Consider the following 57,671-nt stretch of genomic DNA (forward strand, 5'->3'; position numbering starts at 1 on the left):
ACGCCGCGCCGCCACGTCACGCCGCCACGTCACGTCACGCCGCACGGCTGGGCCGCTCACGCCATCGCTCCGCGCAGCCCGCCGCGCCCCTTCTCCACGCGATGCGTGCCGCGCCACCCCATCCGCCGCGCCATTCGCGCGCCCAGTGGGACGGCCGGCCGCCTGGGGCACCCCGTTGTCCAGTGTGCGGGTCCATCACCATCCAGCAGGGCGGCGCGGCGGGAGCGTCGTAGGGTCGTCCCGCCACACCCCTGGGGAAACCCGGGTCAGGGCATCTGGGTCAGCCGGTCGAGGATCTCGGCCAGGATCGCCTCCGTGGTGGCGAAGTTCAGCCGGACGTAGTGCTCACCGCCAGGCCCGAAGACCGCACCGTCGACCAGCCGCACCCTGGCCTCCCGCTCGTACACCTCCGCCATTCCCGGCCGCCCCACGTTCAGCCACGCCAGGTACGTGGCCTGCGGAACCCGATAGCCGACCGACGCCGGCAGCCGGGAGGCGATGATGCGGCGGTTGCGGTCCAGCAGGGCGCGGGTCGACTCCAGCCAGGCGTCCCCGTGCCGCCATGCCGCCACCGTGGCCTCCACGCCGAAGAGGTTCGCCGAGCCGTACACGAAGGGCGGTTGCGCCTCCAGGGCCTTGCGGACGCCCGCGTGTCCCAGGTGGGCCACCGAGCAGCGGATGCCGCCCAGGTTGAACGCCTTCGTGGCGGACGTGAGCGTGACGGTGCGTTCGGGGAGGATCGTGGCGAACGGGATGTGCTGGTGCGGCTCGAACGTGAGGTCCGCGTGGATCTCGTCCGCGATGACCAGCAGGTCGTGGCGTTCGACGTGCTCGGCCAGCTTCGTCAGCTCCTCGCGGGTGAACGAGCGGCCGGTCGGGTTGTGCGGATTGACCAACAGGAGCACCCGGCAGCCCGACAGGTCGGGCACCTCGAAGCGCCACGCGTCCCCGTCGGGCTCCAGCTGGATCGGATGAAGGGGCCGTTCCATGACCTTCAGCGTCTCCAGGAACGGATGGTAGGCCGGGGTGTGCAACGCGACCCCGTCGCCCGGCCGGGTCCAGACTTGGAGGAGGACCTGGAGCGCCTGGTTGAGGTCGTTGAACGAGCGTACGAGCGAGGGATCGGCCTGCCAGCCGTACCGGTTCGTCATGCGTTCGGCGAACGCCTCGGCCAGCGGCCCGGCTGAGGGCTGTTCGAGCCAGGTCGGGTAGCCCAGGTCGCCGGCGGCCCGCCGCCGCAGTGCCTCGATCACCTCGGGAGCGGTGGACAGGTCCATGTCGGCGACCCAGGCGGGGATGACGCCCGGCGGGACTTCTGACCACTTGATGCCATCGTGGGATGTCTTGAGGTCTTCAGGGGTATATGCCTCATTCACGCGGCAATTCTAGGATTATTGATTGTGATGAGGTGGCGAGGCCGCTTATGGGAGGCTGGACGGCGATGATGTCTAACCCCAAGGTCGATGCCATTGTCGAGACCTACCTGTCGGTGGCCGACGCGGAGGCTCCCGGGCTCGTGGAGGGTCTCTATCTGGAGGGCTCGGCGGCGCTGGGCGACTACCGGCCCGGCGCGAGCGACGTGGACTTCGTCGCGGTGACGGCCTCGGAGGCGCCGTTCGGGGTGGTGGAGCGCATTCACGCCCGGCTGGGCGCGTACCCGTTCGAGGGCTGCTACCTCACGTGGGACGACCTCGGCCGGGACCCCGCTGAGCTGGGGACGCGTCCCCGGGCACACGCGGGGAAGATCAACCCGCGGGGCGCTCTCAATCCGGTCACCTGGCACACGCTGGCCCAGAACGGCCTGACCTGCCGCGGCCCCAAGCCGGACGAGCTCGATATCTGGCACGATCCAGCGGCCCTCGCGGCCTGGACCGACGGCAACCTCGACCGGTACTGGCGCCGCCTGGTGGCCAGGGCCTCCCACCTGGCCTCGCCTTGGGGGCTGGCCTGTCTCGGCGGCTACAACACGGTCTGGGTCGTCACGGGCGTCGCCCGGCTGCACTACACGCTGGCGACCGGCGAGATCACCTCCAAGTCGGGGGCCGGGCAGTACGCGTTGGCGGTGTTCCCCGAGCGCTGGCACCGGGTGGTGAACGAGGCGCTACGCCTGCGCGAGGAGGACGAGACCGCGCTGCCGACGCTCTCGGGCGCGGTCAGCGGGCTGAGCGAGCACTTCGGCACCCCCCGCAAGTCCCTGTACGGCTCGCCGTTCGAACGGCGGCGCGACGTGCTCGCCTTCGCCAACCAGGCGATCATGGCCGCACACGAGCTGTACGCGGCCCGTTAGAAGCCGCAGGACCGGCGCCGAGCTTCAGCCGGTGCCGCACGCGGGCGGCGACTCGAGGGTCGAGCAGAACGACGGGTCGAGCGCCTTCAAGGGCAGCGCGAGCTTCGTGCTGGAGCGAGCGGGGCAGTGCGGCGACTTCCGGGCACTGCGGGTGCGGCGAAGGATGGGGTGGCGGCGAAACGGTGCGACGCCGAGACCGAGTTCCGCGCCAGTGCCCGATGGTCGGGTGGCGAGACGGTGCGATGCTGAGACCGAGTTCCGCGGCATGGACCGATGCCGAGACTGAGTTCGGCGCCAACGTCCGATGGCGGGGTGGCGACACGATGCGATGCCGGTGTTGGGTGGCCTTGGGCGCCGCGACCGACAACATGGGACTGAATGGTGACCCCCGGACGGCTCAGTCCTCAGGGGCATGGCCTCCCTCGCCGGGTCCGGATGGCCGGTGACGAGGCTTCGGCCCGAGGGCGAGGTGGGGTTGGAGCCGTACGTACCCCATGAACAGGTGTGTTTCGGCGCGCGCCGGAACGCGGCGCGAGCGATAGGACGCGCGCCCGAGACCCCTTTCGGGCCCTGACCGCTGCTAGAGCCGGCGCAGGACCGCCACGACCTTGCCCAGGACGCTGGCCTCGTCGCCGGGGATGGGCTCGTAGTTGGGGTTGTGGGGGACGAGCCAGACATGGCCGTCCTTGCGCTTGAAGGTCTTGACGGTGGCCTCACCCTCGATCATGGCGGCCACGATGTCGCCGCTCTCCGCCACCGGCTGCTGGCGGACGACCACCCAGTCGCCGTCGGCGATGGCGGCCTCGATCATCGAGTCACCGGCGACCTGCAGGAGGAACAGGGTGCCCTCGCCGACGAGCTGCTTGGGCAGCGCGAAGACGTCTTCCACGCTCTCCTCGGCCAGGATCGGACCACCGGCGGCGATGCGGCCGACGAGCGGGACATAGGCGGCCGTGGGGCGGTTGATCGTGGGCTCTTCGTCGGTCGCGTCAGGGTCAACCCACAGCACGGGCTCGCCCGGGAGGCGCACTTCGAGCGCGCGCGGCCGGTGCGGGTCGCGACGCAGGTAACCCTTGCGCTGAAGCGCCGTCAACTGGTGCGACACGCTCGACGTGCTGGTCAGCTGGACCGCCTCGCCGATCTCGCGCATGGAGGGCGGATAACCGCGCTGCTGCACCGAGTCGCGGATGACTTCAAGGATCTTGCGCTGCCTGGGCGTCAGGCCCAGAGAGTCGCGCCGGCGCACCGCGAGGTCGCTGACCCCGTTTGCGCCTTCCTGCTCGCTCATGCTCTTCCTCCTCGCCTGGCGGCCCGCCTCACCGGCGCACCTCCCGGTCTGTGGTCCCAATGTCGCACACAGCGACCGTATCGCTGTTGAAGATCATCTTCAAACAATTGTTCGAGTCTTCCTCGAAATTGTCGCCAGCGTGGTGTACAACATCGTACGGGAGTTCGATCGACACCGTGTTCGATTTGCTGATCTTTATTTGGCCTTTTCCTCGGGCTGCACGGCAGGAGGTCAACCATGCGAACGCCCACAAATACCGACACGACCAGCCAAGACGCCAAACGACTCACACTCATCGCCGACGCCACGCAGGGTAACGATCGACGGGGAGACAATACGCGGGCTGAGGCCGGTTCCCGCGAGAATTCGGGGAAGAGGTTGGGGCCCCGCACGACTCATGGTGGAAGGCCCCATTTGCGATTGGTGCCGCCGCCGCGTCCGGGTTCCGACGCGGACGCCACCGTACCGCCGGGCAGGGGAGGAGCCCGTGCGGACGAGGGCGACGAAACGGTGGCCGGCCGGAGATCCGGCGCAGACAGAGACCAACGGCGCTCGGGCGGGGGCGCCGATGCCGGGCGGGGGACGAGGGTGAACGATCGGGGTGCACGCGCGCCTGCGGGCGACGCGCGGTCGCGGGCGCGCGGACCAGGAGGCTCCGGGACGAGAGAAGCGGGCGGCGCCGTCGGTCCTCGAGGTGGCGTCCAGTCCGCCGCGGGAGACGCACGCGGCGGTCGGCGCACCGCGCAGATCGCGGGGAGAGACGTCGAGGGTGCTGAGGGAGAGGTTCTCGGTCTCGGGGGTGGTGTCCGGGGCTCCGGGGAAGGCGTTCGCGGTGTCCGGGGCCTGGCCCGGAGCACTGGGGAAGGCGCGCGCAGTCCCCGGGGTCCCGCCCGGAGAGCCGTGAGAAAGGCCCTTGGCTCCAGGGGTGGCGTCCGGAAGGCCGTCGGAAAGATCCTTGGCCCCAGGGGCGGTGCCCGGAGCGCCGGGGGAAAGGACTTCGGTCCCGGGGGTGATGGCCGAAGTGCTGGAAAGGGCGTTCGCGGCGGTCGTCGTACCGCCCAGGGTGCTGGGCAAGGTGTTCGCAGCTCGCTGAGTGGTGCCCGGAGTGCGGGGGGAGGCGTTCGCGGTCCCCAGGATGGCGTCCAGGGTGCTGATGGGGACGCTCGGGAGCCCTTGGGTGAGGCCCAAGGTGCTGGCGGGGACGTGCGGGGGCTCCGGAGCGGTGTCCGAGGAGCTGGCAGGGACGTTCGGGGTGCCCGGCGTGGCGCCCAGGGTGCTGGGGGAGGCGTTCGTGGTGTTCGGAGTGGGGGTGTCCCGGGGGTAGGGAAGGGCGTTCGGGGTGCTGGCGGGGGTGACCGGGCTGCGCGGGGAGGCGTCGTCCGGGCCGGCCGATCGCGGCGTGGCACAGGTGGCGGGCGGTGGGGATCTCGGCGGTGGGGCCGTCGGGTGGCGAGGTGGCGCGCGCGGCGGGCGTTGGCGCGCGTGCGTCGGCGGTCCGCTCCGCCGTTGCGGCTGACCCGGCGCGGGCGGGTCGTGCTGGTGGCCGTCGTGGCGTTGCTGTCGCTCGGCGGGTTCTGGCTCGGTACGCGTGCGGTGGGGCAGGCGGCGGTGCAGGTCGTCGTTACCAGCCATGCGGGGTTGCCGTGGGTGGAGGTGCGCGACGGTGACACGCTCTGGGCCATCGGGGAGGCGCTCTCCCAAGGGGACGATCCTGGCCCTGTGGTGGAGGAGATCAAGCGCCTGAACGGCCTGTCGGACTCCCCCATTCGCCCGGGCACCCGCCTGTACGTCCCGAGCGACACCGCCGCCTTACGCTGACCGCCCGACTCGCGGGTGCGTCCGGCCTGCCAGTTCGCCTGAGCTGTGAGTTCGCTCGGCTCGCAAGTCCGCCCAGACCGCCAGCTCGGCTGGCCCGCCAGCCCGCCCAGGCCGTCGGTTCGCGCAGGCTGTCGGTTCGCGCAGGCTGTCGGTTCGCGCAGGCTGCTGGTCCGCCCGGGCTGCTGGTCCGCACGGGTCGCTGGGCTGCCGGTCTCCCGGGTCGCAATCCTGCTTCGGGCTCTGAGTCTGCTCGGGCCGCCAGTTCGGCTGGGCTGTGAGTCTGCTCGCGCTGCGAGTCCACTGGGGCCGCCAGGCCGCTCGAACCGTGAGTACGCTCGGGCCGCTGGTCCGCTCGGGTTGTAAGTGTGCGGGCCACTGGGGTGCGGCGCTGTCCGGTCGGGTTGTGGGCGCGCTCGGCCTGGAGGTCTGGTGGGGTCGCCAGGCAGTTCGGACGGTGATTGACGATCGAGACGCTGGTCCACTTGGGCTGCGAGTCCGCTCGAAACCGCGAGCGCTCGAGCCGCCGGTCCGCTCGGACCGTGATTGCGACCGAGCCGCCGGTCCGCTCGAAACCGTGAGTCCGTCCGGACCGTGATTGCGACCGAGCCGCCGGTCCGCTCGAAACCGTGGGTCCGTCCGGGCCGTGAGTCCGCGCGTGGGAGCGCGCGTCGGCAGGATGCTCGGGTGTGACTGGCTGGCGGTGTGTCGCACCGGGGTGCGGAGTTGCCTGGCGGTGGGGGCCGGGTCGGGGCATGGGAACGGTTACCCGTGGGTCCGTTGGCGTTGCGAGGCTGTCCGGTTGTGAGGTGGTTTGGGGGGTGCGGTGGTGGGCTGGTGGGGGAAGGTTTGGGGGTTGGGTACCGTTGTGAGGTTTGTTCACGAACGGGCGCGTAAGCAACTCGTGTGACGCCTCCAGCAGCACAAAGATCACCTCGACGGGGCGACACGCCCAAGCTCCCGCGGTGACGGCGGGCTGATCAGCGACTTCGGTTCGATGGGCTTGCTCAACTTGCGTTCATGGTCGCTCGCTTCTACGGTTGGACCACAACATCTAGTAGTTACACCGATGTAGTTCACCACACCTTGTGTTTTATGTACCGCTCCACGGCTTGCCGTGGAGCGTGCGCGAGCGTCCCTCGACGGCGGTTTCGCGGCGGGTGGTGACCGCAGGTCTAGGAGGCGAAGCGTGCACTGTCCGTTCTGTCGCCACCCTGACACGAGGGTCATCGACAGCCGCTCCACGGATGACGGCGCGGCCATCAGGCGACGCCGCACCTGTCCCGAGTGCGGGCGCAGGTTCACCACGCAGGAGACCGTACTGCTGATGGTGAGCAAGCGCAGCGGAGTGACAGAGCCGTTCTCGAGGGACAAGGTCGTCGCGGGCGTGCGGCGAGCCTGTCAGGGCAGACCGGTGGGCGAGGATTCGCTGGCGCAGCTCGGGCAGCGGGTGGAGGAGGCCATCAGGGCCAAGGGCGCGGCCGAGATCCCCTCCAACGAGGTGGGGTTGGCCATCCTGGGCCCGTTGCGGGACCTCGACGAGGTGGCCTACCTGCGGTTTGCATCGGTATATCGCGGTTTCGAGAGCCTGGCGGACTTCGAGGCCGAGATCTCACAGTTGAAGGCGGAGAAGGGGGAGTCATGACGGAGACGGCCAGCGGTTCAGTCGCGCGCGGGGGGAAGCGTCCGCGTAAGGGACTGAAGATGAAGAGGATCTTCACCAAGCCCGGCGTGCACCCGTATGACGAGATCCAGTGGGAGCGCCGCGACGTCGTCATGACGAACTGGCGCGACGGCTCGGTCAATTTTGAGCAGCGGGGCGTCGAGTTTCCCGAGTTCTGGTCGGTCAACGCGGCCAACATCGTGACGACCAAGTACTTCCGCGGGGCCGTGGGCACCCCGCAGCGCGAGTGGAGCCTGAAGCAGCTGATCGACCGGGTCGTCGGCGTCTACACCAGGACGGGGATCGAGCACGGCTACTTCGCCAGTGACGAGGACGCCGAGATCTTCGATCACGAGCTCAAGCACGCGCTGGCGCACCAGGTGTTCGCGTTCAACTCGCCGGTCTGGTTCAACGTGGGCACCAAGTCGCCCCAGCAGGTGAGCGCCTGCTTCATCCTCTCGGTGGACGACCAGATGGAGTCGATCCTCGAGTGGTACAAGGAAGAGGGCGTGATCTTCAAGGGCGGCTCGGGCTCGGGTGTCAACCTGTCCCGCATCCGTTCCTCGAAGGAGCTGCTGTCGAGCGGCGGCACGGCCAGCGGCCCGGTGAGCTTCATGCGCGGCGCCGACGCGTCCGCGGGGACGATCAAGTCCGGCGGCGCCACCCGCCGGGCGGCCAAGATGGTCGTGCTCGACGTCGACCACCCCGACATCGAGGAGTTCATCGAGACCAAGGCGCGCGAAGAGGACAAGGTCCGCGCGCTGCGTGACGCCGGTTTCGACATGGACCTGGGCGGCAAGGACATCGTCTCCGTCCAGTACCAGAACGCCAACAACTCCGTGCGCGTCTCCGACGAGTTCATGCGCGCCGTGGACAAGGGCGAGAAGTTCGGCCTGCGTGCCCGCCTGACCGGCGAGGTCATCGAGACGGTCGACGCCCAGGAGCTCTTCCGCAAGATGGCCAAGGCCGCCTGGGAGTGCGCCGACCCGGGCGTGCAGTACGACGACACGATCAACGACTGGCACACCACCCCCGAGACGGGGCGGATCACGGCCAGCAACCCGTGCTCCGAGTACGTCCACCTGGACAACTCCTCCTGCAACCTGGCCAGCATCAATCTGCTGAAGTTCCTGAAGGACGACAACTCCTTCGACGTCCCCAACTTCGTCAAGCTGACCGAGCTGATCATCACCGCGATGGACATCTCGATCACGTTCGCGGACTTCCCGACCGAGAAGATCGGCGAGACCTCGCGGGCGTACCGTCAGCTCGGCATCGGCTACGCCAACCTCGGCGCGCTGCTCATGGCGACGGGCCACGCCTACGACTCCGACGGCGGCCGCGCCGTGGCCGGGGCGATCACGTCGCTGATGACGGGCGTGTCCTACCGCCGCAGCGCCGAGCTGGCCGCGGTGGTCGGCCCGTACGACGGATATGCCAGGAACGCCGAGCCGCACAAGCGCGTCATGCGCAAGCACGCGGCGGCCAACGACGACCTGCGCACCGTCGGCTCCATGGACGCGAAGATCCACTCCGAGGCGTCCCGTCAGTGGTCGGAGTGCCTCAAGCTCGGCGAGAAGAACGGCTACCGCAACGCCCAGGCCAGCCTGCTGGCCCCCACGGGCACCATCGGCCTGATGATGGACTGCGACACCACCGGCATCGAGCCGGACCTGGCGCTGGTCAAGTTCAAGAAGCTCGTCGGCGGCGGCTCCATGCAGATCGTCAACCAGACGATCCCGCGGGCGCTCAAGCAGCTCGGCTACCAGCAGGAGCAGATCGAGGCCATCGTCGAGTACATCGGCGAGCACAGCCACGTCGTCGACGCGCCCGGCCTGCGCCAGGAGCACTACGAGGTGTTCGACTGCGCGATGGGCGAGCGGGCGATCGCGCCGATGGGCCACGTGCGCATGATGGCGGCCACGCAGCCGTTCCTGTCGGGGGCCATCTCCAAGACGGTCAACCTGCCCGAGTCGGCCACGATCGACGACATCGAGCAGGTCTACCAGGAGGGCTGGAAGCTGGGGCTCAAGGCCCTGGCCGTCTACCGCGACAACTGCAAGGTCGGCCAGCCGCTGTCGGCCGGCAACGGCGCGAAGAAGGACGAGGCCGCCAAGAAGGACGAGGCTGCCAAGGCGGAGCCCGAGGTCAAGGTCATCGAGGTCAACCGGCCGACCCGGCGGCGCATGCCCAACCAGCGGCCGAGCATGACCACCCGCTTCACGGTGGGCGGCGCCAAGGGCTACATGACCGCTTCGTCCTACCCTGACGACGGGCTCGGCGAGGTCTTCCTCAAGATGTCCAAGCAGGGCTCGACGCTGGCGGGCGTCATGGACGCCTTCTCCGTCGCGATCTCGATCGGCCTGCAGTACGGCGTGCCGCTCGAGACGTACATGAGCAAGTTCGTCAACATGCGGTTCGAGCCGGCCGGGATGACGGACGACCCGGACATCCGGATGGCGACGTCGGTGATGGACTACATCTTCCGCCGCCTGGCCCTCGACCACCTGCCCTACGACGAGCGGGCGGCCCTGGGCATCTTCTCGGCGGCCGAGCGCGCCGCGCAGCAGCGCGGCGAGGACCCGGCGGCGCTGCAGGAGACGGTGGACCGCGAGGCGCTGGCCCAGTCGGCGCCCATCGAGGAGAAGCCGAAGGCGGAGGTCGCCGAGCAGTCGCCGGCGGTCAAGGAGCTGACGCTGGAGAGCCACCAGCGCTTCACGGCCGACGCGCCGCTCTGCATGACCTGCGGCACCAAGATGCGGCCGGCGGGGAGCTGCTACGTCTGTGAGGGCTGCGGCTCCACCAGCGGCTGCAGCTAGTCGCGAGATCGGTTGACGGGGCGGGGGCGAGCGGATTGGGCTCGCCTCCGCCCCGTCGTCTCGGGGTGGATCCCGGTGCGGGTCCTCGCGAGGGAATTCTGCTCGCCGCCTGAGCGTGGGGCCATCGTGAGGGTGCTGCGCCCCGCCGTCTGAGGGAGGGGCCTGGTGCGGCTCGTCGTGAGCGGATTCGGCCGGCTGCCTGAAGCGGGGCCGTCGTGAGTGTCTTGGTCTCGCCGCCTGTGCTGCCGGCTCTGTTCGGTGGGTACGTGATCGTCCTCGGCCTGCGTGCTGGGCGTGAGGGAAGTCTGCGTGCTGGGCGTGAGGGAAGTCTGCGTGCTGGGCCTGAGGGAGGCCGGTCGATGACCGGGCCAAGTGTCTCAGTGGGGGGTGGATACGGTCCTGGGAGCGCTCGCGCAGGCCGTGCTCGCCGCCTCAGTCGCTCAGTAGCTCGTCCAGGACGTCCGGCTTGTTGGTGATGATGCCGTCCACCTGGTAATCCAGCATCCGCCGCATGGTGTCCGGGTTGTCCACCGTCCAGGCGAGCACCTGCATGCCGAGGGCGTGCACGCGTCGTACGTACGAGGCCGACAACGAGGTGTACGGCGGGTTGATCTGGTCGGCGAACTTGGCCAGCCCCGGCAGGTCGGCGCTGGACGGCGTGCCGAGCAGCCCGATCGGCACGTCGGGCAGCAGACGGTGGAAGGTCCGCATCGACGCCCAGCTGAACGACTGCACCACCAGCCGCCCCTCCGCCAGCCAGCCGGGGTGGCGGCGCAGCTCGGCGGCGACGCGGGCCTCGATGCCGGGGTAGAGCTCCGGCGCCTTGATCTCCAGCAGCAGGTCCAGCCCCGAGCCGCTCATCTCGCTGAGCGTCTCGTCGAGCGTGGGCACCCGCTCGTCCTCGTACTCGTCGGAGAACCACGAGCCGGCGTCCAGCTTGTCGATCTGGTCGAGCGTGAGATCTCCGACGCGCCACGGCGCATGACCGGGGAAGACCCGCTCGACGTCGGTGGTGCGGGCCAGGGTCGTGTCGTGCATCAGGACCAGTTCGTGGTCCTTGGTCTCCTGGACGTCGAGCTCGAACACATCGGCCCGCTGCTTGTCGGCCAGCTCGAAGGCGGCGATGGTGTTCTCGGGCGCGTACGCGGAGGCGCCCCGGTGCGCGACGTTGACGACGGCGGTGGCCGCCTCGGCAGGGGTCGTCAGGAGGGTGGACGAGATCGCGATCATGACGGCGAGTCGCCTGAACATGGGTCTCCTCGGGTGGGGAGAGACAGTCGACTCGACAGTGACAAGATCTCATGACTGCTGGTTGATGGCAGAGTAACGGCCCGGTGCCCGACCGATGAGCATTCGACACGCGACCCCCGTGCCGGAGGAGCGAATCATGGAGTTCTAGCCTGAATGTCGTGAAGCATGGTGGGATGCTGGCCGTACTCCTGGCGGCCTGGTTCATGGCCCAGTTCGACTTCTTCGTGGTCAACGTGGCCGCTCCCTCCATCGAACGCGACCTGCACGCGGGCCCGGCCGCCCTCGAGCTGATCGTGGGCGGGTACGCCTTCACCTACGCGGCCGGCATGATCACCGGAGGCCGGCTCGGCGACCGCTACGGTTACCGGCGGCTGTTCATCTGGGGCGTGGTCGCGTTCACGATCGCGTCCGTGCTGTGCGGGATGGCCGTCAACCCGGTCCAGCTCGTGGCCGCCCGCCTGCTCCAGGGCCTGGCGGGCGCGGCGATGGTGCCGCAGGTGCTGGCCACGATCTCCGCGGCCTACTCGCCGTCGGAGCGGGGGCACGCCCTCGGCTGGTACGGCGTCGCGGGCGGCCTGGGCTCGATCGCGGGCCAGGTGCTCGGGGGCCTGCTGCTGACCGCCGACACGCTGGGGCTCGGCTGGCGGGTCATCTTCCTGATCAACCTGCCCGTCGGCCTGATCGTGGTGCCGCTGGCCATCTGGCTGCTGCCCGAGGTCGAGACCGCCCGGCGGGCCAGGCTCGACGTGCCCGGCGCGGCGGGCCTGGCCGTCGGGCTGGCTCTGGTGCTGGTGCCGCTCGGCCTGGGCAACAGCCTGGGCTGGCCCGTCTGGGCATGGATCAGCATGGGGGCCGCGGTGCCCGTGTTCGTGCTGACCTGGCGGTGGCAGCAGGCGCTCGGGGCGCGCGGCGGGCAGCCGGTGCTCGACCTGGCGCTGCTCAAGGTCCACTCCTACCTGGCGGGCGTGGGCTCGATCGTCGCGTTCATGGCGTACTTCGCCTCGTTCATGTTCACGCTGACGCTGCTGCTGCAGGGCGGGCTGGGGCTGACGGCCTTCCAGGCGGGGCTGGCGTTCGCGCCAATGGGGGTGCTGTTCTCGGTCACGTCGATCCTGGGGACGCGACTGGTCAGAAGGTACGGGCTGATCGTCGTCGTGATCGGCGGCGTGATCATCGGGCTCGGACTGGCCCTGATGGTGGTCGGGGCCGGGCTGGGCCTGCCGTACATCATGGCCGCGCTCATGCTCGTCGGCACGGGCAACGGGCTGGTCCTGCCGCAGCTCATCGGCGCGGCGCTGGTGGAGGTCGCCCCGCACCAGGCCGGCATCGGGTCGGGCATCCTCAGCACGGCGCAGCAGTTCGCGGGCGCGGGCGGCGTGGCGGTGATCGGCGCGGTCTTCTTCGCGGCGGCGGAAGGGGGGCACCACGTCACTGCCATGCGCTGGTCGGCGGGCATCGACCTGGGGCTCGTCCTCGTCGTGATCGCGTCGGTGGCCTACAACCGCCACCGCGCCGTCGTCACGGAACGGGCAGCGCGGTCCCGTACAAACGCGAGACGCGGATCCTGATCACCAGCCGCCGGTCCTCGACCATCTGCCGCAGGAAGGCGTACGGGTCGTCCATGCGCTGCTGCATCGCGAGGAGCTCCATGCCCACCTCGTCGCCCGGCTCGGCGCTCACCGGCGACAGCTCCGCCTGGCCCTCGGCGACGGCGTAGGACCAGAAGTCGTCGCTGGCCACGTAGAGGGCGCAGCGCGGGTCCTTGTGGAGCTGGCGGACCTTGAGCCGATCGGCGATCGTGGAGATCCGCACCACGAGCTGGTCGGGGTCCCAGGTGTACAGGACGGTGGACAGGTGAGGGTGGCCGCTGCTCTTGTTGGTTGCCAGCGAGCCGAAGCGCTGCCCGGCCAGCAGCTGCGAGAGCTCCTCGTCGCCGAGGGACTGGGGGGCCGGGCCCGCGCCTGGCCCGTACGTTTGCGACATGCATCCTCTCCCTCGTGCAAATCCTGAAATATCAGCCTATCCCCATGTCACCCGGCCCTGGAGGACCCGATGCGCACGGGTTCGGCGACCCGCCCACCGGTAGGTTACGAGTCATGAATTTTGCTATTACCAGCGGATACGTTGTGCCGATCGACGGCGACCCCATCGACGGCGGCACCGTACTCGTCCAGGACGGGAAGATCACCGCCGTCGGCCGGGACGTGGCCGTGCCCGAGGGGACCCCCGTCGTGGACGCCGCCGGCGGCTGGGTGCTGCCCGGCTTCGTCGAGGCCCACGGGCACCTCGGCGTGTACGAGGAGGCCGAGGGCTGGGCCGGCCAGGACACCAACGAGATGACCGACCCGAACGGCGCCCGCCTGCGCGCCCTCGACGCCATCAACCCCGCCGACCTGGCCTTCGCCGACGCGCTGTCCGGCGGCGTGACGACCGCGGTGATCAAGCCGGGCTCCGGCAACCCGATCGGCGGCCAGACGGTCGCGATCAAGTGCTGGGGCAGGTCCGTGGACGAGATGCTGGTCAAGGAGCCGGCCAGCGTCAAGAGCGCGCTCGGCGAGAACCCCAAGCGCGTGTACGGCGACCAGAAGAAGCTGCCGTCCACCCGGCAGGGCGTGGCCGCCGTGATCCGGGACGCGTTCATGAAGGCGCAGGACTACAAGGCCAGGCGGGCGGCGGCCGCCGATGAGGGCAAGCCGTTCGACCGGGACGGCACGCTGGAGATCCTGGTCCGCGTGCTGGACGGCGAACTGCCCTGGTGCCAGCACACGCACCGGGCCGACGACATCTCCACCGCGCTCAGGCTGGCGGACGAGTTCGGCTACCGGCTGATCATCAACCACGGCACCGACGGCCACCTGCTGGCCGACACCCTGGCCGACCGGGACGTCCCCGTCATCATCGGCCCCCTCTTCACCAGCCGGTCGAAGGTCGAGTTGCGCCGGCGCTCGCTGCGCAACCCGGGCATCCTGGCGCGGGCGGGGGTGCGGCTGGCCATCACCACCGACCATCCCGTCGTGCCGATCCACTTCCTCGTCCACCAGGCCACGCTGGCGGTCAAGGAGGGCCTGGACCCGGCCGAGGCGCTGCGCTCGATCACCCTGAACCCGGCCCGGATCATGGGGATCGACGACCGGGTGGGTGCGCTCCGGCCCGGGCTCGACGGCGACGTCGTGATCTGGTCGGGGGACCCGCTGGACGTCATGAGCCGGGCCCTGCGGGTGTTCGTCTCCGGCCGGGAGGTGTACACCTACGCCGACGGCGAGGCCGTCGTGGCGGATCCGTACTACCGCGAATCAAGTGACCGTTAAGCGGCTGTAGATGCGGGCCGAGCATAGTGGTCGGACCAGCGAAAGGGAGGCACCACGATGCCAGTCCAGCGTCCCAGCAAGGCCCTCTTGATCGGCCTGGTCGTGTCCAGCGCCCTGGCGTTGATCGTGCTGACCGTCATGCTGCTGTCGGGCGGGCCCGTGGGGTTCGGGCTGTCCGCGCTGCTGGGTGTGGCGCCGCTGCCCGTGCTGCTGGCCGCCGTGCTCTCGCTCGACAGGCTGGAGCCCGAGCCGAAGCTGAACCTGGCGTTCGCGTTCGCGTGGGGCGCGGGGGTGGCGATCGTGCTGGGCGTGGGGCTGTCGTTCGTGGGGGAGGCGCTGTTCACCAGGGCCGGGTTCGGCGAGGCGGTCGTCGACGACGTGGGCACCGTCCTGCTGGCCCCCGTGATCGAGGAGGCGCTCAAAGGCTCGGCGTTGCTGCTGCTCCTGCGCAGGCGGCAGGAGATCGACGGGCTGACCGACGGCATCGTGTACGCCTCCATGGCCGGCCTGGGCTTCGCGGCTGTGGAGAACGTCGGCTACTACCTGCTCGCGTACAACGAGGACGGGGCCGGCGGGGCGCTGCAACTGTTCGTGATCAGGGGCCTCATCGACCCGCTCGGCCACCCCATCTACACCTCCATGATCGGCCTCGGTGTCGCCTACGCCCTGACCAGGCGCACCGCGGCCAGGTTCGCCGCGATCCCGCTCGGCTACCTGGGCGCGGTCTTCCTGCACGGCCTCTGGAACGGCTCCGCCACCACGGGCTCCCTGGCCTGGGTGGCCGCCGCGTACCTCGTGATCATGGGGGCGCTCATCCTGCTGATCACCGTGACCGTCATCGAACGCCGCCAGCTCGTCACCAGGATGGGCGTCTACCTGCCCGGCTACCAGCAGACCGGGCTGATCACGGAGGCCGACGTCAGGATGCTCAGCACGCTGTCCGGCCGCAAGGCGGCCCGCAAGTGGGCCAGGGGCGCCGGGCTCGGCCGGGCCATGGGCGACTACCAGCAGGCGGCGACCGAGCTGACCATGCTGCACCTGCGGGCCGAGCGCCAGGGCATGGACCCGGTCCGCTTCGCCGTGGAACGCGACGCGCACCTGGGCATGATGGCGAACGCCCGCCGCTGGTGACCCGGACGCTCCCTGGCAAAATGGGGTGAACCCTCGAAGGGAGAGCAGATGAGCTGGGTGGAGATCGGGTCCGAGACTGAGCTACGCGAATTGCTCGGCGAGGTCATGCCGAGGGCGGCGACCAAGGAGCGCGTACGGCTGCACGAGCGTGACCGGGAGTGGCTGGCGGCCTCCCCGTTCTGCCTGATCGCCACGTCGGACGACGCGGGCGCCTGCGACGTCTCGCCCAAGGGTGACCCTGCCGGGTTCGTCCACGTCATTGACGACACCACGATCGCCATCCCGGACCGGCCGGGCAACCGCAGGGCCGACGGATTCCTCAACGTCCTGACGAACCCGCACGTCGGGCTCATCTTCCTGATCCCCGGCCGCAACGAGACCCTGCGCGTCAACGGGCGGGCCAGGCTCATCCGCGAGGCCCCGTTCTTCGACGAGATGATCGTGAAGGGCCACCGCCCGCACCTCGCGCTCGTGGTGGAGATCGAGCAGATCTTCTTCCACTGCGCCAAGGCGTTCCTACGCTCCTCGCTGTGGAAGCCGGACAGCTGGGAGCCCGAGGTCCTGCCCTCGCACGCGCGGCTCGTCAAGGACGTGCAGAAGGTGGAGGAGAGCCTCGAACAGCTCGAGAGCTACTACGGCAAGACCTACGCCGAGCGCCTCTACGGCTGACCTCGGAGCCCGCCGCTCGGCCCCGGGCTGGGCGGCGGTGCTTTTCAGGCAGCTTTCAGGCGTTTCAGGCGGCGGAGGTCGGACCGCCCGGGAAACGGATGACGTTGCGGCCGCTGTAGGCCCGCAGGTCGATCACCTTGGGATCGTCGGGCTGCTTGCGGCGGCCGGCCGAAGGAATCTCGCGGACCTTGTGCCTGGCGATGTGTGGCGGCACCACCACAAGCCTCTTCATCGTGAGCCCCCCGTGATGACTTTGTTATCTAGTTATCTACCGAAGGACCGATAAATCCGGCGTAAAGAGAGCACGTCAGTAGGGGAGTGTGCGGCCCGCCGGGGTCCGCAGGTCCAGCTCCAGAGCCGGCTTCGTGGGCCGCTTGGTCGTCGACTTCGTGACTCTGACACGTTTCATGGCCTCCCCCTTCGGAAGCGCGTGTCCGCGCCGCTGGGCGGCGGCATGACGGGCACCCGCCATGCGCGCCAACCTAACGGGCCACCACCGGCTCTCTCAATGCATTTCTACGAATGTCATGCTCCGGGCGTGAACCGGGCCGTGACAGCGATCCGGTTCCACGCGTTGATCATGGCCAGCGCCACGATGAGCAGTCCCAGCTGCTTCTCGCTGTAGTGCCGCGCGGCCTCCTCCCAGACCGCGTCGGGCACTCCCGCGCCGTCGGCCAGCCTGGTCGCCTCCTCCGCCAGCGCGAGGGCGGCCCGCTCGGCCGGCGTGTAGACGGTCGCCTCCCGCCAGGCGGCCACCGACCACAGGCGCTCGTCGCTCTCACCGGCCTTCTTCAGGTCGCGGCTGTGCATGTCCACGCAGTAGGCGCAGCCGTTGATCTGGCTGGCGCGCAGCTTGATCAGCCCGAGGGTGGCGGTCGGCACCTCGCCCTCGTGCAGCAGCTTCTCCACGGCCAGGAAGTGGTGGAACGCCTGCGGAACCTGCTCTGCGACGTTGATCCGCTGGGTCATGTGGTTCTCCTCAGTTCGTTTGCAGGAGGACGGGGTGGGCCGTCCAGCTGTGACAACTTCCGCGAAGAAAGTGGCATCTAACCCGCCATGGAAGCGCTGAGAGCGGGGGATCCCCAGCGCATCGGGGACTACTGGCTGGCGGGGCGGCTGGGCTCGGGCGGGCAGGGTGTCGTGTACGACGCCTACGACGCCGGCGGCCGACGGGTCGCGGTCAAGGTGCTGCACGCGAACGGCGACCGCGCGATCCGCGACCGGTTCGCCAAGGAGGCCACGGCGGCGGGGCGGGTGTCGTCGTTCTGCACGGCTCGCGTGCTGGCCACCGATCTGGAGGGGAGCAAGCCGTACCTGGTCTCGGAGTACGTGCCGGGGCCGAGCCTGGGCGCGGCCGTGCGGGACGGGCGCCGGTTCGGCGGCGACGACCTGCACCGGCTGGCCACGGCGGTGGCGACGGCGCTGACCGCGATCCACGACGCCGGGGTCGTGCACCGCGACCTCAAACCGGACAACGTGCTGCTCGGACCCGACGGCCCACGCGTGATCGACTTCGGCATCGCGCGCACGATCGACATGTCGCTCACCAGGACCGGCGAGGTGTCGGGCACGCCGGCGTACATGGCGCCCGAGGTGTTCACGGGGCAGCGGGCAGGCACTCCGGCCGACGTGTTCGCGTGGGGCGCGGTCATGGTGTTCGCCGCGACCGGGCACGAGCCGTTCGGCGCCGAGAACCTGGGCGGCGTCATGCACCGGGTGCTCTCGCACCGGCCCGACCTGAGCGCGCTGCCCCCGCGGCTGGCCGCGCTGGTCGAAGCCGCCCTCGACAAGGACCCGGCGGCCCGGCCCGCGGCTCGTGACCTGCTGCTCGCGCTGGTCAGCGGGACCGGCTCCGACGTCATGGGGCTGCTGGCGGCCGGCAGCCGGACCGCCCGGGACGTGCACGGTCCCGGCCACGCCGATCCCGCGCTCGGCACGATCGCGGAGGACGCCTACGAGTCGCTGGCTCCCGAGGAGCGGGAGGTCGCGGCGGAGGTGTTCCTGCGCCTGGTGGCCGTGGACGGGGACGGGCACGAGGAGGGGCGGACAGCCGGGTACGAGGAGCTGTTCGACGGGCGCTCCGAACGCGAGTCGGCGGCGGTCAAGCGGGTGCTGGAGGCGTTCTCGTACGTGATCGCCGACGGGGACGGCTCGGTGGCGCTGTCGCGTCCCGGCCTGCTGCGCGCCTGGCCGAGGCTGCGCATGTGGGTGGACGCCGACCGCGACGGCCTGGCCCTGCTGAACACCGTCAACGCCGCGGCCCGGCACTGGGCGGGCAACGGCCGCCGCGACGCCGACGCGTTCCAGGGCAGCCGCCTGGAACAGGCGCTGAGCTGGGCCGCCACCGGGCGCCGCCACGTCACGCTGACCCCGCTCGAACGCGATTTCCTGCGCGCCGGCACCGACCTGACCAGGCGCCGGGCCAGACGCCGGACGCTGACCACGGTCACGCTGGCCCTGCTGCTCGTGGCGGCGCTGGTGGCCGGCGGGCTGGCGGTCCAGCAGCGCCAGGAGACCGCCCGCCAGCGCGACATCCTCGCCGCCAAGCAGGTGGCCGCCGAGGCCGACCGCCTGCGTACCGCCGACCCGGCCCTGGCGATGCTGCTCAGCGTGGCGGCCTGGCGGGTCTCGCCGGCACAGCCGGAGGCCCGCTCCAGCCTGATCGCCTCGCTGCAGCAGCAGGAGACGGCCGTCTTCCGCGAGCCGCCGGTCAAGGGCTCGGCCGAGCGGCTGCTCAGCCGCGACGGCCGCACGCTGGTCAGCGCCAGCGAGGGCGGGGTCAACGTGTACGACGTGCGCACCCACGAGCGCACGGCGAGCTGGCCCGAGATGAAGGTGAACGGGACGATCACCGGCACGCCCGCGCTGAGCCGCAGCGGCCGGCTGCTGGCCGAGACCTCCACGGAGGAGCTGGGTGTCTGGGACCTGAAGACCGGCAGGAAGCTCCTCGAACGGCGCATTCCACCGGCGTTCGAGGGCGTCTACACCGCCGTGTTCGGCGAGCACGAGACCACGCTCACGCTGATGTACGCCAGGCAGGAGATCTATTACCTGCTCGACGTGTCCACCGGCAGGCGGTTCGGCAAGGGCGTCTTCGAACAGCGCGGCGAGGTGGCGGTGAACGACCCGCTCGTGGACCCCTCGGGCCGGCACCTGCTGCTGCCGGGAGGCCGCTTCGACCAACTTTCGCTACCGGGCTGGCGGGCGGAGCGGCCCTTCCGCGCCTGTGTGACGCATCCCGACCTGGCGGCGTTCAGCCAGGACGGCAGGACGCTCGCCTGCGGCAACGGGACCGAGGTCGCGCTCGTGGACGTCGCCTCGGGCCGGGCCTTCGGCGACCCGCTGACCTGCGAGGTCTGCGGATCGGAAAGCAAGCTGCGCTTCAGCCCGGACGGCCGCCACCTCGCGGCCTACCACGGCAGAGACGTGCAGGTCTGGGATCTGCGCACCCGGCGGCCGGTACTCGGCTACCGCGCCGAGGGTGAGCCGGCGGATGTCGCCTTCGACCCCGACGGCACGACGCTGCGGTACGTCGTGGACGACGCCGTCGTCAGCCTGGACCTGCGGTCGCGTACGCACGTGACGGGGACGCCGGGCTCGGTCTTCCTCAGCCCGGACGGCTCGTTGGCGGCGGTCCAAGCCGGAAAGCGGCTTCAGATCTGGGACGCGCGCGCGGGCAAGGAGACCGGCAGCCTTCCCGTCGGCGATGACGACGGGGAACCCGCGGAGTTCCACGGAACGAGGCTGGCCGTCACGGACGCCAACGGCACGATCGCGCTCTGGGACGTGCGGACCCTCGCGAAGCTCTGGTCGACGCGGGTGTCCAAGCCGGCCGGCGCCGTCAACGACGTGCACTTCACCCGGGACGGGCGGCGGCTGGTGACGAACATCGTGTTCTCCCAGAACCCGGTGGCGAAGGAAGTGGTACTCGACGCCGCCGACGGCCGCGTGCTGAGCTCGACCGACACCAGGTACCAGGGCGGGCCGTTGCTGCCGGGCGGCACGGCCTACGCGTCGCTGCTCGGCGGCAGGTTCGTCGACCTGCGCACCGGCAAGCCCGTGGGGGCCGGGTTCGGGGCCACGAACGCGATCGAGTTCAGCCGGAACGGGCTCATGGCCGTGAACGAGGCGGCCACCGGGCGGATCGGGCTGTGGTCGGTGGACGGGCCGACCCGGCTGAGCCCCGCCCTGCCCCGGGCCGCCGACGACCTCCTCCTGCTGGCCTTCTCACCCGACGGCGGGACCCTGGCCTCCGTCACGGAGAAAGGGGCGCTCCAGCTCTGGGACGTCGAGACCAGGCGGCGGCTCGGCGGGTCCTTCCGGCTGGGGGACGGCCCGGTGTCGCTGGCGTTCGGCACGGACGGGGAGACGTTGTACGCCGGGACCGACGAGGCCCTGCACGCGATCCCCGTGCGGAGTGAGCGGGTCGCGCAGGAGGTGTGCGCGCGGGCCGGGCGTTCGCTGTCGGCCGATGAGTGGGCCCGGTACCTGGGCGGCGTGCCGTACCGGAACGTCTGTCCCTGACGGACGCCGCCCTCCAGGGACCTCAGCCCTTGCAGTTGCCCCAGGTCTTGCGGCCGCCCCAGGCCTCGACGCGGTTGTCCGGGTCGCGGGTCCAGCCGGCGTACTTCACGCACTTCCACTTGCCGTCGATGTGGCCGGTCTCGGCGTAGAAGCGGTACTTCTGCACGTCTTCCGCCCGGCCGCCGCCCCTGACCTCCAGGTAGGCGCCGGTGACCGTGCGGGTGCCCGTGTACGCGCTCTTGATGGCGGTCACGCAGTTCTTGCCGCTCCCCTTGTTGTACATCAGGTACACCTGTCCCAGCACCGCGCCCTCGCGGGTCTTCATCGCCCGCTGGCCGTCCTTGACACGATGGAAGCCGGGGCCGCAGACCCGCTCGGGGGTGTAGCGGGCCGTGGCCGCGTACGCGGAGGAGGGGGTGGCGACGATCCCGGCCGCGACCAAGGCCGTCGCGATGACCGTTCGGGTGAGCACGAGCTTCCCTTCGGCAGGGGTAATAAGGACAACGTCGATCTTTACTGTGCCTTGACCGAAATATCAAGGGGTTGTGGTAAATGCCGCTTATCGCGGTGTGCGCGGCCTGGGCCGTGTTCTGGGGCTCCTGGTCGGCCCTCCTGCCTGCCATCAAGCTGGAGCTGGGCATCTCGGCGGGGGACCTGGGACTCGCGCTGAGCGCCGTACCCGTGGGGGCCCTGCCCGCGATGGCGCTGACCGGGCGGCTGGTGCGGGGGAGCGAGCGGACCGCCCTGCTGGTGACGACGGCGCTGTTCGGGTTCAGCGTGGCCGGGATCGGGCTGGTGGCCACACCCTGGCAGCTCGCGCTGGCGCTGCTGCTCGTGGGGGCGACCAGCGGGGCGCTCGACATCGCCCTGAACCTGGCCACGGGGCGCGCCGAGCGCGAGACCGGCCGCCGCCTCTTCCAGCCCGTCCACGCGGCCTTCCCGGTCGCGGTCATAGCGGCGTCGCCCGCCACCGGCCTGGCCCGATCCCTGGGCCTGGGCGTCGGCACGGTCCTCGTGATCATCGCCGTGATCGTGATCGCCACGTCCCTGACGGTGCTGGCGCTGCCCGCGGGCGAGGGAATGCCCGCCTCGTCCGGCGGCCCGGACAAGCGCGCGCTGTGGGGTGCCGCGGTCGTGGTGGGGGCGCTGGCGGCCTGCGTCCTGGTCATCGAGAACTCGGTCGAGCAGTGGTCGGTGCTGCTGCTGGAGGAGCACCGCGGGGCCGCGCCCCTGGTGTCGAGCGCCGCGCCGTCCGTCTACATGGCGGCGCTGACGGCCGGGCGCCTCGTCGTGCAGGCGCTGCCTCGGGTGCCGCTGCGGGCGTTGTACCTGGTGGCGGGGGTGGGCGGCGGCGCGGGCATCGCCCTGGCGGGGCTGGGCGGCACCGTGCTCGCCTCCTTGGCGGGCTTCGCGGTGACCGGGCTGGCGCTGGGCCCGCTGGTGCCCGCCCTCCTCAGCCGGGCCGCCGCCGACGACCCGAGCGGAACGCTGGTGTGGGGGGTGTCGACGATCTCGTACGCGGGGTTCGTGATCAGCCCGCTGCTCGTCGCGGCTCTGAGCGGATGGCTCGGCCTGCCCTCCGCCCTGGCCCTCCTCGGCCTCCTGGGCCTGCCACTGGTGGCCCGCTTCGCCCGGTCCTGACCGATTTCGAGGGACATTTGGGGAAATTGGTTGGCCTTTGAGGAAGAGAGGCCATAGAACCGGGTATCCCCCCGGCGGAATGGACTGTAGGAGGGATCACCATGGCTGTCTGCGAGACCTGCGGAAATGACTACGACATGGCGTTCGAGGTGCATGCGCAGGGAGCTGTGCACACCTTCGACTGCTTCCAGTGTGCGATCGAGGCGATGGCGCCCATCTGCGAGCACTGTGGCACCAAGGTCATCGGGCATGGGGTGCAGTCGGGCGAGCACTGGTACTGCTGCGCGCATTGTGCGCGCGAGGAAGGCAGCCAGGGCCTCGTCGACCGCATCATGGCCACCACCGGCCGCTGACCCACCCCGCCTCCGCGCGCGGGCGGGTTACGGGAGCAGGGTGCGGATGCGGGTGACGGCCTCCTCAAGGGGACCCGGGGGGACCGGGGCGGCGAGATCGACGGTGATGTGGCCGTTCTTGGCCTCCCAGACCCCCGCGACCCGCCCCTCGTGAACGACCACGGGGGAGATCCACCCCGCCTGACGGCTCACCTTGGGCTTGAGGGGCGGCGGGATCAGCGGGGCGAGACCGCGCGGGGCGCCGAGGATGTACTGGTCGAAGCCCGGCAGCAGGTGGACCTCGGCCGACGGGCCGGTGGCGGCGAGGTCGTCGAGGTGCTCGGTCAGGGCCAGCAGCGGCTGGCCGTCGTCGGTCTCCACCTCGGTCAGCTCGGGCGCCAGGTCGCGGAACCATCCCTTCAGCACCGTCTTCTTCGCCACGCCGCCGAACAGCCACGTGTCGAACATCTCCGGCGTCGCCGGCCCGTGCGCCCCCAGGAACGCGCGCGCCACCCGTACGCCGGCCTCCTCGTACGGCGGCAGCGCGGCGGGCCATCCGGCGAGCCAGGTGCGCGGGGAGGTGAAGGTGACCCTGCCGTCGCGGGGCGGGCCGTAGCAGAGCTCGCCGAGGCGGCTCAGCGGCTTGAGCAGCGCGCCCCAGCCGGACGTGAGCGCCTCCCGCAGATGAGCGTCCCCGGTCACCGTCACCACGGCGTCGACGAGCTCCTCCCTGGTCAGCGCCGGCCCACCCGGTGCCCCGTCGCGCAGGGCGCGGGGGACCGCGTCGATGATCGCCGCGATCTCGTCGGCGGTGACCCCGTGGCCGCGCTGCCACGAGCCCTTCTCCCAGAAGCGCAACGTGCCCAGGGCCGCGCAGAAGTCGGCCAGCTCGTCGGCGGGGAGGAGGTGGAGGGTGCCCCGCATGATCCACGTCTTGACCAGCGTGCGGTCGCTCCACAGGGCCTGGTCGATGCCGCCCGGGTCGGGCTTGTCGCTCCGGACCGCCACCGCGAGCTGGGCCGAGGAGGCGACCTGTGCCTGGACGCCGCACAGGCGCCGGGCCACCGCCACGGGATCGGGCGCGTCGGGCTCGCTCACGAACTGTCTGCGCAGGCGCCAGGCCAGGATCTGCGGCCAGGTCAGCTTGGTAGTCACGCGTCCACTTCTACACCCGGCCGCCGACACTTCCGAACGGGTCAGCCGGTGAAGCCGATGTCCTCGTAGCGGAGGACGTAGAAGCCGCGGGCCCCCACGTTGGCCAGCGTCTGGCGGGCGGCGACGTTCTGCGGGCGCTGGTAGAGCGGCAGTACGTTGACCTCCTGCCAGATCAGCGCATCCGCCTCGTTGGCCGCCGCGCGCGCCCGCACCGGGTCGAGGCTCTGGGCGGCGCGGTTCATGGCCTGGTCGATGGCGGGCGAGCCGGTACGGCCGAAGTTCGCGTTCCAGGTCTTGCCATCGGCGGAATTGGCATAAATCCCGAAACTGCTGGAAACCGGGAAAGGCGTCCCGATGTACGCGAAGGGCGTGATGTCGAAGTTGCCGGGGATGACGTACTTGGTGAAGAAGTCATCGCTCGGCACGGCCTGAAGGGTCAGCTTCACGCCGATCTGGGCGAGCATGGTCTGCGCCAGCTCCCCCTCCGCCTTGCTGATCTGAACCCCCGACGGCACCACGAACCGCAGCTCCAGCACCTTGCCGTTCTTCTGCCTGAACGAGCCGCTCAGCTTCCACCCGGCCGCGTCCAGGAGCCGCCGCGCCTGACCGGGGTCGTACGCCCCGAGCTTCCCGGCGTTGTCCTGGTAGCCCTCCTGGGTGTTCATGAAGAAGTGGTTGTTCAGCAGGGCGATCGGCCAGTCCAGGCCCTGCAGGTCCGACTGCGCGATGGCCTGGCGGCTGATGCCCAGCTGGACGGCCTGCCGGACGTTGCGGTCCTTGAGCAGTTCACTGGACCCGTTAAAGGTGAAATGCCGGAAATCGGGGCCGGCCGCCTGCCGCACCTGCGCCCCCGGCGTGCCCTTCGCCCGCGCGTAGTCGGGCGCCGACGGCCCCACGTCGATGAGGTCGAGCTCCCCGTTGCTGAACGCCGAGATCAGCGAGTCCTGCTCCGACGACCGATAGATGATCTTGTCGAGCTTCGCCCGGTTCCCCCACCACGAGTCGTCCCGCACGATCGTGATCGTCTTCGCCGTCTGGTCGAACCCCCCGAACCTGAACGGCCCGGCCGTCATCGGGATCTTGTTCAGCCAGGCGTTGTCGAAGGCCTCGGGCGTCCGGTTGGTGGCGGCGGGCAGCAGCGGCCCGAACAGCGCCTGCCAGTCCCCGAACGGCTTGTCGAACGTCACCACCACCTCGAAGTCGTCCTTCCCCCGCGCCACCTTCTCGATGTCCTGGTAGCCGGTGGACGAGGCGATGTGGAAGGCGGGGTTGCGCCCGTTCAGCGCGTGCCACTGGGCCTCGTAGTCGGCCCAGGTGATCGGCTTCCCGTCGGACCACTTCGCCTTCGGGTTCAGCTTGTACGTGACCACCTGCTTGGGCCGCTGTTCGGTCACCTCGGCGTCGAGCACGTAGTTGCGGTCGACCGAGATCTCCGCCTTCTCGTCGGAATGGAACGGCGAGGGCAGCAGCGCGTTGCTGACCACGGCGGCCATGGCCAGGTTGCCGTCGACGTGGTTCCTGTTCCACTGCGCGGGGAACTCGTTGATGCCCCACCGCAGTGTCCCGCCGTCCTTGACCTTGTCGCGCGGCTGCGGGTTGATGTCGTAGGCCTTGATCGTACGTTCGTCACCGCCGCTCTGCCGGCCCGGCCCGCTCCCCGTGCCCTTGCCGCAGCCCGCCAGGCACAGCGAGGCCGTGACAACGGCGGCCACGACAAGACGTGATGCTTTCATCGAGAGAATTCCTCCTGGTCAGAGCGAGGTCTATACGACTTCGCGCCTCTCGGCGTAATGGCAGGCCGCCCCCTGGTCCTCGCCCAACGGACGCACCTCGGGCTCGACGTCCACGCAGAGCCTGCGTTGTTCGTCGGTGAGCTCGCCGCGGAACTTCGGGCACCTGGTGCGGAATCGGCAGCCCGTCGGAGGGTTGGCCGGGCTGGGCAGGTCGCCTTCGAGCAGGATCCGCTCCCGGGCGCGCTCGCGTACCGGATCGGGCAGCGGGATCGCCGACAGCAGGGCCTGCGTGTACGGGTGCGCCGGGGCGTCGAACACGGCGTCCACCTGGCCGATCTCGGCGATCCTGCCGAGATACATCACCGCCACCCGGTCGGCGATGTGCCGCACGACGGCCAGGTCGTGCGCCACGAACAGGTAGGACAGCTCCAGCCGGGCCTTCAGCGAGCCGAGCAGGTTGATCACCCCGGCCTGGATCGACACGTCCAGCGCGGAGACCGGCTCGTCCAGCACCAGCAGCCGGGGCTCCAGGGCCAGCGCCCTGGCGATGCCGATGCGCTGCCGCTGGCCGCCCGAGAAGTCCTGCGGGTAGCGGGCCGCGTGGGAGGCGTCGAGCCCGACCAGGGCGAGCAGCTCAGCGATGCGCCGACCAGGACGCCGCCGCCCGTGCGTACGCAGCGGCTCGGCCAGGATGTCGTGCACCGTCATGCGCGGGTCGAGCGAGGCCAGCGGATCCTGGAAGACGACCTGCATGTCGCGCCGGATCGCCTTGCGCTCGGGGCCGCTCAGCCGCGCGGTGTCGCGTCCGAGCACGACGATGCGCCCGCTCTGGGGCGCGGCCAGCTCCAGGATCTGCGTCAGCGTGGTCGTCTTGCCGCTGCCCGACTCGCCGACCAGTCCCAGCGTCTCGCCCTGCCGGATGTCGAAGCCGACCCCCGCCACCGCGTGCACCGTGCCCACCCTGCGCTTGAAGATCGCGCCCTTGAGCAGCGGATATTCCTTGACCAGGCCGTGCACCTCGAGCACCGTGCGCTCGCCGCGCTCGCGCCGTCCCGGTTCGACGGGGACGAGGACGGGCTCGCGGGGGCGTACCTCCTGCCAGCGGATGCAGGCCGCCCGGTGCCCCGCCCCCACCTCGAACAGCGGCGGCTCACCCTCGTCGCAGGCGTCGATCTTCATCGGGCAGCGCGGCGCGAACGGGCACCCCGGCGGCAGCGCCTCGGGGGAGGGCGGGCTGCCCTCGATGGGCGCCAGCGGCTGCCGCGCGCCCCGGTCCACGCGCGGGATCGAGCCGAGCAGGCCCACCGTGTACGGCATCCGCATTCCGTAGTAGATGTCGTCCACGTCGCCGACCTCGACGGGACGCCCGGCGTACATGACCAGCACCCGGTCGGCGAACCCGGCCACGACGCCCAGATCATGCGTGATCATGATGATCGCCGCGCCGGTCTTCCGCTGCGCCTTCTTCAGCACCTCCAGCACCTGTGCCTGGATGGTGACGTCGAGCGCGGTGGTCGGCTCGTCGCAGATGATCACGTCGGGGTCGTTGGCGATGGCCATCGCGATCACCACGCGCTGCCGCATGCCTCCGGAGAACTCGTGCGGGAAGGCCAGCGCCCGCTCGGCCGGCCGCGGGATGCCCACGAGCTCCAGCAGCTCGACGGCCTTGACCATGGCCGTCTCCTTGCTCACCCGCTGGTGCACGCGCACCGCCTCGGCGATCTGGTCGCCGACGCGGTAGACGGGGGTGAGCGCCGAGAGCGGGTCCTGGAACACCATCGAGATGGTCTTGCCGCGGAAGGACGTCAGCTCCCGCTCGGGGGCCCCGATCAGCTCCTTGCCGTGCAGCCGTACGGACCCGGTGACGCGCGCTCCCGGCGGCAGCAGCCCCATGACGGCCGCCGACGTGACCGATTTGCCCGACCCCGACTCGCCGACGATGCCCAGGACCTCGCCGGGCTCCACGTGGTAGCTCACCCCGCGTACGGCCGGCACGCCGCCGAACGACACGTTGAGGTCGGTGACCTCGAGGACCGGGCTCATCGCCGCCTCCTCCGCGAGGCCGAGGGATCGAACGCGTCACGCAGCGCGTCGCCCATGAGGTTGACCGCGAGCACGGTGACCACCAGCAGCCCCGCCACGAACCAGAACGTCCACGGCGCGTAGACCGCCGTCCTGGACCCGTCGGCGATGAGCGTCCCGAACGACACGTCGGGCGGCTGGATGCCGAACCCGAAGTACGACAGCGAGGTCTCGGTGAGGATCGCGCTGCTGACGTTGAGCGTGGCGTCCACGATCAGCAGCGACGACAGGTTGGGGATCACGTGGCGGAAGATGATCCGTACGGGGGACACGCCCATGAAGCGGGCGGCCTGGATGAACTCCCGCTCCTTCAGCGAGATCGTCATCCCCCTGACGATCTTCGAGGTGACCATCCACAGGAACAACGCCAGCATGACCACGAACAGCGGCCACTGCCCGGCCTCGAACAGCGGCGACATGATCGCCAGGATGAGGAAGCCGGGCAGCACGAGCAGCAGGTCGGTCACCCAGTTCAGCGTCCGGTCCGTCCACCCCAGGAAGTAGCCCCCGAACGCGCCCACCACGGCCGACAGCGCCGTGGAGATCAGGGCCGCGAGCAGCCCCACGACCAGCGACTTCTGCATGCCGCGCAGCGTGACCGCGTAGACGTCAGCGCCTGTTTGGAGCGTTCCGAACCAGTGGGTGGCCGACGGCGGCTGCATGAACGCGGTGAAGTCCTTGTCGGTGTAGGTCCACCTGGAGAAGATCGGCCCCGCGAACGCCAGCAGGAACATCGCGGCCAGCACCGCGAACCCGATCCGCCCCTGCGAGGAGCGGAAGAACCGCCCGGCCACCACCCGCAGCCGGGACGGCGCCGTGGCCGCCGTGCCGTCGGTCAACTCCTCGGCGAGCTCCTCGTCGGAAAGCGTCATCACGCCCGCACCCTCGGGTCGAGCGCCGCGTGCAGCAGGTCGGAGACCAGCGCGGAGCACAGCACGGCGACGGCGGCGAGGAGGGAGATGGCCGCGACGGTGTTGACGTCGTTGCTGAAGATGGAGTTGATCAGTTGCTCCCCCAGCCCGTGCCAGCCGAAGATCTTCTCGGTGAACGTCGCCCCCGTCAGCAGCGCCCCGAACGTGAACGCGAAATAGGTCACGACCGGGATGAGCGCGGTCCGCAGCGCGTGCTTGACGAGCGCCCGGCGCCTGCTCAGCCCCTTGGCCAGGGCGGTGCGGACGAAGTCGGCGCCCTGCACGTCGAGCATCATGTTGCGCTGGTAGCGGCTGAAGACCGCGACGAGCCCGACCGACAGCGAGATCGTCGGCAGGATCAGGTGTTGCAGCCGGTCGACCACGTGCCCCCAGAACCCGGTCTCCAGCCCGTCGGTGTACTCGCCGCTGACCAGGAACACCGAGCGGCCGAACACGTTCTCGTTGGCCCAGGCGGCGACCAGGATCAGCATGTTGGCCAGCACGACCACCGGCACGGCCAGCACCACGAAGGACAGGGCGGTCGAGATCCGGTCGAACCAGCCGTACTGCCGGACCGCCGCGAAGGCGCCCACCAGCACCCCGAGCAGGCTCCCGAACAGCATCCCCAGCACGACCAGCCGGGCCGTCACACCCATGCGCCGCTTGAGATCCTCATTGACCGGAGCGCCCCCGACGGACTTGCCGAAGTCGCCGCGCATCACCCCGCCCGCCCAGGTGGCGTAGCGCTGCAGCAGCGGCGTCTTGTCGTTGAGGTTGAGCGCCGTGAGCTGCGCGTCCACGACGGCAGGCGGAGGTTTTGGCGTGCGGTCCGCGTAGTTGGAGCGAGGATTCAGAGCCGTGGCAGCCAGAAGGTAGGCGAGACTGGCGGCCACTACGACCAGCACGGCGTAGTTGAGCAGCCTGCGGGCCAGAAACCCCGCCATCGCGCTCCCCCTCCGACGCGCACCGCACGTAGTTATATTGCTACACCATGTGACGGGTCGCGCGCAGGGAACCGCCGAAGATGGTCGGCTCCGGAGATGGTCAGCGTCCGGAAAGCTCGTCCACGGCGGTGCGGACGTCCTCGCTCGTGATCGTCGTCAGGTCGGCGGAGCTGGCGGACCCGCCGCGCGAGGCGTGGGCGGCCAGCCGCACGTCGCGGCGCATGGCGGCGCGCTCGAACAGCGACCTGGCGAAGCGGCCGTTGCCGAGCCCGTCGATCAGCCGCTCCTCGCACACCCAGGCGAACACGTCGTCGAGGTCGCGCAGCGCCTCCTCGTCGAAGGTGTCGCCGGCCTTCCCGGCCAGCAGCACCGCGATCTCGGACAGCTCCTGCGGCGAGTAGCTGGGGAAGCCCACCCGCTGGTTGAAGCGGCTGGCCAGGCCGGGGTTGGTGGACAGGAACGCGTCCATCTCGCGCTCGTAGCCGGCCAGCACGATGACGAGCCGGTCGCGGTCGTCCTCGGCCCGCTTGAGCAGCGTCTGCACGGCCTCGGCGCCGAACGCGTCGCCGCCCTGGTAGCCGGGGTTGACCAGGCTGTAGGCCTCGTCGATGAAGAGCACGCCGCCCAGGGCCCGGTCGACCAGCTCGTTGGTCTTGATCGCGGTGGCGCCGAGGTGCTGGCCGACCAGGTCGGCGCGGTGCGCCTCGACCACGTCGGGCCTGGCCAGCAGGCCGAGCGCGGCGAAGATGCGGCCGATGACCCTGGCGACCGTGGTCTTGCCGGTGCCGGGCGGGCCGACGAACACGAAGTGCCGCATCTGCGGCGGGGTGGGCAGCCCGCGCTCCTGCCGCATGCGCGCCATCTGGAGCTGGGCCGCGATGGCGTGGACCTGTCGCTTGACGGGCGCGAGGCCCGCCATCCGGTCGAGGTCGGCCAGCGCCTCCTCCAGCGTGGGCGTGGCGACGTAGCCGCGGAAGCGCGCGGTCAGCTCCTCGAACGCCTTGGTCACGTCGGGCGTGGTGGTGGTCACCAGGTCCTCGGTGGTCGGGGTGCCGCCAGCGCCCACCACGCGCACGTCACGGGCCTGCGCGGCGGCCTCGACCAGGCTGCGCGCGAACCTGGCGTTGCCCAGCTCGTCGACCAGGCCGCGCCGGTGCACGTCCTCGAACAGGCCGAGCAGCACCCGCCTGGTCTCGGCGTCCATCGTGTCGCCCCGGCGCCGCTGGAGCAGCTCGGTGACCTCGACCAGCTCGGTGGGGGAGTAGCCGGGGAAGCGCACCCGGGTGGCGAACCGGCTGGCCAGCCCGGGATTGCTGGACAGGAACGCGCCCATCTCCTGCTCGTAGCCGGCCAGGATGATGATCAGCCGCTCGCGGTCGTCCTCGGCGCGCTTGAGCAGCGTCTGCACGGCCTCGGCGCCGAACCTGTCGGGCTGCCCGTCGGAGGAGTTGACCAGCCCGTACGCCTCGTCGATGAAGAGCATGCCGCCCAGGGCCCGGTCGACCAGCTCGTTGGTCTTGATCGCGGTCGCGCCCAGGAACTCGCCCACCAGGTCGGCCCGCTGCGCCTCGACCACGTAGGGGGTCTCCAGCAGGCCGAACGCGTAGAAGATCTTGGCGAGCGCGCGGGCGACGCTGGTCTTGCCGGTGCCGGGCGGGCCGAGGAAGACGAAGTGCCTGGTGGGCCGCTCGGTGGTGTAGCCGGCCTCGGCGCGCAGCCGGGACGCCTCGATGGAGGCGGCGATCGAGCGCACCTGCTCCTTGACGGGGGCCAGGCCGACCATGCTCTCCAGCTCGCTGAGCGCCTCCTCGACGGAGATCTGCGGAAGCCCGCCCTGCCTGTCCTGCGGGGACTCGGGCCTGCCCTCGCGCGCCCTGACGCGTACCTGCTGCTCCTCGGCCGCTGCGCTCTCCGCCTTGACCTTGCGGGCCAGCACGAACCGGTAGACCAGCACCGCGGCGGCCACCGCGTACGCCACCCAGACCGCCACGTTCGCCGAGACGAACGAGAGCGGCACGGCCAGCACGCCGGCGGGGGCGAGCGCCAGCAGCGTGGTCACCCACGGCGCCACCCAGCGGATGAGGTGGGCGCCCGCGGCGGCGGGCAGGGCCAGCGCGACCATCAGGTGCACCGAGCCGGAGCCCGCGGGGAACAGCCCGGAGAAGACCGGCAGCGTCAGCACGACCCAGCCCGCGACCACCAGCACGGTGGCGGCGGCCCGGGGGAAGCGCATGGTCAGCGCGACGAACGCGAGCCCCAGCAGGGCGAGGGGGAAGGTGTTGAGCAGATTCCACCCGAGCGCCGCCCCCAGGCCCATGACGGCGACCAGCACCACCACGTAGAGGACCCGGCGCACGGCCGGGGGAATCTGGTAATAACGCAGCCGAACCTTCTCGAACAGATCCCGCGCCGCGACCCGCCCCGCGGCCTGGGCCCTGCCGGACTCCTGCATCACGCCTCCCCGGTCCGCCCCCGGTTATACCGCACCGGACCGACGATTGGGCGCTCCTGACACGCTAGGTGGAGGTCACGAAAGCGGCGATCTGTCGCCCGAGTTCGGCCCCCGCGTCCTCTTGCAGGAAGTGCCCGGCGCCCTTGATGACGGGATGCCGCAGGCCGGACGTGCCCGAGATCGACTTGAGCAGAATGGGCGCCATGCCCCCGGTGATCGGATCTCCGTCGGAGAACGCCACGAGGAAAGGCCGTTCGAGTGTCGTGAGAACCTGCCAGGCAGCGCGGTTGGCGGGCGCGGCCGGGTCGTCGGGGGTGATCGGGACGAGGCTCGGCATGACGCGAGGGCCCGCTTTGTACGACTCGTCGGGGAACGGCGCGTCGTAGGCCGCCCGGACCTCCTCGGGCAACTCCGTCCTGCAGCCGGCCTGGACGAGCCGGGCGATGTCCAGCACCGGGGCCTTGAGCACGGCGTTCCTGAACTGGTGCCACACCTCGGGCATGGGAATGTCACCCGTCGGCAAGCCCGTGTTGGCGGCCACGATCCTGGCGACGCTCTCGGGGTGCTCGGCGGCGATCCGCAGCCCGATCAGGCCGCCCCAGTCCTGGCCGACGACGGTGACGCGACTCAACCCGAGCGCGTCCAGCAGCAGGGCTCGGGTCCACTCGACGTGCCGGGCGTAGGTGTGCTCGGCCTGGTCGGCGGGTTTGTCCGAGCGGCCGAAGCCGACGAGGTCCACCGCTATCGCGCGCAGCCCGGCCGCGGCCAGCTGGGGCATGACGTGCCGGTAGAGGAACGACCAGCTCGGCTCGCCGTGCAGGAGCACGACGGGCTCGCCGTCGGCGGGGCCCGCCTCGACGTACGCCATCCGCAGGCCGTCGGGGACCTCGGCGTAGCGGGGCTCGTAGGGGAAGTCCGGCAGGTCGGCGAAACGCTCTTCTGGCGTGCGCAGGATACGCATAGAACAAGATTCTAGCTAGCGGCGCTGATGCCGCCCAGGGAATTCGCCGACGAGCACTTGTTTGGGGGTGACGCGCAGGACGTCGGAGTCGGGCTGGGCGATCCCGCGTACCTCCACCCAGAACCGCCGCTGCAGCGGGTCCGCCGCGAACACCGCCACCCTGGGGTCGGCCGCGATGGCGTCCCACGCCTCCAGTTCCGTGATCACCCGGAGCTCACCGGACGAGGTGACGGTCGCCACCGCGCCGGCGACCCGGGGACCGAGGGCGTCGCCGTAGGAAAGGACGATGCTGCGGGCGTACGAGAAGGTCTGGCGCACCTCCGGGTCCAGCGTGACGGACGGTTCGGCGCCCACGGGCAGGTCGCACATGATCAGGGAGGTCCGCCAGGGGCCCGGCCCGCCCCGCCACCAGGCCCGCGCCGCCCGCGCCCCGAACACGGCCATCGCCGCCGCGAGCGCGGCCAGCCCCACCCGCCACGCCCACGTCGCCGCCGGCTCGGCCCGCCAGGCCTCCAGCAGCCCGCCCGCCGCGCAGGCCGCCGCGGCCAGGACGACGAGCGCGGTCGCGGCAGGCAGCCACCGATCGCCGCGGTGACGGGCGCGCAGGTAGCCGCGCACCATCGGGTACGGCACCGCCACGGCGGCGACGGCGGCCCTGGGCTCCACCGCGAGCGCCCCGCCCACCAGCGGGACCAGCACGGACCAGGTCCTGCCGAGCAGGATCCAGAGCAGGACGCCGACGTTCCTGCGGGCGGTGCGGTCGATCTGCGCCGCGTGGACGTGCTCCCGGGCCTCCCGGGCGCGCGTGGTCTCGGCCAGCGCCAGGAGCGGGCGGCCGCGCCACGTCTCGGCCAGGGCCCGTACGGCCGCCAAAGCGGGCCACCCCAGCACCACGATGCCCGCCAGCCCCGCCCAGACCGGGTCGAGCGCGGACGGAACGGACGGCACCACCCCCAGCAGCAGCCAGGCGGCGAACGCGACCACCGACACGGCCGCCGACACCACCGCCGCGCCGAGCCAGGGATCCCGGCAGAGCATCGCGGGCACGTACGACCACAGGCCCACCCGCCGCGCCTGCCTGACCGTGAGCGGCGCCAGGAGCACCAGCACGGCGAACCCGCCGAGCTGGGTGTCCCGGTCGAGGAGGAGCGCGGCCCCGGCGATCGCGAGCGTGGCGAGCGCGACCAGCAGGCGGGCCTGGCGGGACCAGACCTCCAGCGCCCGCCTGACCCGGCCCGTCTCGCGCGGGTCGACCGGCCAGGCGGGATCGTGGTGCGGGCGGGGGTGGTCCCAGCGCAGCAGGGACAGGCCGAGGTTCATGCGGGCCTGGGGGTTCGCGGGGTCGACGGCGAGCGCGGCCCGGTACGACCGCTCGGCGCCGGTGTGGTCGCCGCCCAGCAGCGCCAGGTCGCCCAGCATGACCTCGGGGTCGGGCCGCTCCGGCGCGAACTTCCCGGCCAGCGTGGCGTGCTCCACCGCCTCCCGCCGGCGGCCGGGGGAGCGGCGCAGGATCGCGGCCAGGCGCAGGCGGGCCGGCCAGGAGCCGCGGGCCAGCTCCACGGCATGCTCGGCGGCGGGCAGCGCGTCGGCGTCGCGGCCCAGCCGTTCGTGGGCGAGGCTGATGAGCCGGTACGCCCATTCCGCGCCCGGATCCAGGTCGGCCGCGCGGCGGGCGGCGTCGAGCGCGGACTCGGGGCGGCCGGCGTTCAGCCTGGTCAGGGCCTCGTCACACCATTCACGTGAGGATCGGTCGGAAATATCGCCTTTTCTGTCACTTTCGTCGCGCCCCACGGTCTCCATGATCGGGTCGAGGGCGAACCCTGGATAGATGCCGACATATGGCTGTATCTCTCTAGAGAGGTAACGGGGCATCTGTGGATCAGTCGATACTGCTATGACAAGTGCTGGACATGCCCTAAGCTGCGACGCAAGCCGGAGTGCGAGGAGTCGAGGCGGAGGAGCTCGAGAAGGAGCGAGCGTCGAGCCGGGCTCTCGCCGCCGACCAAAGAGCACGTGCGGGCCCTGTCAACGGATCGGCCTGCAAGGAGGCCCATGACCGTCATACAGGCCGCACCCCTCGTACGGACTGCCGATCGGGAGCACGGGGACCGCCGCTGGTCCATTCTCGTGCTGCTCTGCGTGAGCCTGCTGCTGATCACCGTCGACGCGACCGTCCTGCACATCGCGGTGCCCGCGCTCACTGCCGCGCTGGAGCCGTCCGCGGTGCAACTGCTGTGGATCATCGACATCTATTCGCTGGTGGTCGCGCCGCTGCTGATCATGTTCGGCACGCTCGGCGACCGGTACGGGCGCAAACGGCTGGTGCTGTGCGGCTACCTCCTGTTCGGCCTGGCCTCGGCCGGGGCCGCGTTCGCCCCGTCGCCGCTGACCCTGATCCTGGCCAGGGCGCTGCTCGGCATCGGCGGAGCGATGATCATGCCGGCCACGCTGTCCCTGATCCGCCAGATCTTCACCGACAGGCGCGAGCGCGCCATCGCGCTGGGCGTCTGGAGCGCGGTGGCGGCGGCCGGCGCGGCCGTCGGCCCGCTCATCGGCGGCGTGCTCGTCGGCATCTGGTGGGGCGCCGTCTTCCTGATCAACGTGCCGATCCTGCTGGCGCTGATCCCCGCCGCCATCCGCCTGCTGCCGGACTCGCCGGGGCGCAAGGACAGGGGATGGGACGGCGCGAGCGCGGTGCTGTCGGTGCTCGGCATCCTGGCGCTGGCGTTCGGGCTGAAGGAGGCGGGCTCGGGCAGCCTGATGCCGCTGTGGGCGTCGGTGCTGGTGTTCCTGGCCGGGCTGGGGCTGCTCTTCCTGTTCGTACGACGCCAGACGCGCCTGCGCCACCCGCTGCTGGAGGTCGGGCTGTTCCGGCGGCGCGAGTTCACGACCGGGGTGGCCGGTGTGCTGCTCGGCGTGTTCGCGCTGGTGGGCCTGCAGCTCATGCTCGCCCAATACCTGCAGCTCGTGCTCGGCGACAGCCCGCTGCGCGCGGCGATCCGGATGTTGCCGCTGGTGATCTCGGCCATCTCCGGCGGGCTCGCCGCCGCCCACATCCTGCCGCGCATCGGCATGCGGACCACGATGAGCGGCGGGCTCGGGCTCGTCGCGCTCTCCCTCACCCCCACGCTCTCCTGGGGCGTCGAGGGGCATCCCGTGATGCTGGCGTTCTGCTTCGTGGGCATCGGGTTCGGGGTCCAGGTCGCGCTGCTGGCCGCCTCCGACACGATCATGTCCGCGGCGTCGGAGTCCCAGGCGGGCGGGGCCGCGGCCATCGAGGAGACCGCGTACGAACTGGGCGCCGGCCTGGGAGTGGCCGTGCTCGGCACGATCACCGCCGTCGTGTACGCCCCCGGCCTGCACTCCGTGCCCGGCGTGTCCGCCAGCGGCATGGACAAGGCCAGGCAGTCGCTCGCGGGCGCGGCGCACGTCGCGCACGAGGTGGGCGGCAGCGCGGGCGGCGCCCTGCTCGACGCGGCCCGATGGGCCTTCGTGAACGCCCTGCACACGACCGTGGTCGTGAGCGTCGTCCTGCTCAGCCTGACCGCCGTCGCGGTGGCCACGCTGCTCAGCCGTGATTGAGGTGTGCCATGTCCCGTTCAGGGCAGACAACTACCGTGAAACAGGCCCTCCGTGATCTTGCTGCTTTAGTCGCCCGCGTCGGCGTGGGCGGCATCTTCTTCGCGAACGGCTGGACCAAGCTGGAAGACGGGCTGAAGGCCACCGGGGCGAAGTTTCTCGCGCAGGGCGCCCCCGCACCGGGCGCCTGGGCCACGGTGACCATGCTCACCGAGCTCATCGGCGGCGCGCTGCTGATCGCGGGCCTGGCCGTCTCGGTCACGGGCCTGATCCTCTTCGCCGAGGCGCTGGGGGTCTTCGTGGTGGCCCCGCCGCTCAACCCCATCAGCCTGAACGAGCTCATCCTCCTGGGCGCCGCCTCCCTCCTGCTCGCCGTGGTGGGCGCGGGACGGGTGTCGGTGGACCACATGGTGGTGATCAGGCGGAGGGAGTCGGAGGCGGCGAACGAGTTCGCGGCCGACACGGAGGCGGACCGCGTCATCGCCTCGCTCCGGGAACCCGACAAATCACCGGCTCCGGAGCCGGAGGCGCAGGACGAGCCCGCGGACACCGCCGCCACGGAGGACACGGCGCCCCATCCGCGGCCGCGCGCCAAGAGCGGGGAGACGAGCCGCGCGCAGGACCCCGCACCGGCCCCGGGCGACACCCTGGTCGCCGGCCGCAAGAAACCCACCGCCCGCACCCGCCGCCCACCCTCCGACTGACCCCACCCCGAGCTGCCCACCCCGCGTCGCCCACCCCGAGCCCCGTCGTCTGGGTCTCGCGCCCCCCGCCAGTGTGCCGGGGAGCGGCGCCTCGGCGGTAGGGGGTGCGTGGGGCATGTGAGATGGGCTCATGTTTGGGTCTTGTTGGCCGCGCGGACGCGGCGGATGCTGGTGGGCGAGCCCCCGGTACCCCCAGCCCCGTGAGGTGCCCCATGCCGCGCCGCTCAGCCCACCGGTTGATCGTCCTCGTGCTCCTCCTCGCCGGCACCCTGGTGATCCCCCAGGCCACGGCCACCGCCAAGACCACCAAAACCACCACGGCAGCCCAGGTCAGCGGTTTCATCGACGCCCACAGCCACCTCTTCTCCTACGAGGCGTTCGGCGGCCGGCTCATGTGCGGCAAGCCGTTCGACCCCGACGGCATCGCCAAGGCGCTGGCCGACTGCCCCGACCACTACCCCAACGGCGAACTGGCCTGGTTCGAGAACTTCACCCGCAGGGGCACGGTCACCGGCACCCACGACCCCGTCGGCTGGCCCACGTTCAGGGACTGGCCGGCGAACGACTCGCTGACCCACCAGCAGGCGTACTACACCTGGGTCGAGCGCGCCTGGCGGGGCGGGCTGCGGATCCTGGTGAACGACCTGGTGGCCAACCGCCAGCTGTGCGCGATCTATCCCCTGAAGAAGAACTCGTGCGACGAGATGACCATCATCAGGCTCCAGGCCCAGCGGGCGAGGGAGCTGCAGGATCACATCGACGCGGAGCAGGGCGGGCCGGGCAGGGGCTGGTTCCGGATCGTGGCCGATCCGGCCGAGGCCCGGCAGGTCATCCAGGCCGGCAAGCTGGCCGTGGTCCTGGGGATCGAGACCTCCGAGCCGTTCGGCTGCCGCCAGATCCTGGGCATCCCCCAGTGCACCAGGGCGCAGATCGACCGGGGCCTGGACGAGATGTACGCGCTGGGCGTACGCAGCATGTTCGTCTGCCACAAGTACGACAACGCCCTGTGCGGCGTACGGTTCGACTCCGGCACCCAGGGCGCGATCGTCAACCTGGGCAACTTCCTCGGCACTGGCTCCTTCTGGCAGGCCCGCACCTGTACGACCCCCGAGCACGACAACCCGATCGACCCGGGCGGCGTCCTGCCCGACCCGATCGCGGGACTGCTGCCTCCCGGCGTCTCGCTGCCGGTCTATCCCCCCGCCCCGCACTGCAACACCAGGGGCCTGACCGCGCTGGGCGAGTACATGGTCCAGGGCATGATCCGCCGGGGCATGCTGATCGAGCTCGACCACATGAGCGTCAAGGCCGCCGACCGCACGCTCGACCTGCTCGAAGCCGCCCGCTACCCGGGCGTGATCTCCTCCCACAGCTGGGCCGACCCGCTCTACTTCGACCGCATCTACGCCCTCGGCGGCATGATCACGCAGTACGGCCACGACGCGGAGCACTTCGTCGCCGAGTGGGCCCGCACCAGGCCCTCCAGGCAGGCGCACCAGGTCGCCGGCTACGGCTACGGGCTCGACGTCAACGGCATGGGCAGGCTGCCGGCCCCGCGGGCGGGCGCCAACGGGGTGACGTACCCGTTCAGGTCGTACGACGGCAGCGTGCTCCTGGACCGGCTGCGCACCGGCCAGCGGGTGTGGGACGTCAACACGGACGGCGTCGCCAACTACGGCCTGGTGCCCGACTGGATCGAGGACATGCGGATCATCGCCGGCGACGAGATCGTCCGGGACATGGCGGCCGGCGCCGAGTCCTACCTCCGCACATGGGAGGCGGCCACCTCGGCGAAGCCGTGACCGCCCCGGCTATTCTGGCGGCAGGGCGGAGCGAGGGGCGTGGATGGCGGCCAGGTCCGGCAGGGCGCGCGCGACGGTGCGTGACGTCGCGGCGGAGACGGGGCTGTCCATCGCCACGGTCTCCCGCGTGCTCAACGGCCAGTCCAACGTCGCCCCGCACACCCGGGAGCTGGTGCTGCGCGCCGTCGGGCGCCTCGGCGACCAGGCGCCGCGGCCGCGCACGGTCCACGACCCGTCGGCCGGCGCCGTGTACGTGCGCTGCCCGTACGTGCTGACCGACTATTTCGGGCTCATCGTCTCCTCGGTGGGGGAGACCATCGAGCTGCACGGAAGACAGATGATCCTCGGCGCGGGCGAGGCCGCCCAGGAGGCCCCGGTGCTCGCCGGGCTGCCCGGCAGGCAGGGCGTGGCCGGCGCGATCCTCGTCCTGCCCCCGGAGCCGGGCGACGAGCTGGTACGCCTGCGCGACAGCGGCTTCCCCTTCGTGGTGATCGACCCGAGGACCCCGCCCCCCAAGGACATCGCGGCGGTCTCGGCCGCTCACTTCGCGGGCGGGCGCAAGCTGATGGCGCACGTGGTCGGGCTGGGCCACCGCCGGGTCGGGATCATCGGCGGCCCGGTGGAGTGGCTGCCGAGCGAGGCCAGGCTCGCGGGTTACACGGCCTCGCTGGCGGACGCCGGGGTGCTGCCCGAGCCCGAGCTGCTGCGCAGCGTGCCGGAGCCGAGCACCGAGTACGGCTACCTGGCGGCCTGTGAGCTGCTCGACCTGCCGGAGCGGCCGACGGCGCTGGTGGCGTTCAACGACAAGATGGCCGTCGGAGCGCTGTGGGCGGCGGCCGAGCGCGGGCTGAGCGTCCCAGGCGACCTGTCGGTGGCGGGCTTCGACGACATCGACGTCAGCAGGGCCACCTCGCCCGCCCTCACCACGGTGCGCCAGCCCCTGCAGGAGATGGGCCGGATGGCGGTCACGCTGCTGATGCGGCTGCTGAGCCGCCACACGGTGGAGGCACTGCACGTCTCGCTCGAGACCGAGCTGATCGTCCGCGGCTCCACCGGCCCCGCCTGATCGTTTCATTTGTTTCATAGCCACAAATGGGCCTTGACGCTGCCCATGACCCGTGGTCACCTAAAAGAAAGTTTCTTTATTGTTTCATTTGTTACACATGCATCACCCCCCGCCCGGAAGGGAAACAACGCCGTGTCCCGAATACTCACGCTCGTCTGCGCGGCCGTGCTGGCGCTGGCCGTGCCCGTCCCGGCGTACGCCGCCGGCGAGACGGTGAACGTCTGGCTCACCACCACCTCGGACGCCGGAGGCCGGAACGTCACCCGCGGCCTCGCGCAGCAGACCCCGATCGCCTTCGGCCCCGCCGGCGGCAGCGCCAACCAGACGATCACCGTCAACGAGGGCGCCACGTACCAGCAGTTCGAGGGCGGCGGCGCGTCGATCACCGACACGACCGCGTACCTGCTGCGCGGCGGCCCCGTCAGCGCGGCCACGCGGGACGCGGCCATGCGCAAGCTGTTCTCGCCCACGGACGGGATCGGCCTGTCGTTCGTCCGCAACCCGATCGGCGCCTCCGACCTGTCGCGCCCCGGCATGGTCTCGCTCGACGACACCTGCTGCGACCTCAACGACTTCGGCGCCAACGGCTACGACACCAACGTCCGCCTGCTGACCGTCCAGGCCAAGCAGCTCAACCCGGAGCTGCGGGTCAAGGGCGTGCCGTGGAGCGCGCCCGGCTGGATGAAGGACAACGGCCGGATGGACCAGATGGGCTGGCTGAAGTCGCAGTACTACGCCATGTACGCCCAGTACTTCGTCAAGTACGTCCAGAGCTACCAGGCCGCCGGGGTCCCGGTGAACTACATCTCCGTCCAGAACGAGCCCAACTGCTGCCAGGCGTCCAACCCGACCGCCATGAACTACCCCGGCATGAACTGGAACTCCTCCGGCCTCATCGAGCTGACCAAGAACTTCGTGTACCCGGCCTTCCGGGCCGCCGGCATCACCACGAAGGTGCTCGTACACGACTGGAACTACGGCGACTACGGCCAGATCGGCGGCCCCATCCTGGCCGACGCGGCGCTGCGGAACGACCCGCTGTTCGGCGGCATCGCCTGGCACGGCTACTTCGGCGACCCGGCGGTCGGCTCGCAGGTGCACGACCAGTACCCGTCGGTGCCCCAGTTCAGCACCGAGCACTCCGGCGGCACCTGGATCGGCAACCAGCACAACGAGGACATGGCCGACATCGTGAACTACACCCGCAACTGGAGCCGCAGCCTGGTCAAGTGGAGCCTGGCGCTCAACCAGCAGATGGGCCCGCACAACGGCGGCTGCGACACCTGCACCGGCCTGATCACGGTCCAGGAGGACGGCTCGCGCGCCGGCCAGGTGGACTACACGATCGAGTACTACACGACCGGCCACCTCACCAAGTTCGTCAGACCCGGGGCGTACCGGATCGACTCGACCGCCAACTCCACGGTGCAGAACGTCGCCTGGCGCAACCCCGACGGCTCCAAGGCCCTGATCGCCCACAACGGCGGCACCTCGGCCCAGTCGGTCAGGGTCAACTGGGGCAACCAGTCGTTCGTGTACACGCTGCCCGCCCGTACCACCGCGACCTTCACCTGGTCGGGCACGCCGGGCGGCAACCCGGCCGGCACGATCACCGGCCTGGCCGGCAAGTGCGTCGACGTGGCCGGCGGCAGCAGCGCGGACGGCGCCGCCGTGCAGCTCTACACCTGCAACGGCACCGCCGCCCAGCAGTGGACCCGCCCGGGCGACGGCACGCTGCGCGCGCTCGGCAAGTGCCTCGACGTGGTCGACCGCGGCACCGCCGACGGCAGCAAGCTCCAGCTGTGGTCGTGTTCGGGCGGCGCCAACCAGCAGTGGACCTACACCTCGGGCCGCGACCTGGTGAACCCCGCCGCGAACAAGTGCGCCGACGTCACCGGCAACACCAGCGCCGACGGCACCCGGCTGCAGATCTGGACCTGCACGGGCGCCGCCAACCAGAAGTGGACGCTGTCGTGATCACATGCCGGCGGTGAGGCGGGCGACCACCCGCATCTTGTTCATCGCGTCCAGCGCGGCCACCTTGTACGACTCGGCCAGCGTCGGATAGTTGAACACGGCGTTGACCAGGTAGTCGACCGTCCCGCCGCACCCCATGACCGTCTGCCCGATGTGCACGAGCTCCGTCGCCCCCGTGCCGAACACGTGGACGCCGAGCAGCCGCCGGTCCTCGGGGGAGACGAGGAGCTTGAGCATCCCGTACGAGTCGCCGATGATCTGCCCCCTGGCCAGCTCCCGGTACCGCGAGATGCCCACCTCGAACGGCACCTTGTCCCGGGTCAGCTCGTCCTCCGACCGGCCGACGAAGCTGATCTCGGGAATGGTGTAGATCCCGATGGGCGGCAGCTCGCGGGCGTCCTCGACCGGCTCCCCGCACGCGTGCTGCGCGGCCACCCGCCCCTGCTCCATGGAGGTGGCCGCCAGCGCGGGGAAGCCGATCACGTCGCCCACGGCGTAGATGTGCGACACCTCGGTGGCGTAGTTGGAGTCCACCGAGATGCGGCCGCGGGCGTCGGCGGCCAGGCCGGCGGCCTCCAGGCACAGCTCGGCGGTCTTGCCCTGGCGCCCGGCCGAGTACATGACGCAGTCGGCGGGGATCTTCTTGCCGCTCTCCAGCAGGGTCAGCGCCCCGCCGGGGCGGCGCTCGACGGCGGCCACGTTCTCCCCGAAGCGGAACGTCACGGCCAGGTCGCGCAGGTGGTACTTCAGCGCCTCGACGATCTCCAGGTCGCAGAACTCCAGCATGCGCTCGCGCCGCTCGATCACCGTCACCTTGGTGCCGAGGGCGGCGAACATGGAGGCGTACTCGATGCCGATGACCCCGGCCCCCACCACGACCAGGGTCTCGGGGATCCGGTCGAGGTGCAGGATCGCGTCGGAGTCGATGATCGTCCTGTCGTCGAACTCGACGCTGTCGGGACGGGCGGGCGAGGTGCCGGTGGCGATCACGACCTTCTCGGCGGTGATCTTCGTCTCCTCGGACTTGCCCTCCTCGTGCGTGATCCCGATCGTGTGCGCGTCCAGGAACCGGCCGGTGCCCTGCAGCACCGTCACGTGGTTGCGGGCGAGCTGGCTGCGGATCACCTGGATCTCGCGGCCGATCACGTGCTGGGTGCGCATCCCGAGGTCGGTGACCGTGATCTCGTCCTTGACGCGGTAGCTGGCGCCGTACAGCTCCCGCTGGTTGAGCCCTGTGAGATAGAGGACGGCCTCCCTGAGGGTTTTGGAGGGGATCGTCCCCGTGTTGATGCACACGCCGCCGAGCATGTGCCGTTTCTCGACCACCGCGACACGCTTGCCGAGCTTCGCCGCCGCGATCGCGGCCTTCTGCCCACCTGGCCCGGAACCCAGGACCACAACATCAAAGTCCGCCACACCGTCCAGTCTGCTGGTGGCGTGTTAACGGGAAAAGACCTGTCTGCGAGACTCCGAATTATGTTGCGCCCTTTCACCGAGGTTGACGTCTTCACCACCACCCCGTACCACGGGAACGCGCTCGCGGTCGTGCTCGACGGCCAGGGGCTGACGACCGAGGAGATGCAGCGGTTCGCCACCTGGACGAACCTGGCCGAGACCACCTTCCTGCTGCCGCCGACCACACCCGAGGCCGACTACCGGGTACGGATCTTCACCGCGTCCGTGGAGCTGCCCTTCGCCGGGCACCCGACCCTCGGCACCTGCCACGCCTGGCTGGAGGCCGGGGGAGTGCCGCACCAGGAGGGAGAGATCGTCCAGGAGTGCGCGGCCGGGCTGGTACGGGTGCGCGGCACCGCCGACGGGCCGGCCTTCCACGCGCCGCCCCTCGTGCGGTCGGGTCCCGTGGAGGAGCCGCTGGCCGGGCGGATCGCCGAGTCCCTCGGGATCGGGCGGGCCGACATCGTGGACATGGAGTGGGCCGACAACGGCCCCGGCTGGATCGCGGTGCTGCTCGCGGACGCCGAGTCCGTGCTCGCGCTGCGCCCCGGCCTCGTCCCCAACTACGTGGGCGTGGCGGGCCCCTACCCCGTAGGGGCGCCGTACGACTTCGAGGTCCGGGCGTTCACGCACGCGCACGGCTCCACCATCGAGGACCCGGTGACGGGCAGCCTCAACGCCTCCATGGCCCAGTGGCTGCTGCGCTCGGGCCGGGCCAAGGCCCCGTACGTGGCCAGACAGGGCACGGTGCTGGGCTTCTCCGGACGGGTGCACATCTCCACCGACGCCGAGGGGGACGTGTGGGTGGGCGGCTCCGTACTGACCTGTGTCACCGGCCAGGTCGAACTGTGAACCGCACCTCGTCGCCCGGCCGCAGCTGGGCGGCGACCGGCAGGTCCGCCTCGCGTACGACGCCGATCACCGGGTAGCCGCCCGTCGGCGGGTGGTCGGCGAGGAAGACGATCGGCTGCCCGCTCGGCGGCACCTGGATCGCCCCGGTGACCATCCCCTCGCTCGGCAGCTCGCCCTCCTTGGCCCTGACCAGCTCGGCGCCGCTCAGCCGTACCCCGACGCGGTTGCTGTCCTGGCTCACCGAGTACGGCCGCGCGCACAACTCGGCCAGCGCGTCCGGCACGAACCAGTCGTCCCGCGGCCCCGGCGTCACCCGCAGCACGGCGGGCCGGGGCCCGGGCGGCGGCGCCAGGTCGACGGAGATCACGCCTTCGGGCCGCCCGACGGGCAGCAGCGTGCCCGCCCGCAGCGGCTCCGGGCCGAGCCCGGACAGCGAGTCGGTGGAGCGGCTGCCGAGCACCGGCTCCACCGCGATCCCGCCGCGCACGGCCACATAGGTGCGCAGCCCCCACTCCGGCATGCCCAGCCGCAGCTCCGTGCCCTTCGCGACCCAGTACGGCGCTCCCATCCCCGCCGCGCTGTCCACCGGCGCGCCCGCCAGCGCTACCCAGGCTCCGTCGTGGAACAGCAGCCGCGCCATGCCGAACGTCAGCTCGATCCCCGCCAGCCCTTCCGGGTTGCCCACGAGCCTGTTGGCCAGCCGCAGGCTCGGCGCGTCGGCCGCCCCCGAGCGGGGGACCCCCAGGTGGGCGAGGCCCGGCCGCCCCAGATCCTGGACGGTCGCGTACGGCCCCGCCGCCATCACCTCGATCATGTGGGTTGAAATCGTACGCGCATGCCCGGCCTGAAGAGCGACGGCGGGTCGGCCGTCACGTCCCACACCCGCACGGAGGTGCGCCCGATCAGCCGCCACCCGCCCGGCGAGGCGCTCGGATAGACCGCCGAGTACGGCCCCGCCACCGCCACCGACCCGGCCGGCACCGACGTGCGCGGCGTGTCGAGCCTGGGCGTCTCCAGCACCGGATCCAGCCCCGTGAGATAGGCGAACCCCGGGGCGAACCCCAGCCAGCCCACCACCAGCTCCCGCCCCGAGTGCCGGGAGACCACCTCGTCCACCGGGATCCCGGCCAATACCGCCACTGAATCGAGATCCGCCCCGTCATAGACGACGGGAATCGTCACGACCTCCCCCTCGGCCGCCCGCGCACCGGCCCTGTCCTTCTCGCGGCCGACGACGTTCGCGAGAAGCGCCCGCAGCCGCGCCTGATCCGCCCCAGGAGCCACCACGAGCACCGTCTTCGGCCCCGGCACGATCTCCACCACCCCGGCCGGCAGATCGGCCCGCAGCGCCGCGTCCAGCCGGTGAGACAGCTCCAGCGAGCCGGTCTCCACGAGCAGCCCGTGCTCCCCGGCCGCCCGGATCACGCGAACGCCTGCAGGACCACTCCGGCCGCCAGCAACGCGTCCCGCACCCCCTGCGCCAGCCGGACGGCGTCAGGCGTGTCCCCGTGCACGCAGATGGAACGTGCCGAAACCGGGACAGAACTACCGTCGATGGCCGTCACGGATCCTTGCACGGCCATCCGGCACGCTCGGTCGGCCACCGCGGCGGGGTCGTGGATGACCGCGCCCGGCTCCCTGCGCGACACCAGCCTCCCCTCGGGGGTGTACGCGCGGTCGGCGAACGCCTCGTTCACGGTCGGGACGCCCGCGGCGGCCGCCACCGCGTGCACCACCGAACCGGGCAGCGTGAGCACCGGCAGCGAGGGGTCGTAGTCGGCCACCGCGTCGATCACCGCCGCCGCCTGCACCTCGTCGCGGCAGATCCGGTTGTAGAGCGCGCCGTGCGGCTTGATGTACGAGACCCGGCCGCCCATGGCCTTGGCGATGCCGTCGACGGCCGCAAGCTGGTACAGCACCTCGGCGCACAGCTCCTCCGGCTCGGCGTCCATCTCCCTGCGCCCGAAGTGGGCCAGGTCGCGGTAGGACACCTGCGCGCCGATCGTCACCCCGCGGTCGACGGCCGCCGCGCACGTGCGTCTGATCGTCACGGGGTCGCCCGCGTGGAAACCGCAGGCCACATTGGCGCTCGTGACGATGTCGAGCAGAGCGAGGTCGTCGCCCAGCCGCCAGACGCCGAACCCTTCACCCAGGTCGGCGTTGAGGTCGATCACCATGGCAGTAGAGGCTATCTCGGCGCCTATCTCGGTGCGACGAACAACGTCTGGATCGCCGTGCCGACTTCACCTGTCCCGTCGTACAGGGTGGACCGGGTCAGGCCCCTGCCGGACGGGCCGACGACCGTGGCGGCGTCCATGCAGATCCACTCGCCTTCAGGGGCGCGGAACAGCGAGATGGTCAGGTCCACGTTCACGAACACGTGCGTGTCGAAGCCGAGGGCGGCGCTGACGCCGTTGCCGCTGTCGGCGAAGGCCGCCAGGCGCTCCATCGGGGTGAACTCCTCGCCCTCGACCAGCGGGACCGTGAACCTGCCCCAGACCGTGGCGGGGCCGGGCCGCGTGGGGCCGCCTTCGGCGAAACGCCAGTCGAGCGCGCGGCCGTACCCGAATCCCGAGCCGAGCCACGAGCGGGCGGCCTCCTCCGAGGGCGGCGGGACCGGCCCCGGCGGCCCGGGGACCGGCGAGGCGGGCGTGTCGGCCGTACGGATGCGCCAGGCGCTCGCCCTGGCGTACTCGCGGCCGCCGGACGACACGCTCGCCGACAGGCACTGCACGCGCTTGCCGTCGCGGGTCACGTCGGTGGTGATCTCCAGCTCGGCCACGGGCACGGGGGCGAACACGTCCACCACGAGCTTGGACAGTTCCAGGCCCGGGCGCGGGGCGGTCTGGGCCAGCTCGTGGACGATCAGGGCGGTGACCGGGCCCATGTGCTGGGTGCGCGGGTCCCACGGGCCCTGCGTGTGCTCGGAGGCCCGGTAACGCCCTTCGGTCAAGCGGGTGTACATCGCCATAGAAGAAAATTCTACGGCGGTCCGCGTCCGGCGGCCCGTCGCGGGGACCGTTCCTAGAACTCGTCCGGGATGTCGGCGATGTCGTCCAGCGCCGCCGCCAGCTCGTCGGGGTCGCCGCCGATCCGCTCGGCGATCTCGATCAGCACGTGAAGCACATCGTGGCGGTCGTGGCCGAGGTCGAGCAGGCGCTGCGCGGCCTCCCACAGCTGCGGCGGGTCGCCCTCCCACAGCCGGGTGGCGATCTCCTCGTGCCAGGCCAGGTGCTCCTGGTCGATCGCGTCGCCGTGGTCGATCTCGAGCAGCGTGCGCCGGTCCGCCTGGTCGGCGGGGTTGAGCTTGTCGAGCTCGATCCCGTTGTGCACGCCCTGCAGGTACGGGAACGCGAAGACCCGCCTGGCCAGCGCCGACAGGTCGCCGTCCGGCAGCAGCCGCTCCAGCAGCGGCCGGTCGAGCCCGAAGGACGTCGGATCCCGGTACGCCTCGGGGAACTTGCCGATCGCCTCCCACACCGCGTCCAGCGTGGCCTTGAGCCCCTGCTCCGGCAGGCCAGTGCGGTGGGCGGCGAAGCGCACCCACGCCGACAGCACGTGCGGCATCGCCTCCTGCTCGGCCACGCTCAGCATCACCTTGCGCGGCAGCCAGTCGAGCAGGAACGTTTCACATTTGGTCGGGCTGACCCGCAGCGGACGGTTGAAGTCCTGGTCGCAGCCGTAGTCGATGATGTGGTCGGCGCAGCGCGAGGCCGCCGACGGGTCGGACAGGTGCTCGGCCGCGTCGGACGCCAGGAACTCCGCCGCCAGCATGGCCCGCCGCTCCCTGCTGTACGGGGCCTCGGTGTGCCGCGGCGCCGGACGCTTGCGCCCGGGAGGCAGCGCCTTGAGCCTGGCGCGGGCGAAGGCATGGTAGGCGCTGTAGCTGTCGCTCACCGGCGGCGGCGTCTTCGGCTCCCTGGTGGCCTTCATGGCCGACTCCAGCAGCGCCCTGGCCTGCTCGGGCTCGATCTCCTCGAACAGCAGCAGCGGATTGCCCGCCGCCTCGGCCCTGGCCTGCTCCAGCAGCTTGTCGACCTGCGAGGACACCCAGGCGTCCCGGGCCATGCCGCTCATGTTGTAGTCGACCACCATGACGAGCGCGTGCCGGTCGACGGGCAGCGAGTCCTCGTCCCAGCGGTAGGCGAAGGTGCAGATCACCGTGTCCTGGTCGCCGTAGGAGTCGCGGGAGACGTAACAGCCCGCCGGCTTGACCGCGCCCACCCGGTCGGCCCAGCCCGGTCTGGCCACCCCCGACTCCATCATGGCCAGCGCCGCGCCCTCGGCCTTGGCGCCCTGGCGGGCCGTGCCCAGATAGGCCAGGCAGATGAGCAGCGTCAGCGAGGCCGGCGTGCCGGCCTTGGCGGCGTAGTCGACCAGCCCCTCCCCGAGCACCTGCTCCACGTCGCCGCCCCTGACCCGCCTGCCCCACCAGGCCCCGATCATGTCGGAGACCATCAGCTCCGCGTCCAGAGGGGTGCGTACGGCGAGCAGCTCGCGAGCCGCCTGCACCATCTCCTTGAACACGTCGTCTGGCGGGGTGCTCTCCCGGGGATCTCGTCGGTGTCGGCGCACACCCTCACTCTCTCGTATTCCAGGCGCAAACGGTGCGGAGAACTCGGCCTGGTGACCCCGATGTTATCGGGGACTTCTGGATGGGACTTAACTCGACTTCCGGGCTTTTGTTTGACTACCGGGAACTTCGGGGCGGAGGCGCTGAGTTGACGATCGCGAGCAGATGCTCGCGAGCGATGCGCTCCACGATCTCCGGCGTCGCCGAGACGCCGAGATGCTGCGCACACGCGCACACGTCGGCCACGCAGCGGTCGATCGTGTCCACGGGCACGGTCAGGAACTCTTCGGCCAGCCTGAGACTGACCGGCTCCCGCAGGAACCGTGTGGCCAGAGCGAGCATAGAAGTGAGATTCCTCTGGAGACCAGGGGGCAAACCCCCAGGAATGTCGGCAGGGCGACTTGCGCTCTCATTTCACCTTTTCTCGGGCGGCTGTCAAGGCTCCGCGGCGGTTGTGTTCACTTCACCCGGTGCCTATTCGTGCGAAGCTGTCTCCATGCGCATCCAGCTCGCCCAGCGGAGCGAGGCAGACGAGCTCCTCGGCCGCAGCCCGCTCGCCCTGCTCGTCGGCATGCTGCTCGACCAGCAGATCCCCATGGAATGGGCGTTCACGGGGCCATACACGATCTCCGAGCGTCTGGGCCACGACCTGACCGCCGGGGAGATCGCCTCCTACGACCCGGAGGCGTTCGCGGCGCTGCTGGCCGAGAAGCCGGCCGTGCACCGCTACCCCAAGTCCATGGCGGCCCGGGTCCAGCAGCTCGCCGCCTACTTCGTCGAGCACTACGACGGTCAGCCGGAGAAGCTGTGGGCAGACGCCGCCGACGGCAAAGAGTTGCTGAAACGACTGATGGCCCTGCCGGGATACGGCAAACAGAAGGCCCAGATTTTTCTGGCATTGCTGGGGAAGCAGTTGGAGGTCCAGCCGCCGGGCTGGCGGGAAGCGGCCGGACACTATGGCGAGGAGGGGTCGAGCCGGTCGGTCGCCGACGTGGTCGACGCCGACAGCCTGGCCCGAGTGCGAGCCTTCAAGCAGGAGGCCAAGCGCGCGCCGAAGTAGTTGGGGCCGGGGTCTCGGCCCCGGCGATCGAGCGCTGTAACCTGATCTTGCTGCGCAATGTGGAGCGACTTTGACAGGATGCGTAGACCCTAAAGGCGACCGGGCCGCGACGGGGGCTTCCGTCCACACATGCCCATCGCCGATGATGTACTGCAGAATCCGGTCGCCCGGAGCTGCGCTACGCCGATACACAGTTATGGAGATGTGCCGCGTGGGAGACCCTGGCACGCGACGGAGGTGCGGACCATGAGTGCCGAGACCTCCGTTCCCCGTCCCCGGGAGTCGGATGTGGACATCTCGGACTCCGCTCTGTTCAAGGGCATGCTGTCGGAGGCCGAGTTCGCCTTCGCGTTCTTCGACGGCGACGGCCGCATCCAGCGGGTCAACGACGTGTTCAGCGACGTCGTCAACGTGCCCGCCGAGCGCATGGCCGGCAGGCTGCCGGTCGAGGTGCTGGCCGCCGACCTCAGTCAGATCATCACCCACGCCGTGCAGGCCGTCATCGAGACCGACGCGCCCGTCACCGAGGGCCGCGTACGCGTGCGGACGGCGGAGGGCGACACCAGGCACTGGTCGCTGTCGTTCTCGCCGGTCCACGACGAGGCGGCGGGCGAGCTGCGCGCGATCGCGCTCGTCGGGCTCGACGTGACCGAGAGCCGCCAGACCGAGGAGGCGCTGCGCCGCAGCGAGGAGCGCTACCGCTCGCTCGTCGAGGCCCAGTCGCAGCTCGTCTGGATCACCTCCCCCACCGGCGCGGTCGTCGAGGACGCTCCCCAGTGGCGCGCCATCACCGGCCAGGGCCTGGAGGAATACCTCGCCAACGGCTGGCTGGAGGTCGTCCACCCCGAGGAGCGCCAGCAGACCGAGGAGGCCTGGAGGGAGGCGCTGCGCGGGCGCACCATGTTCGAGTGGAACTACCGCGTGCGCACCCGGGCCAGCGGCTACCGACACTTCGAGGTACGGGCCGTGCCGATCATCAGGCACGGCCGGGTCGTCGAGTGGGTCGGCGCCAACACCGACGTCACCCCGCAGCGCGAGGCCGAGGAGATGCGCGGCCGGCTGACCGACCAGCTCGGCGCCGCCGCCCTGCGCACGGCCCGGCTCCAGGGCGCCACCGCCCAGCTGGCCGAGGCCCTGACGGTCGAGCAGGTGGTGCAGGTCATCATCGACGTGGGCCGCACGGCCCTGGCCGCCGACCGCTCGGCCGTGGCGCTGCTCGACCCCGACCGCGCGGCGCTCAAGCTGATCAACGGCGAGGGCATCATGGAGGCCTCCGGGATCACGGGTGACGAGATCCCGCTGTCCCACTCCAACGTGATGACCATGGCCGTCAACAGCCGCCGTCCGGTCTTCGCCGAGTCGCCCGAGTCGCTGAAGGCCCAGCTGCTCGAGGCGGGCGACGACGAGGAGATCCTGGCAGGTTTCATCACCCACGGCGACGAGCGGGCCTGGGTGGGCCTGCCGCTGCTGGCGGCGGGGAGGGCTCTGGGAGCGCTCCGATTCTCCTTCACGAGGCCGGTGAAGATCTCCCAGGAGGACGGCGTCTTCCTGGAGGCGCTGGCCGGCCAGTGCGCGCTGGCGGTCGAGCGGGCCACGCTGTTCGAGCGTGAGCACCGCACCGCCGAGACGCTGCAGCGCAGCCTGCTGCCCGACCGCCTGCCCGTGATCAAGGGCCTGGTGCTGGCCCAGCGCTTCCGCTCGGGCAGCCGCCACGTCCAGGTCGGCGGTGACTGGTACGACGCGTTCGTCCTGCAGGACGGGCGGGTCGCGGCGGTCGTCGGCGACGTCATGGGCAAGGGCGTCAAGGCCGCGGCGGGCATGGGCCGCATCCGCAACGCCATGCGGGCGCTGGCGCTGACCAACCCGCCGCCCGCGGCCGTGCTGACGGGGCTCGACCGGGTCTTCGAGGCCACGGAAGAGGAAGAACAGGTCACGACTTTGGCGTACATGGTCGTGGAGCCGGTCACCGGCGAGGGCACTCTGGCCCTGGCCGGCCACCCGCCTCCCGTCCTGGTTTCGCCGCAGGGCACGGCGATCCTGTGCGACGGCGAGCCCGGCACTCCGCTAGGCTGGCCGACCAGCCGCAGGCAGTTCCGGTTCGTGGTGCCGCCCGGCCATACCGCCGTGCTCTACTCCGACGGCCTCGTCGAGAACAGGAAGCGCGGGCTGGATGCCGGATTGGCAGACCTTTGCAGTGTTGTGACCGAAGCTCCGCCTGAAGTTGTGAGTAGTCCGCACATGTTGCTGGACTTCCTGGTTGACCGGATGTTGTCTGGATATGAACAGGATGATGACGTTACCGCGCTAGCAATTCACGTCCCGCCAGCCACGAAGAGTGACTGAATGAAACAGTCATAACGGTTGCTTTCGGGTATCAGTGCCCCGCTTACGTACGCACTACTGTCTCGGTCGGCCTAGGGTGGAGGTCAACCGCCGGGAGGTGGCCGTACGGAGCGCGGGGTCGTGCCAGAATGCTGTGCAGGTCCGTCGCGGTCCGCACGGCCTCACCGATCTCCGAGAGAGGCAACAGCCCCCCAGCGGGCATCTGGGTCCATAGTCGCCACGCGTTCGTTCGAGAGGTGTTCGTGTCGCCTGCAAGTTCGACTCGCTCGAAGCCACAAGAGCTGAACGAGCCCGTCATTCAGCGACTGCTCGAGCGTGGGCGCTCGCAGGGTTTCCTCGAGTCTGAGGATGTCCGTCAGGCCTTTGAGGAGGCGGACATCCCCATGTCGCACGCCGCCGCGTTCTTGCGGAACCTCAGCAAAGAGGGCGTGACCGTGGTCGTGACCGCCGCGGATTCGGCTGCGCCGAAGAAGTCTCGTGGTCCAGCAAAGCGCCGCACCGCTGCCCCCGTCAAGACCAAGACGGCAGCGGCCGCCAAAGAGCAGCAGCCCGAGACCGTGACCGCGGTCGTGGGCACCGCTGAAGCCGAGCCGGCCGCCAAGAAGGCGGCCCCTGCCAAGAAGGCCGCTCCGGCGGCGAAGAAGGCCGCGGCTCCCGCCGCCGCCAAGAAGGCCGAGCCGAAGAGCGCTGGGCCTGCCGAGACCAAGCCGAAGCCCGAGTCCCGGGCCGACGCCGACGACGACGAGGACATCGAGCTCGACGGCGACGTGGAGCTGGAGGACCTTGAGGATATCGACGTCGAGGACGACGAGATCGTGAGCGAGGACTCCGACTCCGAAGGTGAGGAGGAGTCCGACGACGAGTCCGACGCCGAGCCCAAGCCTTCCGAGGTCGCCGCGGTCCAGAAGACCGAGGACGAGGTCCTCATCCTGTCCGACGACGACGATGACGCCCCGGTCGCCCAGGTGGCCGCCGCCGGTGCCACCGCCGACCCGGTCAAGGACTACCTCAAGCAGATCGGCAAGGTCCCCCTGCTCAACGCCGAGCAGGAGGTCGAGCTCGCCAAGCGCATCGAGGCGGGCCTGTTCGCCGAGGAGCAGCTCGGCGGCGGGGAGACCGAAGGGCTGCCGGTCGACGTCAAGGCCGAGCTGGAGTGGATCGCCGAGGACGGTCGCCGGGCCAAGAACCACCTGCTGGAGGCCAACCTCCGGCTCGTGGTCTCGCTGGCCAAGCGCTACACCGGCCGTGGCATGCTCTTCCTCGACCTGATCCAGGAAGGCAACCTGGGTCTGATCAGGGCCGTCGAGAAGTTCGACTACACCAAGGGCTACAAGTTCTCCACCTATGCCACGTGGTGGATCCGGCAGGCGATCACGCGTGCCATGGCCGACCAGGCGCGGACCATCCGCATCCCGGTCCACATGGTCGAAGTGATCAACAAGCTGGCCCGCGTCCAGCGGCAGATGCTGCAGGACCTGGGCCGCGAGCCCACGCCGGAAGAGCTGGCCCGCGAGCTGGACATGACGCCCGAGAAGGTCGTCGAGGTCCAGAAGTACGGCCGTGAGCCCATCTCTCTCCACACCCCGCTGGGTGAGGAGGGCGACAGCGAGTTCGGCGACCTCATCGAGGACTCCGAGGCCATCGTCCCAGCCGACGCCGTCAGCTTCACGCTGCTCCAGGAGCAGCTGCACTCCGTTCTCGACACGTTGTCGGAGCGGGAGGCGGGCGTCGTCTCGATGCGCTTCGGTCTCACCGACGGGCAGCCGAAGACGCTGGACGAGATCGGCAAGGTTTACGGGGTCACCCGTGAGCGCATCCGCCAGATCGAGTCGAAGACCATGTCCAAGCTGCGCCACCCCTCGCGCTCCCAGGTCCTCCGGGACTACTTGGACTAACACGCACGAATCCCCGCCCCGCCCGGTCCTTCCGCGCGGGGCGGCGGCATTCCCACCCACCATCCCACCCCGCATCTGCCGGGCCCTGGTCTCACGCCCCGCCACCACCCAGCCGACGGCTCTGCTGCACGCCCGCTATCCAGCCGACGGCACTGCCCCACGCCCCGCCACCCAGCCGACGGCGCTGCTGCACGCCGCGCCGGACCGCTGACGGCTCTGCCGTACTCCCCGCACCGCCGCTGGATCATGGTCGCTCGTCGCGCCGTTGGCATCTCGACTGCACCTCCACCGCCTCACCGCACCGGCCGATGGCACCGCCGTTGCGCCCCCGCCACCGCCCCACCACACCGGCCGTTGGCACCTCGGCTGCACCCCGCCCCTCCGCACCGGCCGCTGGCACCGCCGCTGCGCCGTCGGTGGTTTCTCGCAGTCCCCAACGCCTCAGTTGCACCATTGCCGCGCCGCCACACCCCGACAGCACCGCCGCTGCAGCGTCGATGGCTTGTCGCACTACCGCCCCCACGGCACCACGGGCGGCTCGTTCGCGCTCCCCCGCACCACGGGGGCGCCCCCGGGTCGCATCGCTGACGCCGCGCATATCCAGCGTCGCGGCCGTGCGACACGCCCGGGCAGCCCGCGATCGAGCGAAACTCCCAAGGCGCTGCCCCGACGATCGTGGCCCGCAGCCCGCAACGTGCCTCCGACACGCCCGGGCAGCCCGTGGTTGTCCGAAACGCTCAAGGCGCTGCGCCGACGATCGTGGCCCGCGACCTGCAACGTGCCTCCGACACGCCCGGGCAGCCGGTGACCGTGCGAAACGCCCAAGGCGCCGCACCGACGATTGTGGCCCGCAGCCCGCAACGTGCCTCCGACACGCCCGGGCTCAGGCGCATCCGCCTCGCCCGAGCCCGGATGTATGCCCCCGTGCCAGCGACGGTCAGCAGTCCCAGCACCTCCACCGCACGCCCACCGCCCCCGCCTCGCCCGTTGTGGCACGGCGCGTGGAGACGTACCCCCGCCTGAGGGTCGTCGCTACGGACGGTCACCGTCGAGAGGTGGCATCACCAGGGCGGGCCCGCCGTTGAACGGCTCCCGGCGATGGGCAGTAGCCGCGGTCCTTACGCCGGGTCGGTGACGTGGACGTCGAGGGTCCAGGGGCGGTTGGCGCGGGCGGGCTCGGCCAGGTCAATGGTGTACCCCAGGGCATCGAGGGTCTTGGCCAGCTCATCAGGGGTGTCCGGGGCGGTGTCGTGCCGCAGAAGGGCTCGGGCGATCTCGCCCCGGGTGGCCTTGGCCATGTGGCTGACGACCTTGCCGTCCCGGAACACCCGTACCGTCACCGACCGCGCACCAGGCTGCCAGGCGCTCGCGTACGTGGACGAACGGAGATCCACCACCAGCCCCGGCACCCGGTCCAGCTCCTTGGCGATCAACGGACGCCAGAACGTGGCCAGCCCGCCGAGAACCGGGAGATTGACGCCCATCGAGAGCCGGTACGGCGGGATGAGATCTGTGATTCTCACCACACCCCACAGGCCGGAGAAGATCAGCACCGACTCCTCCGCCCGCCTCCGCGCCTCGTCGTCGAGGGTGCCCAGCCCGAGGTTGTCGTAGAGGACGCCGGTGTAGAGATCGGCGGCCGGCAGGGTGGGGGCGGTCTTGAGGGCGGCGTTCTTGACCAGCTCGCCCGCCAGCCCGGGTGTGAGGCCGAGCACGTCGAGGGCGTCGCGGCGCTTGGAGGCCCGTACGAGCGCGTTCAGCACGCGCTTGCGGGCCTTGTCGAGGGCGGGGAAGGACAGCTCGCCGACGGGCGGCCCGCTGCCCTCGGGCGCCTTCCCCTCGGACGGCGGCAACAGGATCAGCACAACCCCTAACCTTATTGCTCCTGGTCGGAGGCTCTCCCGCCGTCCCCGTCACGATCTTTTACGGTGGCCCAAGCGGGCACCACCCGCCGACCATGGCCGGGCCCTGTCCAGGGTGACGCTCACCGGGTGGTCATGGCCGGCCGCCGCAACGGCGCCCCCTGGGCCACGTTCTTCGCCGAATCGTCGGCCTCGGCCGCAGGCTCCGGCATGGCGGCGAGTCCAGCTCCGGCGTCGGCCCGGCCCTGCGGCACGATGTTGAAGCGTTCTGGGGAGGCTTCAGCCCCGGCAACCGGCGCCCGGCAGGCAGGAGGGTAGGCGTATTTGGGGGTCGGCTAGGCTGCGCGGGTGAATTTCGACCTCCTTGTCCATGAGGCCTGGCCCGCCTATGAGCAGCGCGTTCACGACGGATGGGTGCTTCGTTACGCCGGTGGCGTGACCAAGCGGGCCAACTCGGTACTCCCTCTGGACGAGCCCGCCGACCTGGACGGGGCGATCGAGGCGGCGGAGGCCTTCTACGGGGAGCGCGGGGTGCGTTGCGTCTTCTCGCTGGGGCCGAACGCCACACCGGGGCTGGACGAGGAGCTGGAGCGGAGAGGCTATGAGCTGGTCGATCCGACCGTCATCATGGCCGGCTCGCCCGCTGGCCCTCCGCCCCGGTACCAGGTGAGGATCGAGCACTGGCCGTGGCAGGGCTGGCTGGAGACGTGGTGGGCCGTGGACGGTCGTTACGGCACCGGGTTCGAGGAGGCGGAGCGCATCTGCACCGGGGTGCCCGCCTGGTACGCGGCGTTCGAGGAGGACGGCGTGGCGCTGGCCGTCGGCCGGGCCGTGCCCCAGGCCGGCACGTACGGTGGCCCTCGGGACGAGGCGTCCCCGCAGAGCGACACGCTCGGGATCTACTGCATGGCCACCCTGCCCCAGGCCCGCCGGCGAGGACTGGCTCGTGCGGTCATCAGGGCGCTCGTGCGGCATGCGGATGCGAAATCCGCCTACCTGGTCACCACGGCCCCGAACCTGGCCGCGCAGGCTCTCTACCGTGGTGAGGGATTCGAGATCGTGGACCGGTACCACTATCGGGTCCGCTGACCGGCCCACTGTCGCTTTGGGCACGGCCGCTGCTTTGGGCACGACCGCGTCGTCATCGATCCCGGTGGCCGCTCTGGGGCTCTGGCGTCCTGAGAAGTCGCGCGTCTGCCTGCCAAATCACGCGTCTGCCCGTGAAACAGCGTGAAGCGGCGTGCCTGCCAAGTCACGTGCCTGCTCATGAAGCGGCGTGCCTGCCCATGAAGCGGCGTGTCTGCCTGCGAAGCGGCGTGTCTGTCGCGAAGTCGCGCGTCTGCCTGCGATGTGGCCGGTCTGCCTGCGAAGTCGCGCGTCTGTGTGTGCATCAGCCGTTCCACTCGTATAAACCCCGTTCTCCGCGCATGACGGCGTGTCTCCGGGCATACCCGAGTGACTGAACGCAGAACGGCGGCCCCGGGCGGTGCCGGGGTCGCCGTTCTGCGTTGTCGCTATATGTGGTTATCTCAGCACG

At 70.8% G+C, this 57,671-nt stretch carries 45 protein-coding genes; 22 read left to right on the plus strand and 23 right to left on the minus strand.

From position 1 onward, the window contains the following. Nucleotides 1–266 precede the first annotated feature (266 nt). Nucleotides 267–1,376, minus strand: coding sequence for a MalY/PatB family protein (locus ACWDX9_RS15870; protein WP_449954000.1), 1,110 nt, complete (start codon nt 1,374–1,376; stop codon nt 267–269). 65 nt (nt 1,377–1,441) lie between these two features. Between ACWDX9_RS15870 and ACWDX9_RS15875 the strand changes: the two genes are divergently transcribed. Then, nucleotides 1,442–2,287, plus strand: coding sequence for an aminoglycoside adenylyltransferase domain-containing protein (locus ACWDX9_RS15875; protein ID WP_449954002.1), 846 nt, complete (start codon nt 1,442–1,444; stop codon nt 2,285–2,287). 580 nt (nt 2,288–2,867) lie between these two features. On the opposite strand, the gene lexA is transcribed toward ACWDX9_RS15875, so the two are convergent. After that, nucleotides 2,868–3,575 (minus strand): transcriptional repressor LexA, encoded by a 708-nt coding sequence (gene lexA, locus ACWDX9_RS15880; RefSeq protein ID WP_364258705.1) that lies wholly within the window; start codon nt 3,573–3,575, stop codon nt 2,868–2,870. A gap of 1,177 nt (nt 3,576–4,752) precedes the next feature. On the opposite strand from lexA, the gene ACWDX9_RS15885 reads away from it, so the two are divergent. The 4 genes from ACWDX9_RS15885 to ACWDX9_RS15900 all read left to right on the plus strand — a co-directional run bounded on the left by ACWDX9_RS15885 (nt 4,753) and on the right by ACWDX9_RS15900 (nt 9,872). After that, nucleotides 4,753–4,899, plus strand: coding sequence for a hypothetical protein (locus tag ACWDX9_RS15885; RefSeq protein ID WP_449954005.1), 147 nt, complete (start codon nt 4,753–4,755; stop codon nt 4,897–4,899). Nucleotides 4,900–5,081: 182 nt separating this feature from the next. Further along, nucleotides 5,082–5,393 (plus strand): LysM peptidoglycan-binding domain-containing protein, encoded by a 312-nt coding sequence (locus ACWDX9_RS15890; protein ID WP_449954008.1) that lies wholly within the window; start codon nt 5,082–5,084, stop codon nt 5,391–5,393. Between the two features lie 1,186 nt (nt 5,394–6,579). Beyond that, a complete protein-coding gene (gene nrdR / locus ACWDX9_RS15895) occupies nt 6,580–7,035 on the plus strand; it encodes a transcriptional regulator NrdR (RefSeq protein ID WP_185078046.1) in 456 nt (151 codons plus the stop codon). After that, nucleotides 7,032–9,872: a vitamin B12-dependent ribonucleotide reductase gene (locus tag ACWDX9_RS15900; protein ID WP_449954010.1), complete on the plus strand. Its 2,841-nt coding sequence runs from the start codon at nt 7,032–7,034 to the stop codon at nt 9,870–9,872. The genes nrdR and ACWDX9_RS15900 overlap by 4 nt, the downstream gene beginning before the upstream one ends. A 432-nt stretch (nt 9,873–10,304) precedes the next feature. Here the strand turns inward: ACWDX9_RS15900 and ACWDX9_RS15905 are convergent, their stop codons facing one another. Then, complete coding sequence (locus tag ACWDX9_RS15905) at nt 10,305–11,123, minus strand: glycerophosphodiester phosphodiesterase (protein WP_449954013.1); 819 nt, start codon at nt 11,121–11,123, stop codon at nt 10,305–10,307. Nucleotides 11,124–11,281: 158 nt separating this feature from the next. Between ACWDX9_RS15905 and ACWDX9_RS15910 the strand changes: the two genes are divergently transcribed. After that, nucleotides 11,282–12,691, plus strand: a complete 1,410-nt coding sequence (locus ACWDX9_RS15910) for an MFS transporter (RefSeq protein ID WP_449954016.1) — start codon at nt 11,282–11,284, stop codon at nt 12,689–12,691. On the opposite strand, the gene ACWDX9_RS15915 is transcribed toward ACWDX9_RS15910, so the two are convergent. Then, nucleotides 12,642–13,106 (minus strand): PPOX class F420-dependent oxidoreductase, encoded by a 465-nt coding sequence (locus ACWDX9_RS15915; RefSeq protein WP_449954018.1) that lies wholly within the window; start codon nt 13,104–13,106, stop codon nt 12,642–12,644. The genes ACWDX9_RS15910 and ACWDX9_RS15915 overlap by 50 nt on opposite strands. A gap of 113 nt (nt 13,107–13,219) precedes the next feature. On the opposite strand from ACWDX9_RS15915, the gene ACWDX9_RS15920 reads away from it, so the two are divergent. Genes ACWDX9_RS15920 through ACWDX9_RS15930 form a run of 3 tightly spaced genes read left to right on the plus strand, consistent with a single transcriptional unit; the run spans nt 13,220 to nt 16,231 of the window. Beyond that, nucleotides 13,220–14,431, plus strand: a complete 1,212-nt coding sequence (locus ACWDX9_RS15920) for an amidohydrolase (protein WP_350739210.1) — start codon at nt 13,220–13,222, stop codon at nt 14,429–14,431. 57 nt (nt 14,432–14,488) lie between these two features. Further along, nucleotides 14,489–15,562 carry a PrsW family intramembrane metalloprotease gene (locus ACWDX9_RS15925; protein WP_449954020.1) on the plus strand — a complete coding sequence of 358 codons (1,074 nt, stop codon included), beginning with the start codon at nt 14,489–14,491 and terminating at the stop codon, nt 15,560–15,562. A gap of 48 nt (nt 15,563–15,610) precedes the next feature. Beyond that, nucleotides 15,611–16,231: a pyridoxamine 5'-phosphate oxidase family protein gene (locus ACWDX9_RS15930; protein WP_449954022.1), complete on the plus strand. Its 621-nt coding sequence runs from the start codon at nt 15,611–15,613 to the stop codon at nt 16,229–16,231. A gap of 64 nt (nt 16,232–16,295) precedes the next feature. Here the strand turns inward: ACWDX9_RS15930 and ACWDX9_RS15935 are convergent, their stop codons facing one another. Together ACWDX9_RS15935 and ACWDX9_RS15940 are read right to left on the minus strand one after the other, a co-directional pair. Next, nucleotides 16,296–16,463 (minus strand): hypothetical protein, encoded by a 168-nt coding sequence (locus ACWDX9_RS15935; RefSeq protein ID WP_449954025.1) that lies wholly within the window; start codon nt 16,461–16,463, stop codon nt 16,296–16,298. A 293-nt stretch (nt 16,464–16,756) separates the two neighbouring features. Continuing rightward, nucleotides 16,757–17,200 (minus strand): carboxymuconolactone decarboxylase family protein, encoded by a 444-nt coding sequence (locus ACWDX9_RS15940; protein WP_449954028.1) that lies wholly within the window; start codon nt 17,198–17,200, stop codon nt 16,757–16,759. Nucleotides 17,201–17,287: 87 nt separating this feature from the next. On the opposite strand from ACWDX9_RS15940, the gene ACWDX9_RS15945 reads away from it, so the two are divergent. Next, nucleotides 17,288–20,755: a protein kinase domain-containing protein gene (locus tag ACWDX9_RS15945; RefSeq protein ID WP_449954030.1), complete on the plus strand. Its 3,468-nt coding sequence runs from the start codon at nt 17,288–17,290 to the stop codon at nt 20,753–20,755. 22 nt (nt 20,756–20,777) lie between these two features. Here the strand turns inward: ACWDX9_RS15945 and ACWDX9_RS15950 are convergent, their stop codons facing one another. Then, nucleotides 20,778–21,227: a hypothetical protein gene (locus ACWDX9_RS15950; RefSeq protein ID WP_449954033.1), complete on the minus strand. Its 450-nt coding sequence runs from the start codon at nt 21,225–21,227 to the stop codon at nt 20,778–20,780. Between the two features lie 80 nt (nt 21,228–21,307). Here ACWDX9_RS15950 and ACWDX9_RS15955 point away from each other — a divergent pair, with 80 nt between their 5' ends. Both ACWDX9_RS15955 and ACWDX9_RS15960 read left to right on the plus strand, forming a co-directional pair. Continuing rightward, on the plus strand, nt 21,308–22,396 hold the full coding sequence (locus ACWDX9_RS15955) for an MFS transporter (protein ID WP_449954036.1): 1,089 nt from the start codon (nt 21,308–21,310) through the stop codon (nt 22,394–22,396). Between the two features lie 101 nt (nt 22,397–22,497). Beyond that, the gene (locus tag ACWDX9_RS15960) at nt 22,498–22,749 is read left to right on the plus strand and encodes a hypothetical protein (protein ID WP_350739188.1); all 252 of its coding nucleotides are present in this window, start codon (nt 22,498–22,500) and stop codon (nt 22,747–22,749) included. Between the two features lie 27 nt (nt 22,750–22,776). Here ACWDX9_RS15960 and ACWDX9_RS15965 read toward each other — a convergent pair whose 3' ends face one another. The 8 genes from ACWDX9_RS15965 to ACWDX9_RS16000 all read right to left on the minus strand — a co-directional run bounded on the left by ACWDX9_RS15965 (nt 22,777) and on the right by ACWDX9_RS16000 (nt 34,757). Next, nucleotides 22,777–23,883, minus strand: coding sequence for a winged helix DNA-binding domain-containing protein (locus tag ACWDX9_RS15965; protein ID WP_449954038.1), 1,107 nt, complete (start codon nt 23,881–23,883; stop codon nt 22,777–22,779). Nucleotides 23,884–23,924: 41 nt separating this feature from the next. Then, entirely contained in the window at nt 23,925–25,616 is a 1,692-nt protein-coding gene (locus ACWDX9_RS15970; protein WP_449954040.1) for an ABC transporter family substrate-binding protein, read from the minus strand. Between the two features lie 30 nt (nt 25,617–25,646). Beyond that, on the minus strand, nt 25,647–27,659 hold the full coding sequence (locus ACWDX9_RS15975) for a dipeptide ABC transporter ATP-binding protein (RefSeq protein ID WP_449954042.1): 2,013 nt from the start codon (nt 27,657–27,659) through the stop codon (nt 25,647–25,649). Then, nucleotides 27,656–28,570 (minus strand): ABC transporter permease, encoded by a 915-nt coding sequence (locus ACWDX9_RS15980; protein WP_449954045.1) that lies wholly within the window; start codon nt 28,568–28,570, stop codon nt 27,656–27,658. The genes ACWDX9_RS15975 and ACWDX9_RS15980 overlap by 4 nt, the downstream gene beginning before the upstream one ends. Beyond that, a complete protein-coding gene (locus tag ACWDX9_RS15985; protein WP_449954048.1) occupies nt 28,570–29,553 on the minus strand; it encodes an ABC transporter permease in 984 nt (327 codons plus the stop codon). Before ACWDX9_RS15985 ends, ACWDX9_RS15980 begins: the two co-directional genes overlap by 1 nt. A gap of 100 nt (nt 29,554–29,653) precedes the next feature. Then, on the minus strand, nt 29,654–32,005 hold the full coding sequence (locus ACWDX9_RS15990; RefSeq protein WP_449954051.1) for an AAA family ATPase: 2,352 nt from the start codon (nt 32,003–32,005) through the stop codon (nt 29,654–29,656). Between the two features lie 64 nt (nt 32,006–32,069). Further along, complete coding sequence (locus ACWDX9_RS15995; protein ID WP_449954052.1) at nt 32,070–32,966, minus strand: haloalkane dehalogenase; 897 nt, start codon at nt 32,964–32,966, stop codon at nt 32,070–32,072. Nucleotides 32,967–32,981: 15 nt separating this feature from the next. After that, nucleotides 32,982–34,757, minus strand: a complete 1,776-nt coding sequence (locus ACWDX9_RS16000) for a tetratricopeptide repeat protein (protein ID WP_449954055.1) — start codon at nt 34,755–34,757, stop codon at nt 32,982–32,984. 261 nt (nt 34,758–35,018) lie between these two features. Between ACWDX9_RS16000 and ACWDX9_RS16005 the strand changes: the two genes are divergently transcribed. The 5 genes from ACWDX9_RS16005 (at nt 35,019) to ACWDX9_RS16025 (ending at nt 42,094) form a co-directional block, all read left to right on the plus strand. Next, a complete protein-coding gene (locus ACWDX9_RS16005; RefSeq protein ID WP_449954058.1) occupies nt 35,019–36,548 on the plus strand; it encodes an MFS transporter in 1,530 nt (509 codons plus the stop codon). Nucleotides 36,549–36,583: 35 nt separating this feature from the next. Further along, nucleotides 36,584–37,249 carry a DoxX family protein gene (locus tag ACWDX9_RS16010; RefSeq protein ID WP_449954061.1) on the plus strand — a complete coding sequence of 222 codons (666 nt, stop codon included), beginning with the start codon at nt 36,584–36,586 and terminating at the stop codon, nt 37,247–37,249. A gap of 212 nt (nt 37,250–37,461) precedes the next feature. Beyond that, on the plus strand, nt 37,462–39,051 hold the full coding sequence (locus ACWDX9_RS16015) for a membrane dipeptidase (protein ID WP_449954064.1): 1,590 nt from the start codon (nt 37,462–37,464) through the stop codon (nt 39,049–39,051). Between the two features lie 43 nt (nt 39,052–39,094). Continuing rightward, nucleotides 39,095–40,117, plus strand: coding sequence for a LacI family DNA-binding transcriptional regulator (locus ACWDX9_RS16020; RefSeq protein WP_449954067.1), 1,023 nt, complete (start codon nt 39,095–39,097; stop codon nt 40,115–40,117). A 132-nt stretch (nt 40,118–40,249) separates the two neighbouring features. Then, nucleotides 40,250–42,094 carry a ricin-type beta-trefoil lectin domain protein gene (locus ACWDX9_RS16025; protein ID WP_449954069.1) on the plus strand — a complete coding sequence of 615 codons (1,845 nt, stop codon included), beginning with the start codon at nt 40,250–40,252 and terminating at the stop codon, nt 42,092–42,094. Here the strand turns inward: ACWDX9_RS16025 and sthA are convergent, their stop codons facing one another. Further along, on the minus strand, nt 42,095–43,510 hold the full coding sequence (sthA, locus tag ACWDX9_RS16030; RefSeq protein WP_449954072.1) for a Si-specific NAD(P)(+) transhydrogenase: 1,416 nt from the start codon (nt 43,508–43,510) through the stop codon (nt 42,095–42,097). 60 nt (nt 43,511–43,570) lie between these two features. On the opposite strand from sthA, the gene ACWDX9_RS16035 reads away from it, so the two are divergent. Then, complete coding sequence (locus ACWDX9_RS16035) at nt 43,571–44,401, plus strand: PhzF family phenazine biosynthesis protein (protein ID WP_449954075.1); 831 nt, start codon at nt 43,571–43,573, stop codon at nt 44,399–44,401. Here the strand turns inward: ACWDX9_RS16035 and ACWDX9_RS16040 are convergent. The 6 genes from ACWDX9_RS16040 to ACWDX9_RS16065 all read right to left on the minus strand — a co-directional run bounded on the left by ACWDX9_RS16040 (nt 44,379) and on the right by ACWDX9_RS16065 (nt 49,316). Next, on the minus strand, nt 44,379–45,215 hold the full coding sequence (locus tag ACWDX9_RS16040; RefSeq protein WP_449954078.1) for a 5-oxoprolinase subunit C family protein: 837 nt from the start codon (nt 45,213–45,215) through the stop codon (nt 44,379–44,381). The genes ACWDX9_RS16035 and ACWDX9_RS16040 overlap by 23 nt on opposite strands. Next, nucleotides 45,212–45,826 (minus strand): 5-oxoprolinase subunit B family protein, encoded by a 615-nt coding sequence (locus ACWDX9_RS16045; protein WP_449954081.1) that lies wholly within the window; start codon nt 45,824–45,826, stop codon nt 45,212–45,214. The genes ACWDX9_RS16040 and ACWDX9_RS16045 overlap by 4 nt, the downstream gene beginning before the upstream one ends. Beyond that, nucleotides 45,823–46,578: a LamB/YcsF family protein gene (locus ACWDX9_RS16050; protein ID WP_449954084.1), complete on the minus strand. Its 756-nt coding sequence runs from the start codon at nt 46,576–46,578 to the stop codon at nt 45,823–45,825. Before ACWDX9_RS16050 ends, ACWDX9_RS16045 begins: the two co-directional genes overlap by 4 nt. Before the next feature lie 23 nt (nt 46,579–46,601). Further along, on the minus strand, nt 46,602–47,372 hold the full coding sequence (locus ACWDX9_RS16055) for a thioesterase family protein (RefSeq protein WP_449954087.1): 771 nt from the start codon (nt 47,370–47,372) through the stop codon (nt 46,602–46,604). A 53-nt stretch (nt 47,373–47,425) separates the two neighbouring features. After that, on the minus strand, nt 47,426–48,916 hold the full coding sequence (locus tag ACWDX9_RS16060) for a hypothetical protein (protein WP_350739327.1): 1,491 nt from the start codon (nt 48,914–48,916) through the stop codon (nt 47,426–47,428). Between the two features lie 175 nt (nt 48,917–49,091). Further along, complete coding sequence (locus ACWDX9_RS16065) at nt 49,092–49,316, minus strand: hypothetical protein (protein ID WP_185078019.1); 225 nt, start codon at nt 49,314–49,316, stop codon at nt 49,092–49,094. 154 nt (nt 49,317–49,470) lie between these two features. Between ACWDX9_RS16065 and ACWDX9_RS16070 the strand changes: the two genes are divergently transcribed. From ACWDX9_RS16070 to ACWDX9_RS16080, 3 genes are all read left to right on the plus strand, one after another. After that, on the plus strand, nt 49,471–50,034 hold the full coding sequence (locus tag ACWDX9_RS16070) for an HhH-GPD-type base excision DNA repair protein (protein ID WP_449954089.1): 564 nt from the start codon (nt 49,471–49,473) through the stop codon (nt 50,032–50,034). Nucleotides 50,035–50,280: 246 nt separating this feature from the next. Then, nucleotides 50,281–52,377, plus strand: coding sequence for a SpoIIE family protein phosphatase (locus ACWDX9_RS16075; protein WP_355204572.1), 2,097 nt, complete (start codon nt 50,281–50,283; stop codon nt 52,375–52,377). 242 nt (nt 52,378–52,619) lie between these two features. Next, nucleotides 52,620–54,272 (plus strand): RNA polymerase sigma factor, encoded by a 1,653-nt coding sequence (locus ACWDX9_RS16080; RefSeq protein ID WP_449954092.1) that lies wholly within the window; start codon nt 52,620–52,622, stop codon nt 54,270–54,272. A gap of 1,118 nt (nt 54,273–55,390) precedes the next feature. Here the strand turns inward: ACWDX9_RS16080 and ACWDX9_RS16085 are convergent. Next, on the minus strand, nt 55,391–56,137 hold the full coding sequence (locus ACWDX9_RS16085; protein WP_449954095.1) for a YaaA family protein: 747 nt from the start codon (nt 56,135–56,137) through the stop codon (nt 55,391–55,393). Nucleotides 56,138–56,482: 345 nt separating this feature from the next. Here ACWDX9_RS16085 and ACWDX9_RS16090 point away from each other — a divergent pair, with 345 nt between their 5' ends. Next, nucleotides 56,483–57,223: a GNAT family N-acetyltransferase gene (locus ACWDX9_RS16090; RefSeq protein WP_449954098.1), complete on the plus strand. Its 741-nt coding sequence runs from the start codon at nt 56,483–56,485 to the stop codon at nt 57,221–57,223. The last annotated feature ends 448 nt before the right edge of the window (nt 57,224–57,671 follow it).

It is taken from the genome of Nonomuraea sp. NPDC003201 (assembly GCF_053590415.1).

Coding starts and splice junctions, on each gene's coding strand:
- ACWDX9_RS16040 (WP_449954078.1), bottom strand. CDS start 45,215: ATGATCGAGGTGATGGCGGCGGGGCCGTACGCGACCGTCCAGGATCTG.
- ACWDX9_RS15945 (WP_449954030.1), top strand. CDS start 17,288: ATGGAAGCGCTGAGAGCGGGGGATCCCCAGCGCATCGGGGACTACTGG.
- ACWDX9_RS16065 (WP_185078019.1), bottom strand. CDS start 49,316: ATGCTCGCTCTGGCCACACGGTTCCTGCGGGAGCCGGTCAGTCTCAGG.
- ACWDX9_RS16005 (WP_449954058.1), top strand. CDS start 35,019: ATGACCGTCATACAGGCCGCACCCCTCGTACGGACTGCCGATCGGGAG.
- ACWDX9_RS15930 (WP_449954022.1), top strand. CDS start 15,611: ATGAGCTGGGTGGAGATCGGGTCCGAGACTGAGCTACGCGAATTGCTC.
- ACWDX9_RS15940 (WP_449954028.1), bottom strand. CDS start 17,200: ATGACCCAGCGGATCAACGTCGCAGAGCAGGTTCCGCAGGCGTTCCAC.
- ACWDX9_RS15915 (WP_449954018.1), bottom strand. CDS start 13,106: ATGTCGCAAACGTACGGGCCAGGCGCGGGCCCGGCCCCCCAGTCCCTC.
- ACWDX9_RS15905 (WP_449954013.1), bottom strand. CDS start 11,123: ATGTTCAGGCGACTCGCCGTCATGATCGCGATCTCGTCCACCCTCCTG.
- ACWDX9_RS15935 (WP_449954025.1), bottom strand. CDS start 16,463: ATGAAGAGGCTTGTGGTGGTGCCGCCACACATCGCCAGGCACAAGGTC.
- ACWDX9_RS15960 (WP_350739188.1), top strand. CDS start 22,498: ATGGCTGTCTGCGAGACCTGCGGAAATGACTACGACATGGCGTTCGAG.
- ACWDX9_RS16015 (WP_449954064.1), top strand. CDS start 37,462: ATGCCGCGCCGCTCAGCCCACCGGTTGATCGTCCTCGTGCTCCTCCTC.
- ACWDX9_RS15995 (WP_449954052.1), bottom strand. CDS start 32,966: ATGCGTATCCTGCGCACGCCAGAAGAGCGTTTCGCCGACCTGCCGGAC.
- ACWDX9_RS16075 (WP_355204572.1), top strand. CDS start 50,281: ATGAGTGCCGAGACCTCCGTTCCCCGTCCCCGGGAGTCGGATGTGGAC.
- ACWDX9_RS15990 (WP_449954051.1), bottom strand. CDS start 32,005: ATGCAGGAGTCCGGCAGGGCCCAGGCCGCGGGGCGGGTCGCGGCGCGG.
- ACWDX9_RS16060 (WP_350739327.1), bottom strand. CDS start 48,916: ATGGTGCAGGCGGCTCGCGAGCTGCTCGCCGTACGCACCCCTCTGGAC.
- ACWDX9_RS15970 (WP_449954040.1), bottom strand. CDS start 25,616: ATGAAAGCATCACGTCTTGTCGTGGCCGCCGTTGTCACGGCCTCGCTG.
- ACWDX9_RS16055 (WP_449954087.1), bottom strand. CDS start 47,372: ATGGCGATGTACACCCGCTTGACCGAAGGGCGTTACCGGGCCTCCGAG.
- ACWDX9_RS15985 (WP_449954048.1), bottom strand. CDS start 29,553: ATGGCGGGGTTTCTGGCCCGCAGGCTGCTCAACTACGCCGTGCTGGTC.
- ACWDX9_RS15900 (WP_449954010.1), top strand. CDS start 7,032: ATGACGGAGACGGCCAGCGGTTCAGTCGCGCGCGGGGGGAAGCGTCCG.
- ACWDX9_RS16035 (WP_449954075.1), top strand. CDS start 43,571: ATGTTGCGCCCTTTCACCGAGGTTGACGTCTTCACCACCACCCCGTAC.
- ACWDX9_RS15875 (WP_449954002.1), top strand. CDS start 1,442: ATGATGTCTAACCCCAAGGTCGATGCCATTGTCGAGACCTACCTGTCG.
- ACWDX9_RS15955 (WP_449954036.1), top strand. CDS start 21,308: ATGCCGCTTATCGCGGTGTGCGCGGCCTGGGCCGTGTTCTGGGGCTCC.
- lexA (WP_364258705.1), bottom strand. CDS start 3,575: ATGAGCGAGCAGGAAGGCGCAAACGGGGTCAGCGACCTCGCGGTGCGC.
- ACWDX9_RS15925 (WP_449954020.1), top strand. CDS start 14,489: ATGCCAGTCCAGCGTCCCAGCAAGGCCCTCTTGATCGGCCTGGTCGTG.
- ACWDX9_RS16070 (WP_449954089.1), top strand. CDS start 49,471: ATGCGCATCCAGCTCGCCCAGCGGAGCGAGGCAGACGAGCTCCTCGGC.
- ACWDX9_RS15920 (WP_350739210.1), top strand. CDS start 13,220: ATGAATTTTGCTATTACCAGCGGATACGTTGTGCCGATCGACGGCGAC.
- ACWDX9_RS15975 (WP_449954042.1), bottom strand. CDS start 27,659: ATGAGCCCGGTCCTCGAGGTCACCGACCTCAACGTGTCGTTCGGCGGC.
- ACWDX9_RS15980 (WP_449954045.1), bottom strand. CDS start 28,570: ATGACGCTTTCCGACGAGGAGCTCGCCGAGGAGTTGACCGACGGCACG.
- ACWDX9_RS16050 (WP_449954084.1), bottom strand. CDS start 46,578: ATGGTGATCGACCTCAACGCCGACCTGGGTGAAGGGTTCGGCGTCTGG.
- ACWDX9_RS16020 (WP_449954067.1), top strand. CDS start 39,095: ATGGCGGCCAGGTCCGGCAGGGCGCGCGCGACGGTGCGTGACGTCGCG.